The 55,456-nt window shown below is 58.5% G+C and carries 50 protein-coding genes and 3 pseudogenes; 32 read left to right on the plus strand and 21 right to left on the minus strand.

The genetic code is table 11. The features are described from left to right. Positions 1-9: 9 nt before the first annotated feature. Positions 10-762 (plus strand): annotated as a pseudogene (locus tag AAAB35_RS22145) (IS5 family transposase). A 512-nt stretch (positions 763-1,274) separates the two neighbouring features. On the opposite strand, the pseudogene AAAB35_RS22150 reads toward AAAB35_RS22145, so the two are convergent. Then, positions 1,275-1,394: pseudogene (locus tag AAAB35_RS22150) on the minus strand (IS6 family transposase); the annotation flags it as partial. 296 nt (positions 1,395-1,690) lie between these two features. On the opposite strand from AAAB35_RS22150, the gene AAAB35_RS22155 reads away from it, so the two are divergent. Further along, the gene (locus tag AAAB35_RS22155) at positions 1,691-1,966 is read left to right on the plus strand and encodes a hypothetical protein (RefSeq protein WP_340670430.1); all 276 of its coding nucleotides are present in this window, start codon (positions 1,691-1,693) and stop codon (positions 1,964-1,966) included. A 399-nt stretch (positions 1,967-2,365) separates the two neighbouring features. On the opposite strand, the gene AAAB35_RS22160 is transcribed toward AAAB35_RS22155, so the two are convergent. From AAAB35_RS22160 to uxuA, 13 genes are all read right to left on the minus strand, one after another. Then, positions 2,366-3,193 carry an SMP-30/gluconolactonase/LRE family protein gene (locus AAAB35_RS22160; protein WP_340670431.1) on the minus strand — a complete coding sequence of 276 codons (828 nt, stop codon included), beginning with the start codon at positions 3,191-3,193 and terminating at the stop codon, positions 2,366-2,368. Between the two features lie 8 nt (positions 3,194-3,201). After that, positions 3,202-5,007 (minus strand): CoA-transferase, encoded by a 1,806-nt coding sequence (locus AAAB35_RS22165; RefSeq protein WP_340670432.1) that lies wholly within the window; start codon positions 5,005-5,007, stop codon positions 3,202-3,204. 13 nt (positions 5,008-5,020) lie between these two features. Beyond that, positions 5,021-6,034 carry a hypothetical protein gene (locus tag AAAB35_RS22170; RefSeq protein ID WP_340670433.1) on the minus strand — a complete coding sequence of 338 codons (1,014 nt, stop codon included), beginning with the start codon at positions 6,032-6,034 and terminating at the stop codon, positions 5,021-5,023. Further along, positions 6,031-6,813 carry an enoyl-CoA hydratase/isomerase family protein gene (locus AAAB35_RS22175; RefSeq protein ID WP_340670435.1) on the minus strand — a complete coding sequence of 261 codons (783 nt, stop codon included), beginning with the start codon at positions 6,811-6,813 and terminating at the stop codon, positions 6,031-6,033. Before AAAB35_RS22175 ends, AAAB35_RS22170 begins: the two co-directional genes overlap by 4 nt. A gap of 2 nt (positions 6,814-6,815) precedes the next feature. Then, positions 6,816-8,021, minus strand: coding sequence for a CaiB/BaiF CoA-transferase family protein (locus AAAB35_RS22180; RefSeq protein ID WP_340670436.1), 1,206 nt, complete (start codon positions 8,019-8,021; stop codon positions 6,816-6,818). A gap of 18 nt (positions 8,022-8,039) precedes the next feature. Further along, the gene (locus AAAB35_RS22185; protein ID WP_340670437.1) at positions 8,040-8,828 is read right to left on the minus strand and encodes an SDR family oxidoreductase; all 789 of its coding nucleotides are present in this window, start codon (positions 8,826-8,828) and stop codon (positions 8,040-8,042) included. Then, the gene (locus AAAB35_RS22190; RefSeq protein ID WP_340670438.1) at positions 8,825-9,820 is read right to left on the minus strand and encodes an ABC transporter permease; all 996 of its coding nucleotides are present in this window, start codon (positions 9,818-9,820) and stop codon (positions 8,825-8,827) included. The genes AAAB35_RS22185 and AAAB35_RS22190 overlap by 4 nt, the downstream gene beginning before the upstream one ends. Next, a complete protein-coding gene (locus AAAB35_RS22195; protein ID WP_340670439.1) occupies positions 9,817-11,373 on the minus strand; it encodes a sugar ABC transporter ATP-binding protein in 1,557 nt (518 codons plus the stop codon). The genes AAAB35_RS22190 and AAAB35_RS22195 overlap by 4 nt, the downstream gene beginning before the upstream one ends. Next, positions 11,363-12,346, minus strand: coding sequence for an ABC transporter permease (locus AAAB35_RS22200; RefSeq protein ID WP_340670440.1), 984 nt, complete (start codon positions 12,344-12,346; stop codon positions 11,363-11,365). The genes AAAB35_RS22195 and AAAB35_RS22200 overlap by 11 nt, the downstream gene beginning before the upstream one ends. A 93-nt stretch (positions 12,347-12,439) precedes the next feature. Continuing rightward, the gene (locus AAAB35_RS22205) at positions 12,440-13,465 is read right to left on the minus strand and encodes a sugar ABC transporter substrate-binding protein (RefSeq protein WP_340670441.1); all 1,026 of its coding nucleotides are present in this window, start codon (positions 13,463-13,465) and stop codon (positions 12,440-12,442) included. Positions 13,466-13,546: 81 nt separating this feature from the next. Beyond that, positions 13,547-14,353: an IclR family transcriptional regulator gene (locus AAAB35_RS22210; RefSeq protein WP_340670443.1), complete on the minus strand. Its 807-nt coding sequence runs from the start codon at positions 14,351-14,353 to the stop codon at positions 13,547-13,549. After that, on the minus strand, positions 14,350-15,504 hold the full coding sequence (locus AAAB35_RS22215; RefSeq protein WP_340670444.1) for an ABC transporter substrate-binding protein: 1,155 nt from the start codon (positions 15,502-15,504) through the stop codon (positions 14,350-14,352). Before AAAB35_RS22215 ends, AAAB35_RS22210 begins: the two co-directional genes overlap by 4 nt. 100 nt (positions 15,505-15,604) lie before the next feature. Further along, positions 15,605-16,792 (minus strand): mannonate dehydratase, encoded by a 1,188-nt coding sequence (uxuA, locus tag AAAB35_RS22220; protein WP_340670445.1) that lies wholly within the window; start codon positions 16,790-16,792, stop codon positions 15,605-15,607. A 158-nt stretch (positions 16,793-16,950) separates the two neighbouring features. On the opposite strand from uxuA, the gene AAAB35_RS22225 reads away from it, so the two are divergent. The 4 genes from AAAB35_RS22225 (at position 16,951) to AAAB35_RS22240 (ending at position 20,899) form a co-directional block, all read left to right on the plus strand. Beyond that, positions 16,951-17,733 carry an FCD domain-containing protein gene (locus AAAB35_RS22225; protein ID WP_340670446.1) on the plus strand — a complete coding sequence of 261 codons (783 nt, stop codon included), beginning with the start codon at positions 16,951-16,953 and terminating at the stop codon, positions 17,731-17,733. Between the two features lie 20 nt (positions 17,734-17,753). Next, positions 17,754-18,554: an SDR family oxidoreductase gene (locus tag AAAB35_RS22230; protein WP_340670447.1), complete on the plus strand. Its 801-nt coding sequence runs from the start codon at positions 17,754-17,756 to the stop codon at positions 18,552-18,554. A gap of 550 nt (positions 18,555-19,104) precedes the next feature. Next, entirely contained in the window at positions 19,105-19,587 is a 483-nt protein-coding gene (locus AAAB35_RS22235; protein WP_340670448.1) for an isoprenylcysteine carboxylmethyltransferase family protein, read from the plus strand. Positions 19,588-19,993: 406 nt separating this feature from the next. After that, positions 19,994-20,899 carry a S1C family serine protease gene (locus AAAB35_RS22240; RefSeq protein ID WP_340670449.1) on the plus strand — a complete coding sequence of 302 codons (906 nt, stop codon included), beginning with the start codon at positions 19,994-19,996 and terminating at the stop codon, positions 20,897-20,899. Between the two features lie 337 nt (positions 20,900-21,236). Here AAAB35_RS22240 and AAAB35_RS22245 read toward each other — a convergent pair whose 3' ends face one another. After that, positions 21,237-21,587 (minus strand): hypothetical protein, encoded by a 351-nt coding sequence (locus AAAB35_RS22245; protein WP_340670450.1) that lies wholly within the window; start codon positions 21,585-21,587, stop codon positions 21,237-21,239. 174 nt (positions 21,588-21,761) lie between these two features. On the opposite strand from AAAB35_RS22245, the gene AAAB35_RS22250 reads away from it, so the two are divergent. From AAAB35_RS22250 to nuoG, 15 genes are all read left to right on the plus strand, one after another. After that, positions 21,762-22,337, plus strand: coding sequence for an AAA family ATPase (locus tag AAAB35_RS22250; protein ID WP_340670451.1), 576 nt, complete (start codon positions 21,762-21,764; stop codon positions 22,335-22,337). Positions 22,338-23,343: 1,006 nt separating this feature from the next. After that, entirely contained in the window at positions 23,344-23,841 is a 498-nt protein-coding gene (locus tag AAAB35_RS22255) for an NADH-quinone oxidoreductase subunit J (RefSeq protein ID WP_340670452.1), read from the plus strand. Then, entirely contained in the window at positions 23,841-24,143 is a 303-nt protein-coding gene (nuoK, locus tag AAAB35_RS22260) for an NADH-quinone oxidoreductase subunit NuoK (RefSeq protein WP_340670453.1), read from the plus strand. Before AAAB35_RS22255 ends, nuoK begins: the two co-directional genes overlap by 1 nt. A gap of 4 nt (positions 24,144-24,147) precedes the next feature. Continuing rightward, on the plus strand, positions 24,148-25,611 hold the full coding sequence (locus AAAB35_RS22265; protein WP_340670454.1) for a monovalent cation/H+ antiporter subunit D family protein: 1,464 nt from the start codon (positions 24,148-24,150) through the stop codon (positions 25,609-25,611). Beyond that, entirely contained in the window at positions 25,608-25,862 is a 255-nt protein-coding gene (locus tag AAAB35_RS22270) for a hypothetical protein (protein ID WP_340670455.1), read from the plus strand. Before AAAB35_RS22265 ends, AAAB35_RS22270 begins: the two co-directional genes overlap by 4 nt. Beyond that, complete coding sequence (locus AAAB35_RS22275) at positions 25,855-27,615, plus strand: Na(+)/H(+) antiporter subunit D (RefSeq protein ID WP_340670456.1); 1,761 nt, start codon at positions 25,855-25,857, stop codon at positions 27,613-27,615. The genes AAAB35_RS22270 and AAAB35_RS22275 overlap by 8 nt, the downstream gene beginning before the upstream one ends. Before the next feature lie 9 nt (positions 27,616-27,624). Continuing rightward, complete coding sequence (locus AAAB35_RS22280) at positions 27,625-29,100, plus strand: NADH-quinone oxidoreductase subunit M (RefSeq protein WP_340670458.1); 1,476 nt, start codon at positions 27,625-27,627, stop codon at positions 29,098-29,100. Next, positions 29,097-30,536: an NADH-quinone oxidoreductase subunit N gene (locus AAAB35_RS22285; RefSeq protein WP_340670459.1), complete on the plus strand. Its 1,440-nt coding sequence runs from the start codon at positions 29,097-29,099 to the stop codon at positions 30,534-30,536. Before AAAB35_RS22280 ends, AAAB35_RS22285 begins: the two co-directional genes overlap by 4 nt. A gap of 148 nt (positions 30,537-30,684) precedes the next feature. After that, entirely contained in the window at positions 30,685-31,050 is a 366-nt protein-coding gene (locus AAAB35_RS22290) for an NADH-quinone oxidoreductase subunit A (protein ID WP_340670460.1), read from the plus strand. Continuing rightward, positions 31,038-31,541, plus strand: coding sequence for an NADH-quinone oxidoreductase subunit NuoB (nuoB, locus tag AAAB35_RS22295; RefSeq protein ID WP_340670461.1), 504 nt, complete (start codon positions 31,038-31,040; stop codon positions 31,539-31,541). Before AAAB35_RS22290 ends, nuoB begins: the two co-directional genes overlap by 13 nt. Then, positions 31,538-32,074, plus strand: a complete 537-nt coding sequence (locus tag AAAB35_RS22300; RefSeq protein ID WP_340670462.1) for an NADH-quinone oxidoreductase subunit C — start codon at positions 31,538-31,540, stop codon at positions 32,072-32,074. The genes nuoB and AAAB35_RS22300 overlap by 4 nt, the downstream gene beginning before the upstream one ends. 35 nt (positions 32,075-32,109) lie before the next feature. After that, positions 32,110-33,324, plus strand: a complete 1,215-nt coding sequence (nuoD, locus tag AAAB35_RS22305) for an NADH dehydrogenase (quinone) subunit D (protein ID WP_340670463.1) — start codon at positions 32,110-32,112, stop codon at positions 33,322-33,324. Between the two features lie 17 nt (positions 33,325-33,341). Next, positions 33,342-33,851: an NADH-quinone oxidoreductase subunit NuoE gene (gene nuoE, locus AAAB35_RS22310; protein WP_340670464.1), complete on the plus strand. Its 510-nt coding sequence runs from the start codon at positions 33,342-33,344 to the stop codon at positions 33,849-33,851. Positions 33,852-33,855: 4 nt separating this feature from the next. Further along, entirely contained in the window at positions 33,856-35,121 is a 1,266-nt protein-coding gene (nuoF, locus tag AAAB35_RS22315) for an NADH-quinone oxidoreductase subunit NuoF (RefSeq protein ID WP_340670465.1), read from the plus strand. A gap of 28 nt (positions 35,122-35,149) precedes the next feature. After that, complete coding sequence (gene nuoG / locus AAAB35_RS22320) at positions 35,150-37,678, plus strand: NADH-quinone oxidoreductase subunit NuoG (RefSeq protein WP_340670466.1); 2,529 nt, start codon at positions 35,150-35,152, stop codon at positions 37,676-37,678. A 106-nt stretch (positions 37,679-37,784) separates the two neighbouring features. Here the strand turns inward: nuoG and AAAB35_RS22325 are convergent, their stop codons facing one another. From AAAB35_RS22325 to AAAB35_RS22340, 4 genes and pseudogenes are all read right to left on the minus strand, one after another. Continuing rightward, positions 37,785-38,225 carry a CBS domain-containing protein gene (locus tag AAAB35_RS22325; RefSeq protein WP_340670467.1) on the minus strand — a complete coding sequence of 147 codons (441 nt, stop codon included), beginning with the start codon at positions 38,223-38,225 and terminating at the stop codon, positions 37,785-37,787. A gap of 45 nt (positions 38,226-38,270) precedes the next feature. Continuing rightward, entirely contained in the window at positions 38,271-38,837 is a 567-nt protein-coding gene (locus AAAB35_RS22330; RefSeq protein ID WP_340670468.1) for an NADH-quinone oxidoreductase subunit I, read from the minus strand. A 39-nt stretch (positions 38,838-38,876) separates the two neighbouring features. Further along, positions 38,877-39,854: pseudogene (nuoH, locus tag AAAB35_RS22335) on the minus strand (NADH-quinone oxidoreductase subunit NuoH); the annotation flags it as partial. A gap of 282 nt (positions 39,855-40,136) precedes the next feature. Continuing rightward, on the minus strand, positions 40,137-41,060 hold the full coding sequence (locus AAAB35_RS22340; RefSeq protein WP_340670469.1) for a LysR family transcriptional regulator: 924 nt from the start codon (positions 41,058-41,060) through the stop codon (positions 40,137-40,139). A gap of 221 nt (positions 41,061-41,281) precedes the next feature. Between AAAB35_RS22340 and lysA the strand changes: the two genes are divergently transcribed. From lysA to AAAB35_RS22390, 10 genes are all read left to right on the plus strand, one after another. Further along, entirely contained in the window at positions 41,282-42,649 is a 1,368-nt protein-coding gene (lysA, locus tag AAAB35_RS22345; protein ID WP_340670470.1) for a diaminopimelate decarboxylase, read from the plus strand. A gap of 127 nt (positions 42,650-42,776) precedes the next feature. After that, entirely contained in the window at positions 42,777-44,363 is a 1,587-nt protein-coding gene (locus AAAB35_RS22350) for an ABC transporter substrate-binding protein (protein WP_340670471.1), read from the plus strand. Positions 44,364-44,497: 134 nt separating this feature from the next. Next, entirely contained in the window at positions 44,498-45,436 is a 939-nt protein-coding gene (locus AAAB35_RS22355; protein WP_340670472.1) for an ABC transporter permease, read from the plus strand. Continuing rightward, positions 45,433-46,323 (plus strand): ABC transporter permease, encoded by an 891-nt coding sequence (locus AAAB35_RS22360; RefSeq protein ID WP_340670473.1) that lies wholly within the window; start codon positions 45,433-45,435, stop codon positions 46,321-46,323. Before AAAB35_RS22355 ends, AAAB35_RS22360 begins: the two co-directional genes overlap by 4 nt. Positions 46,324-46,348: 25 nt before the next feature. Beyond that, positions 46,349-47,332 (plus strand): ABC transporter ATP-binding protein, encoded by a 984-nt coding sequence (locus AAAB35_RS22365; RefSeq protein ID WP_340670474.1) that lies wholly within the window; start codon positions 46,349-46,351, stop codon positions 47,330-47,332. Next, on the plus strand, positions 47,329-48,303 hold the full coding sequence (locus AAAB35_RS22370; protein ID WP_340670475.1) for an oligopeptide/dipeptide ABC transporter ATP-binding protein: 975 nt from the start codon (positions 47,329-47,331) through the stop codon (positions 48,301-48,303). Before AAAB35_RS22365 ends, AAAB35_RS22370 begins: the two co-directional genes overlap by 4 nt. A 32-nt stretch (positions 48,304-48,335) precedes the next feature. Further along, on the plus strand, positions 48,336-48,848 hold the full coding sequence (locus AAAB35_RS22375) for a L,D-transpeptidase family protein (RefSeq protein ID WP_340670476.1): 513 nt from the start codon (positions 48,336-48,338) through the stop codon (positions 48,846-48,848). 141 nt (positions 48,849-48,989) lie between these two features. Beyond that, positions 48,990-50,558, plus strand: coding sequence for a D-aminopeptidase (locus AAAB35_RS22380; RefSeq protein WP_340670477.1), 1,569 nt, complete (start codon positions 48,990-48,992; stop codon positions 50,556-50,558). Between the two features lie 404 nt (positions 50,559-50,962). After that, positions 50,963-51,289 (plus strand): hypothetical protein, encoded by a 327-nt coding sequence (locus tag AAAB35_RS22385; RefSeq protein WP_340670478.1) that lies wholly within the window; start codon positions 50,963-50,965, stop codon positions 51,287-51,289. A gap of 485 nt (positions 51,290-51,774) precedes the next feature. Continuing rightward, positions 51,775-52,632 (plus strand): universal stress protein, encoded by an 858-nt coding sequence (locus tag AAAB35_RS22390; protein WP_340670479.1) that lies wholly within the window; start codon positions 51,775-51,777, stop codon positions 52,630-52,632. Between the two features lie 90 nt (positions 52,633-52,722). Here AAAB35_RS22390 and AAAB35_RS22395 read toward each other — a convergent pair whose 3' ends face one another. Further along, positions 52,723-53,991 carry a DUF2254 domain-containing protein gene (locus AAAB35_RS22395; RefSeq protein ID WP_340670480.1) on the minus strand — a complete coding sequence of 423 codons (1,269 nt, stop codon included), beginning with the start codon at positions 53,989-53,991 and terminating at the stop codon, positions 52,723-52,725. A gap of 953 nt (positions 53,992-54,944) precedes the next feature. Between AAAB35_RS22395 and AAAB35_RS22400 the strand changes: the two genes are divergently transcribed. Next, positions 54,945-55,223 carry a hypothetical protein gene (locus AAAB35_RS22400; protein WP_340670481.1) on the plus strand — a complete coding sequence of 93 codons (279 nt, stop codon included), beginning with the start codon at positions 54,945-54,947 and terminating at the stop codon, positions 55,221-55,223. Positions 55,224-55,275: 52 nt separating this feature from the next. On the opposite strand, the gene AAAB35_RS22405 is transcribed toward AAAB35_RS22400, so the two are convergent. Continuing rightward, positions 55,276-55,456: hypothetical protein (locus tag AAAB35_RS22405; RefSeq protein WP_340670482.1), on the minus strand; the 181-nt coding region annotated here is incomplete at its 5' end.

Consider the following 55,456-nt stretch of genomic DNA (forward strand, 5'->3'; position numbering starts at 1 on the left):
AGGGGTGAGATGTCTGATTTCTTTTGGTTTTCCGATGCGCAGTGGGAACGGATCGAACCGCTCCTGCCAACGGATGTGCGGGGCAAGCCCCGCGTGGATGACCGTCGCGTGTTGAGTGGGACCGTCCATGCGCTGCGCTGTGGTGGTCGCTGGGCGGACTGCGCCGATGTCTATGGGCCGAAGAAGACGCTCTATAATTGCTTCGTTCGCTGGTCCGGGCGGGGCATTTGGGAAGGCATCTTCAGCGCCCTCGCCGGCGCCGAGGATGCGCCGGACCGATTGTTCATCGATAGTAGCTGCATCAAGGTCCACCGCTGTGCGGGCGGCGGAAAAAGGGGCCTTGGTTCATGGTATCGGCCGCACCAAAGGCGGCCGGAACACAAAGCTCCGTGCCGTCTGTGACGCGAGAGGCCGCCCTCACGTCCTGCTCCTGACACCCGGCACGTCCATGACTGCAAGGTGGCAAGGCTTTGTATCGAAGCCCGCCCATCATCCGCAGAACTCGTCGCCGACAAGGGATATGACAGCCAGGCCTTGCGCGCGTGGCTCGACGAGCGCGGCACCGAGGCCGTGATCCCGCCACATCGATACCGCAAGCTCCAGTACGATTACGACCGCGCCGTTTACAAGCAGCGCAACGTCATCGAGCATATGTTCTGCCGTATCAAGGACTGGCGTCGCGTTGCCACCCGCTTCGATCGCAACATCAAAAACTTCATGGGCGCCGTCGCTCTCGCCGCGGTCGTCATCTGGTGGCTGTAGTGAATCCGGACCCTAATCTAATGGGTTCGGAACGATGTCCGAGGTGTTCAGACCCACTGTTCAAAGGCTCGCTGCTGCACCGACGTCTAAGGGGACTGGCTTCCCGACTGGCGCTTTCCCGGATCAAACAGGAAAATATTGATCCGCTGCCGCTGCTCAAACGAACCGACTAAACCCCCATGCTCGACGAACGAAAGCGCGTCAGCATAACATCACAGGTAGATTTCCTCAGTGGGCCTCCCGCGTCCTCGACGATGAGTGGCTCGGCCTCATTCTGGCGAAACAGTTCGATCTGAACGCGGCGAAATGAAGAACCAACAGGCCGCGCGAACCATCCCGATCCCTGCGGCGTTTCGCCTGGGCATTGGGGGAAGGCGGGGCCTTTCCCTGGATTATTTCTGGCCACGATTGCGGACTGCAACCTCATCGAGATATCAGACATCACTGCCGGAAGGTGGCTTTCGGCGAATGCGCCGGGCATAATCGGAGCCATGTTCTCTGCTCCACCGGTGGATGGTCTCATAGGAGACAGCGATCCCGCGTTTAAACATTTCCTCAACGTGGCGCAAGCTGAGCGGAAACCGGTAATAGAGCCAGACAGCGCGGGCGATAATTTCTCGCGGAAAAACGATGGTTCTTGCATTTGGCGATGGGCTGGTTCATGCCGAATCGTCTATTGATGATCTCTTAAGCAAAAACAATGTGACAGCGCCGCTGGAGCCAGCGTCTTTTTTTCCACCACTTCGGCTGTTTCGAAAACGTCATCATTAGACCGGCGCTCGCACCACCTCGCGTAGAACCCATTTCCAGCCAAGTAGAGTCAAGTCACTCACCGCTGTCGTTTTGGAACATGAAAGATCGCCATGAGGGCAACAAATCGAGCTAGATTAGTACGCATTGCTTTCCGCTACCTGTTGAAGGAATAATCATGAACAGACCGACGACGGCTCTTCTTCCTTTGGTCTTAACCATCTGTCTGCATTCCCCGTTGGCATTTGCCGAAGAGGACGGTGCATCGCAGCTCACAACCATCAACAAGATCATAAGAGGCGAGGGAAGGCCCGGTGAAACTGCTACAGCTAAGAACGGGGAGGTTATTTACACCGTTCTAGAAGGTGGCGTCGTTGAAATCAGGAATTTACGCTACAACACGGTGCAACGTTTCAATACAATAAAGTCGAACGATAACAATCGGTCAAAGTAAAAACGATTATATTTGCTATTTTCCCAGCACGGCTTGCTGACGCAGATTTTGCTTTTTGAGTGGCGGGGCCACTGGAAGTTACGCGGGTTCGGCCAACCCGGCGCACAAGAACACCAAAGACGACGGCCCAAAACCGGAACCCATTGAAACGCAATCTTTTGTCCGAGAATCTCGCCGTCATTGCGATTGTCTGCGAGACATATCTGAAAGCAAAACGCAAATGACTTGGCATTTCGCTGTCAGACCGCGGCCGCGGTACCGCCTTACAATCATGCGCCGGTCATGACCCTCGCGCATCTTCTGGCAACCCGGATCATGGATCTTGCCGGAACGGGCCGTCACCTGTCAACGTTTGAGGCGCTGCATGGAAACGGTCATGGGTTTGAAATGTGCAATCTTTTACGACGACGCAGATCCGATATCGATTTCAGTTATATGCCAGCGCCCCAGATTGGCTGTGTAAAGCGTTGAACCTTTCAACGCGACGTTGGTCGGATGCGCAAGGGTCGTCGCTGTCGGGTCTTCGATCAGCAGTCTGAGCCCGCGGTTCGCGCACCAGGTATAAATACGGCTCGGCTCGTAACACGAAATCAACAGCGATCCGTCCGGCATCAGGGCCAGCCCGTCGGGAACATTGTGCACGCCCTCTATGACCACGCGCCTTTGGGTTGGTGAACCATCGACATCGATCCCGAGAAGGCTGACGCAGGCGGCATCGCTTTCCACGACAAACAGTCCCCGACCGTCGGCAGTTATCGCCATGCCGTTGGCGAAGGCTAGTGTTTCCCTGCACCAAGGCCCACCCGCGCCAGTCTTCAAATCGAAGCGGAAAACACTTCCCGCATCGCCAGCGCTATCGGACACGTAAAGCCATCCATTCTCCTCATCGAGCACCGGAAAATTCGGCACCTTGATGCCGGCGTCGGCGAACCGCGCCATCTCCTTTGTGGCGGCGTCGAAGCGAAAGATCGCCTTATGCCGCAAATCGCAGGCAATGCAATTGCCAGCGCTATCAAAGGCGATGCCCAGCAGGAAGCCGCCAGTCGAGGCCATGCGCTCGACGGAGTTGCCCTTTGCATCAATGCGCAGGAGGTCGCCGGTCTCGGTACCGCACCATATCGAACCATCGACATGCACGGCGACACCCTCCGGATGCGCCACGCGTGGCTCGGTAAAAATGCCGTCGAAGAACACACGGGCTTTAGAGAGGGGTAGTAGCGGTTGCATGAGATGAGTTACCTCACTCGGGATCTGGTCGCGCCGTTGTGGCTCGCCAGGCAGTGCTCGACGATATCCTTGTCCAGCGTCAGTATTTCCTCGAGTAGCGCCCTGCGCTGTTTGGCGCTGATGAATTCAAGACGGCGCAGTCCAAGCGGATCGATGCGGTTGCGCAGAACCGCCAGGACATCGACATCGATTGCTGCCATCTCCCGGCAATTGGTGTCGAATGACACTGGAAAGCCAGTCGCCTCGCTGATGCGGTCGCGGCTAATGCCGGGCATCGTCTCCACGACGATGAGCTGCCGCGTTCCCGGATCGAGCCGAAACACGCAAAGGTCGGTAAAGACGAGCGCCTTGCCGGTGCGGTAACCGTACGGTGCCCGCTCTGCTTCGGTGAGCAGTCCGCGCGCCGAGCTTGCAATCTCGACCTTGTCGACCACGGAAAGCGGTGAGTGGCGGGGAACGTAAAGCAGATAGTCGCGGTGCATGTTGGCAACGTCCGCCATGCCGCCCTGGCCCGGCAATCGGATGAAGCCGCCCGATAGCCCGTCGATGGCGATGGTGTTGACGCGGCCATCCCGATCGACCTTGGCAGCACCGACGATCTCGTGGGTGACCGCTCCTGCCTGGTAATAGGTCGAATAAGTATCGTCACCACCCGCATGAGCCGCGGCTGTCTCACCGTCAAGGCTCTCAAGAAGGGAGAGGATCATCGGGCTTGGCGCGACATCGAGATGGCCGCAGCTCATTGTCGCAAGGATCATTTCCGGCGCATGGGTGGCCTTTGCAAGCCTGTAGGCGACATTGGCGAGCGGCGACACCGCGCCGGCACTGGCGAAACTGTCATTGCCAAGTTCAGCGGCAATGCGCACGGCCATCAATTCGTCGATTGTGGCCGGGGCTACAACGGGCGTTATGGCAGGCATGGCAAGCTCGCCAACCACCTTGCACACCGTCCGTTCGTCAAGGCGTCCCGCTTCGACGATAAGTCGCGGTAATCCCTGGGGCCCTGGCAAGAGACCTGTGGCAAGCGGCCTCTCCACATTGCCGAACACCTGCGCAAGACGGGCGTAGTCCGTGACATAGAACGGTAGGCAGGATGCCGGATACGCGCCTCCGGGTGACACGGCGATCGCCGTGATCTGGTTGCGAGTCAGGACGGTCTGCCGGCCATCCCTTGAAAGGTTTCCGACAGGCACTACCTCTTCGACGGTCACGAGCACCTTTTGCGCGGCGCCCACCATGGCAAGGTCGAGCGCCCTTGGTCCAAGAACCTGGACATTGCCACTCTCGTCGGCGCGCTGGGCATGAAGGACAAGGGTGTCGAGCCGCAACGCCGGGATGAACGCCGTTTGCTCGCCGCTCAACGGGTCGGCAGCGAGCCTGGCACCGGGAACGCGATCAAGCATGTCAGAACCTACTGGCACCTGGAAAGGCAGGGACGGCATATTCTGCTGGGTAGCACGCAGCGCTTGGATCATGGCGAGCGCGGTCCAGTCGCGCACCGGAAGTGCCCTCGCTTCTGCAACCTGACGGAAGCGAGGTGGCAGTCCGAAAATATCAAGGCTCGAAAAGGAGATGTCGATTTCATTGACCGCTCCCGCTTCGAGCAGCAATTCGAGCGGCAGGCCACCAGCCCAGGAAATATAGCGCAGGTTGCGGGCGCCTCGGTTGATGATGGCATTGAGAAGGGCGATCGGGAGGCGGGCAAAATGATGCCCGCCAACGCCGAAAACGTCGCCGTTATTGACCAACGCCGCAAGGTCGGCAAGATCGGCGAATTTTGGCGTGTTGGGCTTTACCAGCGAGATGCGGGGCATTGAAAAGCCTTGCTCATATGGGCTCAACCGACAGGCGGTAGTGCGTTTCAAAGGGCTGCTCCGGTTCAAATTCCAGCGCCGTCGGCACGCCAGAGCGCGCAATCGGGTTGTCGGCCAGCGCTGTCGGCGCACCGAGCCCGAAGGGTGAACAAACCGGCTCAATGCCGATGGCAAGATGGCGGCCGTTCCACGGCGGCGCCGTCCGGCCGCGATTGGACATCCACAAAAGCAGGCTGGGAAAGTGCTTCGGGTTCCACGAAAGTTTCGCCCGATATCCGTCGGAAAGGTTGGCGAGCGCCACCTCTCCAGCCAATCCTTCTATCTGCAGAAGTTCTTCCGTATCGACCCTGAAAGGCAACAAGGATGCGTCGATCGCAAGACCACCGTCGCGTGCTGGTACGGCACCAATGTCGCGAAAGATCGCGTTGGCGGCGAAGATCGCCTTGCCCGGCTCCACCGTCTCCGGGTAGGTCCGCCCTATATCAAAGCTGCCGAGTTCGAGCCGTGCTGCGCCGGGTTCGGCAGGCAGACGAAACACTGGATGAAGGCCGATCGGCAGCCTGCATTGGCGCCTGACGAAAATCCTGAACGTCAGCGTAACGGCCGGCCCTGCCGGGTCCGGTACGATTTCGCGCTCGACGCGCGCAACGGGACTTGATGCCGGGTAATCTAGTGCAAGGCGCAGGCGCGTACCGTCGCTTTCGACCCATTCCCAGGGATGATTGGAGCTAAAGCCGTGTACCTCTTCGTCTTCAGCCGCCGGCGACATGACATCTGCCCATTCGCGCGGCCAACCGGCGCCAGGCACCGAATAGCCGAAGGGGACACACGGCCATTCGCCGCGCAGCCTACGCAGGATGCCAGGCACTTCGCCGCTTACCGGCTCGTTGGCCCAGGGGGCAACGTGAAGCGGTGAAACGGTCCTTCCATCCTTCAGCCTGAAATGAACCGGCGCCATCATTCCGCCCAGCCGCTGCACCATCAGCGAACCGGCATTCCAGTCGAGTGTGCGTTCGGCCGCGCTCATGGCTTTCCTTTCACCGTGCTTGCCTCGGCAAATTCCCGGATACCGGCCTGGCCCTCCGGGCTGCGGTAGAGCTTGCCAAGCAGCTCGCGCTCCATGGCAAGTCCTGCATTAAGATCGCCGGTTACTGCATGATCCGTCAGCCGCTTGAGACCTTCGACAGCCGCCGGCGGGCGGTCGGCAATTGCGGCCGCGAGTTCCATGGCGCGCGCCAGAAGGGTGGCGGCATCGACGATTTCGCTGACGAGCCCGGGAGCGACAAAATCGGAAGCCGGCACGACCGCCCCGGTGAGCACCAGTAAGTTGGCGCGGTTGCGGCCAAGCTTGGCGACGCTGCGCTGCGTGCCGCCACCACCAGGGATCAGCCCCAGCTTGATCTCCGGCAGGCCAAGCTTGGCAAACTGGTTGGCAAGCACGATGTCGCAGCACAGAACAAGCTCCATGCCGCCCCCCAGTGCAAAGCCGTTGACGGCGGCGATCACCGGTTTGATGTTGTTTTCGATCGCCGCATACATGCGCATCCCGGCGGCCTGAAAAGCGTCAAACTCCGCGCCGGTCTGCGCGGCATATTCCTTGATGTCGGCTCCCGCCATGAAGCCGCGCCCTTCACCGGTGACCACGATCGCGCCGACTGTATCGTCCTGCGACAGGGTCTCGAAGACCGCAGTGATCTCGGCCTGCATCAGCTTGTTCATGGCATTGAGCTGATCCGCGCGCCGGAAGGTGACGAGGGCAACGCGGCCGTGCTTTTCGAGGGTCAGGGTGTTGAACGCTCCTGCCATGGTCATGCCTCTTGCACGGTCATGTCACCGGCGGCTTCAAGCGCGGCGATCTCGTCACTCGAGAGCCCGAATTCGGCGAGGATTTCGCGCCCGTGCTGGCCGATCAGCGGCGCGGGCCGCTCGATGCGGGCAGGCGTCTCACTCATGCGAACGGCCGGCGCGACCACCTTGACGTTGCCGCCATGGGGATGCTCGTAACTTGTGATCATGCCCATGTGGGTCACCTGCGGATCCTCGGCAGCGTGGCGGATATCCTTGACTTCCGCACACCATATGTCGGCCGCGAGCAGCCGGGTGAGAAGCGCCTGCGTGGAAAACTTCTTGGTCTCGGCATTGACCTTCTCGAATACCTCGTCGCGTTTGTCGAAAAGGATTTTCAGATCGTCATAGATGGCAAGGCCCGGGGCTTCGAGCACCGTGTAAAGGGTCTTGAAAGGGCTCATGGCGATCGAAACGTAGCCGCCGTCCGCGGCTTCGTAGATGCCGAACGGCGCCTGCATGCCCGGATGACCGATGCCTGAATTTGGACGGACAAAATCTTCGCCGAGATTGAGAACGGCAACATATTCCTGGTTGAGATGGGCAAGCATGCCGGCAAGCAGGTTCACCTCGATTTTCTGCCCCTTGCCGGTCTTCTCGCGATAATAGAGCGCGGAAAGAACCCCATAAACCATGTTCATGGCGCCGATCTGGTCGGCGAGACCGGCACCTGCCGGAACTGGCGCCTGATCGCCGCGGCCGGTATTTGAAATTAGTCCAGCCAGTCCCTGGATCAGCATGTCCTGGCCGGGACGGTCCACATAGGGGCCCTCCTCGCCATAGCCGGACCCGGAACAGTAGATGATGCGCGGATTGACCGCCTTGAAGTCCTCGTAACCGTAGCCGAGCTTGGCAAGCACGCCAGGGCGGAAGTTCTGCACCACGACATCGGCGTTCCGTGCCATATCCATGATGATGGTGTGTACCTTGCGACTTTTCAGATTAAGGGCGATGGAGCGCTTGTTGCGGTTCCAGGCAAGGAAATTCGGGCTTTCCGAACCGCCGACCCATTTGGCAAAGAAGGTCATGCTGCGAAACATGTCGCCAGACCCGACCCGCTCGATCTTGATGACGTCGGCCCCCATGTCGCCAAGCATCTGCGTCGCGAACGGACCCTGCAACAGATGGCTGAAATCGAGGATGCGGACGCCTTCGAGTGCCTTGTTCATTTTCTGGTCTCACAAAAATCAAGAGTTATGGGGTATGAAGCGGGGCGTTGCTGTCAGTCCGCCGTCGACGCGCAGGTCGATGCCTGTGGTAAAGCCGGCAGCATCGCTGGCGAGATAGATAGCGGCCTCGGCGACTTCCGACGGTTTGCCGATGCGGCCGATCGGATGCATGCCGATCCACGACTGCATCAATCCCGGCCCGAGCTGTGCAATGACCTGTTCATTCATCGGTGTGTTGATCGTGCCCGGCGAGATCGAGTTGACGCGCACATTATGCGGGCCGAACTCCACCGCCATCTGGCGGCTCATCGACATAACTGCGCCCTTGGCGCCGGCATAGGCCGTCCAGCCATCGAGACCGATGTGTCCCTGCGCCGAGGCCATGTTGATGATCGAGCCGGCTTTTTGCCTGATCATATGCGGCAGTGCGTATTTGCAGCCGCGAAAGACGCTGGTGAGATTGACGGCGATCAGCCGGTGCCACTCATCGTCGGTCATTTCATAGACCGGCATGCCGCCAATTGCGATCGCCGCATTGTTGACCAAAACGTCGATGCGCCCCGTCTTTTCCACGGCTGCAGCAATCAGGCTGGCGATGTCAGCTTCATTCGCAACGTCGCAGTGAACAAAATCGGCGTTGAGGCCGTCAGCGCGCAGCCGCGCGGCCACCGCGGTTCCCTTGTCGTCGGCAATATCTCCCAGAAAGACATGGGCACCTTCTGCCGCCATGCCATCGGATATGGCAAGGCCGATGCCATCGGCAGCGCCGGTCACGACGACAGTTTTCCCTTCGAGGCGATTCATCATGATTCTCCAAGAGCCCGGCGGCGCTTCAGTTCGTCAAAGCTGACCGCAGCTATGATGATCATGCCGGTGATGACCAGCTGCCATTCGGTCGGCAGGCCAAGGCCGCGCAGGCCATTGGACAGGAATTGCAGGATCAGGACGCCGAGCGCCATTCCGGTCAGGCTGCCGATGCCTCCAGCGAGGCTGACGCCGCCGAGTACGGTTGCGGCCACAACCTGAAACTCGAAGTTCAGCCCGGCCGTGTGCTGCGCGGAGCCGACACGGGCGGCAAGGATGATGCCGGCGATGGTCGCCAGCAACGAGCTGATGATGAAGCAAATGAACTTGACGCGGCGCACGTTGTAACCCGCCAGGCGGGCTACCTCGGGGTTGCCACCAATGGCATAGATTTGCCGGCCAAACGAGCGGTGGTGCATGACATAGCCAAAGATAACCAGGAGAATGATGGCAATGACGGCCGCATAGGGCAGGATGTTGAACAGGCGACCATCGGAAAGGGCAATGAAGCTGTCGAGTGCCGCATCATCGGGGATGGCCCGTTGTCCCGTATAAAGATAGACGCCTCCGCGCAGGACGAACATCATTCCTAGCGTTACGATGAGCGAGTTGAGGCCGACATAGGCTGTCAGATAGCCGTTGATGATACCTATGATGAGGCCCATCGCCAGCGCCCCCGCGATCCCGAGCGCCAGCGAGTTCGTGTCGTTCATGATGACGATCAACGGCAAGGCGATGGCGGCGAGCAGTGAGCCAATCGAGATATCGACTTCACCGGAGATGAACACCACCGCGCAGCCAATGCCCGCGATCAGCGCCAGCGATGCCTGCCCGAGGACGTTGGTGATATTGCGGGTGGAGAAAAAATTGTCCGCCGTGAACGAGAAGAACGCGAGGACGATCATGAGGCAGACCAATAGCGCAACTTCCTGACGGCCGAAGATACGCGCCAGCATGGCCGGTTCGATGCGCGTTGAATGAAGAACCGTGGTCATTGCGTGTCCTTTCCCGTCAGGCCGATTGCGGCGTTCAGGATCTTTTCCTGGGTGGCATCATCACGCGACATCGTCGCGGTGACACGGCCTTCGCACATGACAACGATGCGGTCGGAAAGGCCGAGCAGTTCCGGCATTTCTGATGTCATCATCACCACGGCCAGGCCCTCGCTGGCGAGGCGGTCGATGAGAGCAAAAATCTCGGATTTTGCGCCAACATCGATACCGCGTGTCGGCTCATCGACGACGATGACCTTGAGACCGCGCATCAGCCAGCGCGCGATCAGAACCTTCTGCTGGTTTCCGCCAGAAAGATTCTTAACCTGCTGGAAGAGGCTCGGTGTCTTCACCCGGAAGAGGTCCACATATTCCTGAACCGCGCGCCGTTCCTTCACCGTATCGACGAAGCCGCCCGAAGCAAAGCGATTCAGCGACGCAAGGCTCGCATTCTGGTAAACCGGCAATTCGCCCATCAGACCTTCGGTCTTGCGATCCTCGGAGAGAAGTCCGACGCCGAGGCGAACGCCGCTGCGTGTGTTGTGCGGCGCAAGCGGCTTGCCGTCGACCATAACCGTTCCGGTACTGATCGGATCATATCCGACGATTGCCTTGGCAAGTTCGGTGCGCCCGGCGCCCATCAGCCCGAAGAAACCGAGGACTTCGCCGGCGCGGGCCTCGAAGCTCACATCCTTCAGTTTGCGCGCGGTGGATACACCCTTAACCGTAAGCGCGATCCTCGTTCCTGCCGGTCCGCGCTTGCGCGGAAACAGGTTGTCGATGCGCCGGCCGATCATGTCTTGGATTAGTGTATCGTGGCTGTGCTCGCCGATGGGCTTCGTCGAAATATGGTGTCCATCGCGCAGGACGGTGACGGTATCGGCGATCTCGAATACCTCATCGAGCTTGTGACTGACATAGACCACCGCAATGCCGAGTGCAGTGAGGCGGCGGATTACCTTGAATAGCAAAGCGACCTCGTGGGGGGTCAGCGACGAAGTCGGTTCATCCATGACCACGACGCTCGCTTCATGGGCGAGCGCGCGCGCGATCTCGACCATCTGTTGCTGGCTTACCGGGAGCGAACCGGTGCGTGCGGCAGGGTCCACATCGAAGCCAATTCGCTGGAACAGGGCCGCCGAATCCGCTCTGATCTTCCTCCAGTCGATCGAGCCGGCCTTGCCCACGGGATAGGCCTCAAGAAAGATGTTTTCGGCGACGGTGAATTCGGAGATCAGGGCGATCTCCTGGAATACGACTTTGATTCCTTCGCGCAGGCTGTCGCGCGGCGACCTGATATCGACGTCGCGGCCGCGGATCCGGATCGTTCCCGCATCGCGTTGATAGACACCGGCCATGATCTTAATCAGCGTCGACTTGCCGGCACCGTTTTCGCCCATCAAGGCATGGACCTTGCCCGGCTCGAGTGTCAGGTCGACATTTTCAAGCGCCAGAACGCCGGGAAAGTGCTTGACGACGCCGCGTATTTCGAGCGCGGGGATATCGGGGTCATTCTTGAAGTTGTCGTGCGCGGGCCGCAAAAGGTCATCGGTCATTGTGTTTGCTCCGCATCAGATCGAGATATGTTGCCAGCACGATGACGACGCCGGGCACGACCATCTGCAGGTCCTGGTTCCAGCCGAGGATGATGATGCCGTTGTCGATCACCTTGAGGATGAGGACGCCAAGCAGCGTGCCAAACAGCGATCCGCGACCGCCGGTTAGGCTGGTGCCACCTAGAATGACGGCGGCGATCACGGTGAGTTCGAAGCCGCGACCGGCTGTCGGCTGGCCGGCGTTCATCAGCGACGACAGGACAAGACCGGCCACACCAACGCACAGTCCGGTGACGACAAAAGCAAAGAGCTTCAGGCGTTCCGAGCGGATGCCCGACATGCGCACAGCTTTTTCATTGGCGCCAACGGCGTAGAGATAGCGCCCGAGCGTGGTGAAGCGCAGCGTCACATAGGCAACGATAAAGATCACAGCGGCAAAAATGACTGGTATCGGGATCGGTCCAACATAGTCGGCACCAAGGGCTGTGAAAGATGGCAACTGATGATGGTTCTGCACGGCCTCCCGCGTGAAAAGATAGACACCGCCCTGCAGCATCATCATCATACCGATCGTCCCGATCAGCGAATTGACCCTGAGCCGCGTGACGATCAGCCCGTTGATGAAACCAATGCCGCCAGCAAAAGCCAGTGCCGCGAGAATGCCAAGTGCGAGGCTTGTCGTCGTGTTTAGAACGGCCATGGCGATGCAGCCGACAAATGCGAGCGAGGCGCCGACGGAAAGGTCGACCTCGGCGGCGATGACCAGCATCGTCATGCCCGATGCCACGACGAGAACCAGTGCGCACTGGCGAAGAATGGCGATGATGTTGGCTTCGGAATAAAATTGTGGCGCAACAACGGATATCGCCACGCACAGGGCGAAGAGGATGAGGCCGAGCACGATCTGGCCGCTGCCAGCGATCTTGCCGATGGAGCGCCGACGGGGCAATGCAGGTTGTGAAATGTCGCTCATGAAAAATCCATCATCACACGGGTGGCGTCACACGTCCAACCACGGAAAATCCCGGCCCCCGATGCCTTTGAACGGGGCCGGTTCTCCAACGTCTCAGTTTTTCAGGTCAGCCGACGTCTTCATGCACTTGGCCGGAGCCTCCAGCGCGTTGACAGCATCCCACTTGATGGTGCGGGTCTTGCCGTCATAGTCATAGAATTTCTTCCACTCATCGCCGATCATCGGCGCGGTCGGGCTGACGATATGCTGCGGCACCTCTTCGCCGTTGAACAGCTTAACGGCCGCGTCGATGGCCGTGAAACCTTCCTTTTCGGGAAACATGGCCGCCTCGATGCGATAGGATGGCTCCTTCTCGATGGCATTGATGAAAGCAAGGCCTTCACCACCAGTGCCAACAGTCAGCAATCCGTCCTGCGGCTTGCCGGCGGCCTTCCATGCCTGCAGGCCGCCAAGCGACGAGGAATCGTTAATCCCGTAAATGATGTTGATGTCGGCGTTCTTGGCCAGCGCTGCGGAAGACACTTCCAGCGCGCGGTCGGGATTGCCGCCGCCGTCGAGATCGTGAACCATGACCGCGTCAGGGATTTCTGTCTTGATGCCGTCCATGAAGCCCTTCGACCGCAGGACCGTGGCTGAGAGCAACGGCAGGCCGACATTCATCACCTTGGCAACGCCGCCAAGCTTCTCCTTGGCATATTTGCCGGCGGCAACGCCGGAATGATAGCCGGTGTCGTAATCGCAGATCGCAACCATGGTGGTCATGCCCTTGACCGGATTGCCTTCCAGAACGACGGGTATGTTGGCGGATTTTGCTTGGCGCAACAGCGGCACGACACCTTCTTCGTTGACCGGCGTGATGATGAGAACGTCGACGCCCTTGGCAATGAAATCTTCAGCGGCCGCGACCTGTTTTGCTATGTCGAGATTGGCGTCCTGGACCTCGACCTCGATGCCGAGTTCCTTGCCGTGCGCCTGCATGCCCTTGATGACGTTCTGATACCATTCATGCGTTGCATAATTGGTCACGTAGCCAATCTTCTTCGGCATGTTCTGTGCCTGCGCCGAAACGGCAATCAAGACCGCGGCCGACGCCAGTAGCAACTTCTTGGTCAATCCCATGCTCTCTCTCCCTTTGGTACAGTGATGTGTGACCGGTCTGGACGCAAAGCTGCCGTCCCGGATACCTCTGCCTTTGTCGCCTCAGAGCAAACGCTCCGGGGCCCCGAGTGCAGCAGAAATTCTTCCCGCTGCCTCGATCGTCTTTTTCAGGACCTCCTCCCGATCGAACCGTGCCTGCTTTTGCGGCAGGAACGGCACGGTAAGCGCAGCAATCACCAAGCCCGTGTGGTCACACACCGGCAGCGAGATGTTGATGCAGGCATCGACGACCAGCGAGGCATGCATTTCATAGCCAAGCTCGCCGATCTTCGTGAATCGCTCCTCAATCTCCTGCCGCGAACCGTAGGCATCGCCAGAATCGACAATGCGCGCGATCGCAGCTTCGCGTTCCTGGATTGGCTGACCGGCCAAAAGGACCGCTCCCGAGCTTGTCTCCATCACCGGAAAGCGCGATCCGAGCGCGACCGAGTAGCGCATCGGCAAGGGCGAATCGACCTGCAGCGCGATCATCACCTTGACGTCGTCGAGCACCGCAAGGTGGCAACTCTGATCGGTATTGGCCGCAAGATCGCGCATGATCGGCAGGGCACGCTCAATAAGGCGGTTTACCGGAGGATGCATGTGCGCCAATTCGAACAGCTTGAGCGACAAGCGGATGCGATCGGACCTGGTGCGCACCAAGTAGCCACGCTTTTCCAGAAGCAGGAGAATGCGGTAGATTTCATGGATGGAACGGCCAAGACCGGTCGATATCTCCGTCTGTGTCAGGCCATCCGGTTGGCCGGCCATGAATTCGAGTATATCGAGCACCTTTTCGGCCGCCGGCGCACGATACTCGCCCTTGCCATTGTCTTCGCTCGCGACCTCGATCTTGGAAACGCTCATCATACGGCCTTTCGGCGCAGGCGCGTTTCGTGGGCCTGCGTATAAAGACGATCAAGCAGGCTGCTCAAATCCCTTGGCATCATCTCGCCATAGATTGCCTTTGTGACATCGGCGGCGGCCTGACGGAAGAAGCCGATAAAACCGGGGTCGGTCGGGCGCAGGTAGGATGCTGACATGGTTTTGAGCGAATCTTTGAAGAAATTGCGTGTGCGCCCGTTCACCCCCGCATCCTGCCAGGCCGATAGCGAACCGGGCTGGCCGCCGGCATCGACATATGCGCTGCACTGGTAGCGTGGCGACGAAAGGTGGATGGCATAGGCGACCGCCTCCCCAGGATTTTTCGAGTGTGCGCTGACCCCGATGCCCGCGCCACCCAGCAAGGCACCAGCGCAATTTTCCGCCGGAATGTCAGTAAAGCGCAGATGCCGGGCATCGGCCTTCGATGCGTAATTCACATAACCGAACGCATAGGGAACGTAGACCACGTCATCGTTGGCAACCATGTGATCGTAGCAGCGGATGGGATTCCATTGGCGCGATAGTGGATGCGCCAGAGCCGTCAATTGCTGAAGATCAGCGACAGCACTTTCCACGACCCTTCTGTCCACGAAACCGTAGAGGTCGTTGCCGGTCTTCTGGGCGCAGAATGTAAGAAGCATGCACAAGGCATCCGTGGGTACCGACGGTAGGCCTATCCACTTGCCGTCCTGCCGAATTTTGCTTGCTAGGGCAATTAGTTCGGTATGGGTCGTTGGCGGCGCACCGTAGCGCTCGAGAAGATCCGGACGGTAGCTTGCCACCTGACAGGCCGCGTCGATCGGCAAGGCCCACTGCCGCTCGTTTCTGGCGTAGGATATCCAGGATTTTCCGACGGAATCGCCAGCGAACGCATTGAGCGCTTCCGTCGAAAGGTGGTCGCTAAACGGCACCATCAGGTCGCCTTCGGCTATGTCGCCGATGAAGGGATGATCGAAGATCACTAGGTCGTAACATGAGAGGACGTCGGCAAGCGATCCCTCGCCGAACTCATAGAGGCTGCGCCGGTCCCATTCGATCTGAAGACCGGGATGATCCTGGCAATAGGGCACGACGCTTGCATCCAGCGGTCCCCAGCACCGGCGGTGGTCCCACGCCAATCCTCGCAGCTTCGTCACTATCGGGCTTCCTCCTCACCAGACGGGATCGATCTGCTCCATCAATAATACAACTTTTCATTTGTGCAAGTAAATTTCCTATATAAAAACAGACGGGTCACTATCCGATAGGTGCGTAGCGTTCGACCGCGCGCATGACGCCCCTGAGCTCAGCAAGGCCCTTCAACCGGCCAATGAGCGAATAGCCGGGGTTGATGCGATCCTTGCCAATGTCGTCCGCCAAAAGATGGCCATGGTCGGGTCGCATCGGGATGACGCAATCTTCGCGACCCGCCGCCTTGCGCCGGTGTTCTTCGCCGATCAGGGCGGTAACAACTGCGATCATGTCGGTGGAGCCTTCCAGATGCTCGTCTTCGTAGAAAGAGCCGTCATCCTCGCGTTTGACATTGCGCAGATGCGCAAAATGGATGCGGCCGCCAAATTCCTGGATCATGCCGACGAGATCATTGTCAGCGCGCGTTCCATACGACCCCGTGCAGAAGGTCAGGCCATTGGCTTGGGTATCGACGGAAGCAAGAATGGCGCGCGCGTCATCTGCCGTCGAAACGATGCGCGGCAGGCCGAACAACGAAAACGGCGGATCGTCCGGGTGAATGCACAGCCTGACGCCAAGCTCTTCGGCAACCGGAACGATTTCCCTGAGGAAGCTGAAGAGATTGGCCTGCAGATCCGAGTGGCTCATATCAGCGTAGTCGAGCAGCGCCTGTTTGAATGAAGCGCGGTCATATTTCCGCTCGGTCGCCGGCAGACCGGCAATAACGTTGCGCTCGATCCGGGCAATGGCATCGCCCGACAATTGCTTGAACCGCGCCTCTGCTTCCTTCAGCCTGGCACCGCTATAGGACGCCGCAGCATTCGGGCGGTCAATGACAAAAACGTCGTAGGCGGCAAAGTCGACGGCGTCAAAGCGCAGGGCGTAGCCGGTTGTGGGCAAAAGCCAGGCGAGGTCCGTTCGCGCCCAATCGACCACAGGCATGAAATTGTAGCAGATGATCTTCACGCCGCTCGCAGCAACGGCGCGAATCGTGTCCTTGTACTGATCGATATAGGATGCGCGGCGCGGACCCGTGATCTTGATGTCGTTGTGCACCGGTATGCTTTCAACGATATCCCAGCTTAGCCCTGCGGCGCGGATGATGGCGTGGCGACGATTGACGTCCGCCTGGGGCCAACGCGATCCATCATAGATGTGATGGAGTGCCGAGACGATGCCAACGGCACCCGCCTGCTTGACATGGGAAAGCGTTACCGGATCGTCTTCTCCGAACCATCGCCAACATTCGCGCATCGATCATCCTCCGAAATCCAAGGCGTTCCTAGTCAATTGTTGGACAAATGGCAAGACAGAACCCATTTGACGACTGACTACCACGCGTGGGGGGCTTGACGGAACGCCGCGAGCGGGTAGATAGGTTTCATTTGTCCAACGAAACAAATGATAGGCCCTTGCGTATCAAGAATTTGAAGAATGCAGAGACGCTCGCCTCCGGCCGCCTTTCGGCGGTGGACCGCGTCGTCGTGCAGATCCGTGACCTCATCGGAGCGGAAAATCTGTCGGTGGGCGATTCGCTTCCCACCGAGCGCGAGCTTTGCGAAAAATTTGGCGCCAGCCGCAACACAATCCGCGAGGCGCTTCGGGTCGTGAAGACATATGGCTTTATCGACACGCAGACCAAGACCGGCGCGGTCATCAGCGACCGTAGCCATGAGGCCATTCGCGAATTGTTTGCCTTCCAGTTGCAGCTCTCGCCGGCCTCCTTCCAGGATGTGCAGAGCTTCAGGCGCATTGTCGAGGTTGGTCTCGGCGACCAGGTCCTGCAGTCCGCCAGCGATGCCGATCTTGCCGAACTCGACATGATCAACCGTCGCATTCTTGATGCGAGGTCGGCACATGAGGCGGCCGAATGTGATTTCGACTTCCACTTCGCGTTGATCAAATTGACCGGCAACCGCACGCTGAGGGAGACCTATCAGCTGTTGAAACCGGTGATTACGCACGTCATGACGGTGGGCAAGAAAGATGTGAGCATGCTCGGTGAAACCCGCCGGGCCCATGCGGAAATTATCGACGCCATGCGCAGCCGCGATCGCATCGCCTATGCCTATCTGATGAGCCGTCATCTGGAGTTTGCACGGCGCTTCCTTGAGCCATCGGCCGAGGATGAAGCGGCCGAGCCGTCAAGGCAACTGACGGTGCCAGCATCAGAGATCGACGAAAACAGGGCATAATAGGCAGGAAGAGGCATTCCATGAGCTTTGACTATTCCGGGGAATTCGAAGGCAAGGTGGCACTCGTAACCGGCACCTCGGGCATCGCGCGCGGTGCAGCGTTCAGGCTTGCGCGCGCCGGGGCGAGTGTGGTTGCGCTCGGCATTGATCCGGCCGCCAATCTGGAATTGGCGAAGCTTGCCGCGGACGAACAAGTGCAGCTTTCGGTCTCTACCGCCGATGTTTCCAATGCGGACCAGGTCGACGCTGCGGTTGACAAGCTCGCGCAGCAATTCGGAGGCCTCGACATCATCATCAATTCGGCGGCAATCCACCCCTATGGAACGGTGGTGACCACCGATTCGTTGGTCTTCTCACACTGTCTTGCCGTCAATGTCGGATCGATCCATTTGACCGCGCATTTCGGCATACCGCTGATGGAAAAACGCAAGGGCGGCTCGATCGTCAATGTCGCTTCGGTTCAGGGCCATGCCTGCCAGCAGAACGTCGCCGCCTATGTGGCCTCCAAGGGGGCTATACACGCGCTGACGCGCGCCATGGCCATCGATCATGCGAGCGCCCAGATCCGGGTGAACTCGGTAAGCCCCGGCTCGGTCCGCACGCCGCTGCTCGCCCAGGCGGCCCTTACCTTTGATGGGCCAGGTGCGGACGTGGAGGATGTGTTCCGGCGTTTTGGTGCGGCACACCCGATCGGCCGTATCGGCGAAGTCGACGAGGTGGCCGAACTTATCGCCTACCTTGCGTCGGATCGTTCGAAGTTCTGCACAGGCGGCGACTTCCTGATCGATGGCGGCCTCAAGGCCGGCCTCGGCGTGAAATAGCGCAATGACACAATCGGTGCGATTACAATTTCCAGCTCAACGGAACCCCACACTGGAGGCAGTCGTGTCTGTGCTGGGTTGGGCAGGGCAGGGCCAAGACGTCGATCCTCGATAGCAAAGTCTCAAACTTTGGCATGCCACTGCCGAAAGACGAATCTTTGGGCACGGATCGTTCAAGACAAGCTATCTAGGAGCAACCAAGGATGATCTCCGGCACCATACCCTTTGGGTAGGCGTCTACGTATAGCGGCAAGTGACAAAATCGTCAGCCAGATTGGGGAATGCTCGTCGCGAAACGGAAGCGAAGAGCGCGGCGGAACAGACCGTTTTGACGGCGTGATTTGTCGAGATTGGCACCGGCGAACGAGATCATCTGCGGGGACTGCCCCCTGATGCGGGAAACTATGACCCACTGCTTGCGTATGTCGGCGCATGATCGCGCCACTTGAGAGAATGTCGGAAGAATCCGATCCTTGGCTGTTCGCGGCGCTCCGCCTTCAAATCTCTTGCGAGGCGATGTAAGCTACTCGTAGCCGATCGGAGGGGTGGCATGAACGATGCGAACGGGAATTTGCGCGATAGTTCAGGTGCGGTGGTGCGCCCACCCATCGCCTGGGCGCTCGCTTCGATTGCCGGGCTGACGCTTGACCGGCTCCATCCTTTGCCGTTCCTGCCGGCCGCCATACCGGCGGGCGTGTTCGGCGGCATCGTGTTTCTCGCCGGCCTGGCGCTATTGATCTGGGCGGCAACGACCTTCCGCCGCGCGGGCACGCAGATAATGACCACCCGGCCGACGGCCACAATCGTCAATGAGGGCCCCTACCGCTTCACGCGCAATCCGATCTATATCGGCATGTTCCTCGGGCTCATCGGCCTTGCCATTGCCTTCGACAGCCTGTGGCTCATCGTCTTGCTTGTTCCGTTCTATTTCGTCATCCGCTACGGGGTGGTCGCCCGCGAGGAGGCCTATCTCGAGCGGAAGTTCGGTGACGTCTATCTCGCTTACAAGGCCCGCGTCGGACGGTGGCTGTAGCAAACGAAGAGGGGCGACCTTTGGAGCGTTGGCTGGCCACAGCCTTGACGACGGGGTCTTTGCGCCCATCGGACATGGCCTTTTCAATAAGCTCGATGGCTGCGGCCTGAATTGAGGAGAGCGAGCGCGACGAGGAGGGGAACGTCTTCTGTGATAACTTATTTGCTGTAGTGGTCCGCTCTCGATTTTTTGCATACCATACATTCAGCAGCGCTCCATATCGCTCCGGGTTTTTGCTTGACGCCATTGTCGAACCCGCTCGGCGTCACTAGCTTCATTGCGGATGAGCGCGGGTTTTAGGCGTCGGTCCCGGCCTTGTCAGCCGGATTGCGGGTTCATATTTGTAAAAAACAAGCTGCGCTGCCAAGGGATATGCGGTTGAGCGTGATGCTTTGGGATTTTAACCATGCACATCGATAAGATTTTGCCCTCCATCGTTACGGTCCGCTCCTTGATCCCGGACGACGCCTTTACTGCAGGCACGCTGGGCACGTTGAGGGAGGGGAGCGGTGTTATCATCCGTGAGAATGGACTGGTCCTTACCATCGGATATCTGATAACCGAGGCCGAGGAGATTTGGCTAACGCGCCAGGACGGTCAAGTCGTGCCAGGTCATGCACTTGCCTACGATCAGGAAACTGGCTTTGGCCTGGTGCAGGCGATCGGACCGATTGGACTTCCCGCAATGGACTTTGGCAATTCCGACGAAGCCCGGATAGGCGATCCGGTTTGGTTGGCGGACGGTATTGGTCAATCCGTCCGCGGAACCATTATCGCCAAGCAGGAATTCGCTGGCTATTGGGAATATCTCCTGGATGAGGCGCTCTTCATCGCGCCGGCCCACCCTTCCTGGGGAGGAGCCCCACTGGTTGGCGCGGACGGCAAACTTTTGGGCATCGCTTCACTTCGGCTGCAAACAAGCGCGAATGAAATGATTGCGGACGTGAACATGGTCGTCCCGATCGATCTGTTGCCGCCAATTCTCGATGATCTTCTCAATCGGGGCAGGGTCAACAAGCCACCACGACCGTGGCTGGGGGCCTTCTCGGCAGAGATCGATGGTAAGGTTGTGGTTATCAACGTCGCCCGAAAAGGTCCGGCAGCTCGGGCTGGCTTGCGGTCCGGTGACATCATATTGGAGATGAGGGGCAGCGAAGTCGACGGGCTCGCGGATTTTTATCGGCAGGTTTGGACAAGCGGCCCCGCTGGCGCAGAGATAACGATGAGGGTCTCACGCAATGGACGCGAACAGTGGATAAGAGTCAAATCAGGCGACCGTAGCAGTTTTCTCAAAAAGCCCCAGCTTCAGTAAGGAAGTTCCGATCAACAGACGCGCTGGCTCGCGAACCTTATAGCAAATGGCGTTTTTAGCGTGTCGTCCCATAACACACGTAAACTTTTATCTCGGCGACCTTGTCGCGAGGCTAAGCATAGATCGTGCAATCGCCGTTGAAGCTCGCTTCTGGCTGATAGGAGAGTAAGGTGGTGGAGAACCCCGATGCCGTCCGTTTTTCCGTTACAGTTTCGTAACTGATCTAGCATTCTGGGGTGCTAACGAGTTGCCGTGGCCAGCCTGCTTCGCCGCTCCAGAAGGAAGCGTCAGGGCCGACACTCCGCCCGAATTGTGCGGAGTGCCAGGCCAGCGTTCCTTAGTAGTTTGGATCATAAATCAATCGATCGCCGGGCCGGGCAGGGGCACCTTGGCTTCGGTTCGAAAGTCCAATGATGGCGGCGCCGAGGGCAAGCCCCGCAACACCGGCAATGAGCGCAGCATCGCGCTTCTTGTGGTTGTTTCCGTCACGTCTGTAGCGGCGGTCTCGGCCGTATCCGTTGTCCCACCCACGATCACGGTGGTCATAGCGATCGCGATCGCGACCACGCCACTCGGATCCTGATGACCAACCATCATAGTAGTCACCTGCTGAAGCCGGCGATGAAGGCAAGCCAATCGCGCCGATTGCGACGGCGGCTATCAAAAGGACAGCAAGGGATTTTTTCATATTGTGGTTCCTTGAGTGTGGCATGTTGATCTCAGTGATATGACCATTTGCCTGAACCGCGGGTGAACGGCGGTCACGTGGAACCGAAACAGCGACCGAGGAGATGGCTCGGGGACGAATTGGCTATTCAAGAGGGATGAAAAGTTTCATGTTGCAAAGGGGAGGCAATGACAAATGAGCAACCCCAGCATCTATATCACTGGCGCTTCGTGTTCCGGCGTTACTACCCTGGGCAAGAGCCTTGCTACGGCATTGGGAATTCGCCATGTGGATTGCGACGACTATTATTGGTACCCAACCAATCCTCCGTTCTCAACCAAGCGACCGCCGGAGGATCGATTAAAACTGATCCGGGAGGCCTTGGGCGAAGCGGGGTGGGTGTTGTCGGGAGCGTTGGATGGTTGGGGCGATCCCCTCATTGCCGAGGTCGACTTGATCGTATTTGTCTACACCCCAACGCCTGTGCGGATGGAGAGACTTCTGGCGCGTGAGCACGAGCGGTATGGAAAACGCATCCAGCCTGCGGGCGATATGTATGATATCCATACCGCCTTCGCAGCCTGGGCCGCTCAATACGACAAACCGGATTTTCCTGGACGTAATCTAGCAAGACACGAGGCATGGTTGAATGCACAGACCGCTCCAGTCCTGCGCGTTCAAGGAACGCTCACACCCGATATCCTGGAGCAACGCGTATTGAGCGTCCTGCAAAGTTTGAAGACCGGCGCCTGCCTCGCAATCAAGGAGTGACCACACGGCGCGAGGGCAAGCGCATCTTTTTCCAACATGGCTGCGTTGAACAGAAGGCGTGTCGCTCAAGGCCGTACGCCGGTCGGCGCGTAAAGGCGGTTTGACGCTATGCCCCATGGAATCGTGCAAAGGCGTCGCGCTATTTGTTTCCGCAAAGGCGCACATTTTCAAGGTTTCGAGGGTTTTTCCAATAGGGGGAAAAACGCCGATGGAAGGCCGAAGCCGAGCGGCAATAGGCGCCGTTCAGACATTGCCTGAGGACAACTTCAGCCGAAAAGGACGATTCTAAAGTCCGGTTCAGGTCCATCGAAAGTGGTCGCGTGCGCCGAAAACCTCCAAAAACAAAACGCGCCTTTTAAGGCGCGTTTGAAATGGGGATTTTGCCAATATTTTTCTGAATTCTTGTTTGGCTTCCTGTTCACCAACAGCGCTTAGCCCATTCCAAATCATCTACCATGGAATTACGGCCAATTCCCCCACTGCTTGCCCCTCACCCAACTGCATACCTCATTCTTTTTTTCTTTGATCAGGTATCGAGGACATGGTGCGAACTTATTGGTCCAAGCGTTACGTCAGCGTGACTCAAAGGGAGTTTTCGCATTGAATTTCCAAATTATCGCCAGATAATTTTTGTCGACATGTATCGAGACTGCCGACCCCTTACCAAAGGCGAGCGGATATTTTCAGGCGGATCAAAAAGGCCCGCCGGACGAAGGCTATTCACCCTGTGAATATGTGATCGAGCGCGGTCTTCTGTGAGGCGATGGGTTGCGACCATTGCAGAAGCCGCAGAGCGGTATGGTGATCTGCGGATAGGGTCCAATGCTGATCAAAAGAACAGTCATCGCCACATCCGGCGAGCCCAGCGTTGATCTGCTGATGACAATAATCTTGTGAAAAATCCGATACTAGGGCACAATTTGCAAAACGCATCTAAAGTGCGGCGCCATCTCAAATCCGCCCATCTCGCGCCGAGTGACAGTCGCGTTGGAAAGTCGGGGCGTCGATGGATCAGGGGTTCTTTCTTCTGTTCGCTACGGTGTCCGTGATTACGGCCCTGACGGTGGTCCTGGCGCGCAATCCGGTTCACAGCGCATTGGCGCTGATGGCCTGTTTCCTGCAGATTTCGGCAATATTCATCTTGCTGGAGGCGCCGTTGCTCGCGGTTATCCAGATCTTCGTCTATGTCGGCGCGATCATGGTCCTCTTCCTGTTTGTAATCATGATGATCGATGTGCGCGAAGCGATCTCGCAACGGTTCTTGCCGGGCAGCAGCCTTCCGGCGCTTGCGCTCCTCATCGTGCTTGGGCTCGAAATGCTTGTGCTGGTTTTGTGGAGCAAGCGTTTTTTGACCAAGGTGCCTGTCAATGTGCGCGGCGATGATATCAGGCAACTCAGCACAACCCTTTTTGCCGACTATCTTCTTCCATTTGAAGCCGCCTCCGTCATTCTATTGGCCGCTCTCGTCGGCGCGATCGTCCTTGCGCGCAGGGAGTCGAGGTGATGGTTCCGCTCTGGTGGTACATTTTGCTCGGAGTGGCACTTTTTGTGATCGGAGCGGCGGGCGTTCTGCTCAGGCGCAATATTCTGGTCGTGCTGATGTCACTTGAGCTGCTGCTCAACTCGGTCAACATCAATTTCATCGCCTTCGGACAGACCCAAGGCGATTTCCGTGGCCAGATCTTCGCCATCTTCGTCATAGCGATCACTGCGGCGGAGGTTGCCGTTGCCCTTGGTATCCTGGTCGCCCTTGTGAGGAACAAATCCACACTCAAGGTCGACGATGTAACCATCATGAAAGGATAGCGGCTTGGACCCCGTGATATCGATCCGGCCGCTGCTTGCCGTCGCCGTCGCGGGTCTGGCGGCCGCTGCAGTCCTTTTTCTTCGCAACCACGAAAAACTCCGCGACGCCATCTCGCCCCTGGCCGCGATCGCCATGTTCGCAATTGTCGCCTCGATGGCGCCTACTGTGCTGGCAGGTGGGACGGTCGATCTGCACCTGTTCGAGATACTGCCAGGGATCGCCTTCGCTTTTCGGGTCGATGCGCTCGGTATGGTGTTTGCCAGCGTCTCGTCGCTGCTATGGATCATGGCGGCGATCTATTCCATCGGCTACATGCGACACTTGAACGAGCATGCGCAGACGAGGTTCTTCGCCTGTTTCGCCACCAGTCTTGCGGCGGCCGTGGGGGGCGCCTTCGCTGCCAATCTGTTTACGCTGGTGATCTTCTACGAGGTGCTCAGCCTCGTGACCTATCCACTCGTCTACCACCACGAAGACGAAGAAAGCTGGGCGGGCAGCCGCAAATACCTCTTCTATTTGATGGGGGCGTCCAAAAGTGTGCTGCTCGCGGCGCTGGCGCTGACCTACCAAATCGCCGGGTCGCTTGACTTTGTAGCCGGGGGGCTTTTGGCAGACGTCAATGCTTCGGTGCCGCTGCTGACGGTCGTCTATTTCTGTTATCTCTTCGGCTTCGCCAAGGCTGCAGTGATGCCGATGCACGCCTGGCTGCCTGCCGCGATGGTGGCGCCGACGCCCGTCAGCGCGCTCTTGCATGCGGTTGCGGTGGTCAAGATGGGCGTGTTCTGTGTGCTTCGGGTGGTGTTTCATATATTTGGCGCAGGCCTGGTGGACCGAACGGGTCTCGGCCTCGCCACGGCCTATCTGGTCTCCTTTACGATCCTGATGGCATCCGTCTACGCCCTGACACGGGATGATTTGAAGGCAAGGCTAGCCTATTCGACGGTGAGCCAACTCTCCTACATCGTGCTCGGTGCCGTCCTGTTGTCTCCCGTCGCGATGGTCGGCGGAATTATCCACATTGCAGCACATGCATTTTCCAAGATAACCCTCTTTTTCTGTGCCGGCTCCATCTATTGTGCATCCGGCAAGCGTAACATCAGCGATATGGCTGGTATCGGGCGCAGACTGCCCTGGACGATGGGGGCCTTCTTCGTCGGCTCGCTCAGCATGATCGGGGTTCCGCCCACTGCTGGCTTCGTTAGCAAGTGGTATCTGGCGCTGGGCTCGGCGCAGGCAGGGGAGACCACGTTCCTAGTCGTGCTCCTGGTGAGCTCGGTCCTGAACGCCGCCTATTTCCTGCCAGTGACCTATATCGCTTTTTTCGGAACCGAGGCGCAGAAAGACCCGGCGCCCGTTCGTGAAATCCCGATGATGACGATCCCGCTTGTCGCGACCGCCGTCCTGTCGGTACTGGTCGGTATCTTCCCCGACTATTTCCTCGCCCTGGCGCAAGGAGTTGTCAAATGATCAAACGTGTCGTCAATTTTTTCGGTGATGAAGAATACACAATTCAACGCCGCAGGCTGTTCTATCTACTGCTCTTTCTGGTCGTCGCCGCCGATTTTTTTGTTCCCCGCGAACACGCCGAATACCCATGGCACCGACTGCCTGGCTGGTCGGCCGTCTATGGCTTCGTGTCCTGCGTACTTTTGATTTTCGTATCCAAGTTCCTCGGCCATCAGGGTGGGCTCATGCGGCGCGAGGACTATTATGACTGACTTCATCCATCCCGCCTTGCTCTTTATTGCCGGTGCCTTGCCCATTGTTCTTCTCAAAGGGGGCATCCGTAAGGCCTATCTGCTTCTGATCCCGGCACTTGCCATCCTCACCGTGCTCACGATGCAGCCTGGCAGCTACGGCGCAATGCAAATCTTCGGACAGGAAATCCTGATCGCGAAGGTGGACAAGCTTAGTATCGTCTTCGCAACCGTCTTCACGATCATGGCGCTGATTGGAATGACCTATGCGTTGCACCTGACGCGTGCCGGGCAGCATGTAGCTGCATTTATCTATGTCGGTAGTGCGCTTGGGGTGGTATTCGCAGGCGACTACCTGACCCTCTACCTGTTCTGGGAAGGCATGGCATTTGCCTCTGCCTTTCTGGTTTTCGCGCAGCGCAGCGAACAGGCGGTCCGCGCCGGATTTCGATATCTCCTGGTCCATATAACCGGTGGGGTCGTTCTGCTCAGTGGCATCATTCTCCACAGGGTCGCCACCGGGTCGCTGCTCTTCGGCCCGATCGGAGGCGCGATGGACACCGGCGCCTATCTGATCCTTGCCGGTTTCCTGCTCAACGCCGCCGTGCCGCCGCTCAACGCCTGGCTGACCGACGCTTATCCGGAGGCGACTGTCACCGGGGCGGTATTCATGAGCGCCTTTACAACCAAGACCGCCGTCTACGTACTGGCTCGTGCGTATCCGGGGACCGAGCTTCTGGTCTGGCTCGGTACCGCGATGGCGCTCTACGGCGTTGTCTACGCGGTGCTCGAGAACGATTGTCGGCGGCTCCTAGCCTATCACATCGTCAGCCAGGTGGGATACATGGTGGCGGGCGTCGGCATCGGCACCGAGATGGCAATCAATGGAGCCACCAGCCATGCTTTCGCGCACATTCTCTACAAGGCGCTGCTGTTTATGGGTGCGGGGGCAGTGATCTACGTCACCGGACGCCGCAAGCTAACTGAACTCGGCGGACTTTACAGGACCATGCCGCTGACCCTTGCGCTTTACATGGTTGGCGCATTTGCGATCTCGGCATTTCCGTTCTTCTCGGGTTTCGTAACCAAGTCGATGGTGATTGCCGCCGCCGAACAGGATCATCGCGCGTTAGTCGTGCTGGCTCTGACGATGGCGTCGTCAGGGACGTTCCTGCACACGGGACTGAAACTCCCCTATTATATGTTCTTCGGCAAGGACCAGAAGCTGGCGGCGCGAGAGCCACCGCGCAACATGTTGGTTGCCATGGGACTGGCGGCGGTGCTCTGCATTGCGATCGGCGTGTTCCCCGCGCCAATTTATGCATTGTTGCCCTATCCGGTCGATTTCGAACCCTACACCGGCGCCCATGTCACCGAGAGCCTTGGCTTGCTGATGTTCACGGCCCTTGGGTTTGTGCTCTTCCTCAAGGCGCTCGACCCGGAGAACACGATCAGTATCGACACTGACTGGTTCTACCGCAAGGGTGCGCGTGCCTTCATGTGGTTCGCGGAAAAGCCCGTGGCGTGTTATGAGAAGGCAGTCAGTGATGTGTCCGAGACCGCAGCTTGGCCGTTCCTTCATGTGGCGGCGCGCGCAGGACTGCGGATTGATCTTTCGGGTGTGGACGCCGTCGTAAACGGTATTGCCCGCTCGATCCTGCGCGGCGGCGAAGCGCTGCGGCGGCTCCAGACCGGCACTGTCACCCATTATGCGCTTGCGATGCTCTTTGGCGTGGTAACAGCCACCATCGTGTTTGTCGTGGCGTGGCAGTAGGGGCGCGAGATGGGGTTCCCGCTACTTAGCCTCATCGTATTCACGCCCGCGGCCGGGGCAGCGTTGCTCCTTTTTCTTCGCAGCGACAATGCGGTGCGGTGGACTGCGTTGGCTATCACCATCATCGATCTCGGGCTCTGCATCGCCATGCTGGCCCGCTTTGACACCACCACATACACGATGCAGTTCACCGAGATGCGCCCGTGGGTGCCGGCGCTTGGCATTACCTATGCACTTGGCATCGATGGGATCAGCACGCTCTTCGTAGTCCTGACTGCGCTGTTGGGCTCGATCTGCGTCCTTGCATCATGGGTCGCGATCGAGCGCAAAGTAAAGGCGTTCATGATTAGCCTGCTAATCATGCAGACGCTGATGCTGGGGGTATTTTGCGCGCTCGATCTGTTCCTGTTCTACGTCTTCTGGGAGGCCATGCTAATCCCGATGTACCTTATGATTGGCGTCTGGGGTGGCGAGGGCCGGGTGTATGCGGCTTTCAAGTTCTTCCTCTATACGCTCGCAGGCAGCCTCATTTTTCTGATCGGTGTCATCGTTCTTTATCTCCAGGGTGGCAAGACCTTCGATATCCTTGCCCTGACTGCGCACGATTTGCCGTTCGGGATCCAATCCTGGCTGTTTTTCGCTTTCCTGATTGCCTTCGCGGTCAAAGTGCCGATGGTCCCGGTCCATACCTGGCTGCCGGACGCTCATGTGCAGGCACCGACAGCCGGCAGCATCATCCTCGCCGGAGTGCTCCTGAAGATGGGCGCCTACGGATTTTTGCGGTTCTCGCTGGCGATACTGCCGGCGGCGTCGGTGTATTATTCAACCTTGATGCTGGCACTTTCGGCCATTGCCATCGTCTATGGCGGGTTACTTGCATTGGCGCAGGACGATCTGAAAAAGCTAGTGGCCTATTCCAGCATCAGCCACATGGGCTTCGTGACTCTCGGGATCTTCGCACTGAACCTCCACGGTCTCGAGGGCAGTATCCTGCAAATGTTCAATCATGGCGTGACGACGGGCGCATTGTTCCTGTTTGTTGGTCTGATCTATGAGCGGACACATACGCGTAGCATCTCCGATTATGGCGGGTTGATGAAGGTGGCGCCGGTCTATACCTCGTTTCTCGCGCTCTTTACCCTGGCCTCGATGGCCTTGCCGGGCACGAATTCCTTCGTGGGCGAGTTGCTGGTGCTTTCGGGTGCCTTTGCGGCCAACCTCGCCGTCGGCGCGGTCGCCGTTTTGGGTGCGTTGCTTGGTGCAGCCTACCTGCTTGGCATGTACGGAAAAGTTGCACTTGGCCAGGCAAGTATCGCGGGCCGGTTGAAAGTGCGCGACGTCAATGGCCGAGAAATGGCCGCGATCTTGCCACTGGCTGTCCTTGTGCTTTGGGTGGGCCTTTATCCGAAACCCTTTCTCAACATCATCGACGCATCGGTGACGCATTTGCTGGCGCAGGTACATGGCAAGGGGGGCGGCCAATGACCGACGCCGCGCTTTTCCAGTCGATTCTGGCAAGCCTGCCCGAGATCGTTGTGGTCACCGGAGCCTGCATCCTGCTGATTTTCGGACAATTCGGGCGCAAGGATCAGGAACATTTCGTTGTGTGGGGTTCCATTAACGTCGTGCTTATTGCCGCGTTTGGAACGCTGATGCTGGCAAGCGAGGTGCGGCCCGCCTACACGGGCATGTTCATTGCCGACCACTTCTCGGTTTTCTTCAAGGTCGTGTTTTACTTCGCCACGGTCCTGACGTTCCTGCTATCGCGCAAATATGCCGATGTCGAGGGGATCGGCAGCAGCGAATACTATGTGCTGCTGCTCTTTGCGCTTTCGGGAATGATGATAATGGCCTCGGCGACGGATCTTTTGTCGATTTATGTGGGCCTCGAACTGATGGCGCTTTGCACCTATGTGCTGACCGGATTCCTGCGGCAGGAGCCGCGGTCGAACGAGGCAGCGCTGAAATATGTGATCCTCGGTTCCGTCTCGACCGGTATCTTCCTCTACGGCGTTTCGCTGGTCTACGGGATCACCGGCACGACGCAACTCGGCGCCATGGCGACGGCCGTGACCGGCGATCCGCTTGATCCTGGATTGCTGCTGGGGGTTGTCTTCGTTGTCGCGGGACTGGTCTTCAAGGTCGGCGCGGTACCATTCCACATGTGGGTGCCCGACGTCTATGAAGGCGCGCCAACGACGATCACCGCGTTCATGTCGGTAGGCCCCAAGGCTGCCGCGTTTGCGGTCATCCTGAGGGTGTTTCTCAATCCGCTTGTTGCCAATTCAAATGTCTGGATCATCATCGCTGTCATTGCGGTGGCGACGATGGCGCTCGGCAGTTTCGTCGCGCTGGTGCAGGAAAATTTCAAGCGCCTCCTGGCTTATTCCAGCATCGCCCATGCCGGGTTTGCCATTTTGGGCGTCGTGGCCGGCGGCGTCGACGGGATTGCCAGTGTGATGTTGTACCTGCTCGTCTACACTTTCATGAATCTCGGCATTTTCGGCGCCGTCATCATGATGCGCAACGGCGATTTCTCCGGCGAGCTTATCGAAGACTACGCGGGCTTTTCCAAGTCGCATCCCATGCTGGCGCTGTTGATGCTCATCTATTTGTTTTCGTTGGCTGGCATTCCACCGACGGCCGGGTTCTTCGCCAAATTTTACGTGCTAGTCGCGCTCGTCGAACGAGGTTTTGTCATATTGAGCGTGATCGCGGTGCTGCTGAGTGCCGTTGCTGCCTATTTTTACATCCGCATCGTCATGGTGATTTACATGCGCGAGCCCATGAGGCAATTCAATCCTGCCCTGACGCCGCTGGTGCGTGCCACCCTCGCCTTCACCGCCGCCGCCACGATTGGCATTGGCCTGTTTCCGGCGCTGTTTCTGAGGCTTGCCCAATATGCGGCATTTGGCGGCTGATCGATTGGATTTGCAATGATGTTCCTAACGCCGTAAACTTCAACAAGAAGAAAGGATTGCCCAGTCGTTTCCAAGGGCGACCGTATGACCGGCTCGAGTGGGCCGGCGCGGCCTGAGCAAAGCCCTCGGGAGACCGGGGCAGGGCGATATGACAGCTGCGGAATTCCTGCCGGTTCTTTTCATGGTTGCCGGAGTTGTTCTGGTGACGTTGGGAACGCTTTTCGTCTCTTCGCTACTGCGCCCGTCCAATCCTTATCCCGCAAAAAACATGCCATACGAATGCGGCATGGACCCGGCAGGCGAAGCAGCCGGGGGCCGCTTCAAGGTGCAGTTCTTTATCCTTGCGATCCTTTTGGTGGTCTTCGATGTCGAGACGATGTTCCTCTTTCCCTGGGCCGTTGTTCTCAAAGACATCGGGCTTGTCGGCTATGTCGAGATGGTCGTTTTCATGATGCTGCTCCTTGTAGGCTTTGCCTATGCCTGGCGGAAAGGAGCGCTGGAATGGGAAACGTGAGCAACGGGTTCCGCGACAGCGTGCTGTTCACGACGGCCGACAGCATTATCAGCTGGAGCCGAAGATCGGCGCTGTGGCCCGAAACCTTCGGCATCGCCTGCTGTGCCATCGAGATGATTGCGGCGGGCTGCGCGCGCTACGACCTTGACCGGTTCGGCGTGGTGTTCCGGCCATCGCCGCGCCAGTCCGACGTGATGATTATCGCCGGCACCGTAACGCGAAAATTTGCTCCCGTGGTGCGCCGGCTCTATGACCAGATGCCGGAACCGCGCTGGGTGATCGCGATGGGCACCTGCGCCATCTCAGGAGGGGTCTACAACACCTATGCGGTGGTTCAGGGCGCGGAAACTTTTGTGCCGGTGGATGTGCATGTGCCCGGCTGCCCGCCGCGGCCCGAGGCACTGATGCATGGCTTTCTCCTGCTCCAGGAGAAAATAAAAAAATCCCGCGCGCTAGAGGGGACCCCCTTGGATCGGCTTGGGGTACCATGAGCATGGAAACGCCCTTCAACCGCGCCCCAATCACAGAGCGTTTCGGCGAGGCAATCGAGGATCTTGGCTTTTTGCATGGTGTGCACGCCTTCTCTGCGCCGCCCGAACGGATCGTCGACCTTTGCGGGTTCCTGAAGGAACATCCGGCGCTTTCGTTCAATTTCCTGTCGGATATCTGCGGGGTCGATCACTATCCCGAGGTGCCGCGGTTTGAGGCCGTCTATCACCTCTACTCGCTCGCCAACAAATGGCGCGTTCGCATCAAGTGCCGCCTCGGCGATCCACCGAAGGTCCCATCGGTGACAGGGATCTGGCGGACCGCCAACTGGCATGAGCGCGAAGCCTGGGACATGTACGGGATAGAATTCGAAGGCCACCCCGACTTGCGCCGAATCTACATGTGGGAAGGGTTCGAGGGTTTCCCGCAGCGCAAGGATTTTCCGCTTCGGGGCTACAAGGACAAGCTGAACCCGTTCGGTGTCGAAGGTCCGCCGCCGACAGAACCTGACCTGGCCACCAAGAACATTCCATGAGTAAAGGCGCATCCACACCACACCGGGAACTTTAGATGACCGAAGTCACGGAACTAAGCAGAACGGCGGCGAACACCCCCAGCACGAAAGAGGTGCTTCTCAACCTTGGCCCGCAGCATCCAAGTACCCATGGTGTGCTTCGGCTCGTCCTTGAGCTTGAGGGCGAATACGTCGCGCGCGTCGACCCGCATATTGGCTATCTCCACCGCGGCACAGAAAAGCTCGCCGAAAGCTTCACCTACACCCAGATTTTTCCGTTGACCGATCGGTTAGACTATCTCTGCCCACCGTCGAACAATTTGGCCTTTGCACTCGCGGTAGAAAAGCTCCTCGGCATCAAGGCGCCGCTCCGCGCGCAATATATCCGCGTCCTGATGGCAGAACTGGCGCGGATCTCAGGTCATCTCCTGATCACGGGGGCGTTGCCGATGGATCTTGGCGCAATGACCGCATTGCTCTATGCCATGCGCGAGCGCGAAATGATCATGGACCTGTTTGAGATGATCAGCGGCGCGCGCATGCACACCTCCTTTTGTCGGGTCGGCGGTGTGCGCGAGGACCTGCCCGACGGCTTTTTCCCCAAGATCAGGGAATTCTGCGACATCTTCCCCAACCGTATCCGTGACTATGAACGGCTGATCCAGCACAATCGGGTGTTCCTGAAGCGCACGCAGGGGGTCGGCGTAATCTCCGCCGAGGACGCTATCGATCTTGGCCTGAGCGGACCCAACCTACGAGCCTCCGGCGTTGACTGGGATATCCGTCGCGACGAGCCTTACGAGATTTATGGCGAGGTCGAGTTCAAGGTCATCACCCGTAACGAGGGCGATTGCTACGCGCGATGGTTGTGCCGGGTCGAAGAGATGCGCGAAAGCGTCCGGATCATTGAACAATGCCTTGACCAGATGCCTGAGGGACCGTTCCAGATCGACATGCCGAATGTCGCTTTCCCGGTTGACAAGGACAAGGTGCATTGCTCGATGGAGGCGCTAATCCAGCACTTCGACCTGTCGGCTTACGGCTTCAAGGTGCCAAGGGGCGAAGTCTATTCGGCCATCGAGGCGCCAAAAGGCGAGCTTGGGTTTTACATCATCAGCGACGGGTCGGAGAAACCGTTCCGAATGAAGGTGCGGGCACCCTCATTCGTTAACCTTCAGGGCCTGTTCGGTGCAGGCAATGCGCACTACCTCGCCGACATGATCGCTGTTCTGGGCAGTCTCGACCCGGTGATGGCCGAGGTGGACAAGTAGAAAGGGATCTGGACACTATGACGATGCGCGAGAAGATCGAAGCGGCTGCGGCGCCGTATCCGGACAATCGCTCGGCGATCATGCCCGCGCTTTTGATCGCGCAGAAGGAATATGGCTATCTGCCCGGCCCGGTGCTGGAAGAGGTCGCCAATATCCTCGGAATCGAGCGAATCTGGGTCTACGAACTGGCGACCTTCTACACGCTCTTCCGCACGGAGCCGGTGGGCATCTTCCACCTGCAACTTTGCGATAACGTCTCCTGCATGTTGCGCCGATCAGAGGAGCTTTTGAACCACATGGAGGCGGTGCTTGGAATCAAGAAGGGTAGCACGACCCCGGACGGACTGTTCACGCTTTCAACCGTCGAATGCCTCGGTGCATGCGAGATGGCCCCGGTGATGCAGGTTGGCGACGACTATTACGGCGATCTTGATATCGCACGGATCGACACGCTCCTTAACGAGCTGCGGGCGTCGGTGTTGCAAGCAACCGGCGCTGATCGTGCCGCTGCAAACCTATCGGAATAGCGCCATGTTCGAACCGGTCCTGCTTAAGAACATCGAAATGCCGGACAGCCATCTGCTCTCGACCTACGAGGCCGGGGGTGGGTATCAGGCACTGGCGAAGGCGCTGCACACACACACGCCCGACGAGATCATCGATCTTGTCAAGCAGTCCAATCTGCGCGGTCGCGGCGGCGCCGGGTTCCCGACCGGGATGAAATGGAGCTTCGTGCCGAAAAATGCCGACAAGCCCAAATATCTCTGCTGCAATGCCGACGAGGGCGAGCCGGGTACCTTCAAGGACCGCATCATCATGGAGCGGGACCCGCATCAGCTCATTGAGGGAATGGCGATCAGCTCCTACGCGATTGGGGCGCAAACCGCTTATGTGTACATCCGCGGGGAATACACGTTGGCGATCCGGCGGCTGGAGCAAGCAATCGTCGAGGCTGAGGCGAAGGGATATCTCGGACGACGAATTCTGGGCTCGGACTTCAGCTTTGTAGTGCACATTCACTGCGGCGCCGGCGCCTATATATGCGGCGAGGAGACCGCCATGCTCGACTCGCTCGAGGGCAAGCGGGCGCAGCCGCGCCTCAAACCGCCATTTCCGGCGGTCGAAGGGCTCTACGCCAGCCCGACCGTGATCAACAACGTCGAGACCCTGGCCTGCGTGCCACACATTGTGATGCGTGGGCCGGACTGGTTCTGCGGCATCGGCCCGAGCAAGAGCCCCGGCCCGAAACTGTATTGCCTTAGCGGGCAAGTACAGAAGCCAGGTCTTTACGAGCTGCCGATGGGCATACCGCTGCGCGAATTGGTCGAAGACCACGCCGGTGGGCCGCGACCTGGCCACAGGATCAAGGCAGTGATCCCCGGCGGCGTCTCGGCGCCCGTAATCCCAGAGCCTGGGTTAGACGTAGGTATGGACTTCGATTCGTTGGCTGGCGTCGGGTCGATGCTTGGCTCGGCGGGCGTGATCGTGATCGACGATTCGACCTGTATGGTCAAGGTCGCTACCCGGATCATCGAATTCTTCCATCATGAGTCCTGCGGCAAGTGCACGCCATGTCGCGAAGGGCTGAACTGGGTCGTGAAAGTATTACGCCGTGTCGAGGCAGGGCAGGGTACGCCGGGTGACCTGCAGCAGCTGGAGGCCCTGTGCAAGGGCATTTTCGGTAACACGTTTTGTGCCCTCGGTGACGGCGCGGCGATGGGGCTACGGGCATCGTTGGCGCATTTCCAAAATGAGTTTATCGCCCATATCGAGGAGGGAAGGTGTCCTTTCCAATGAGCAGCCCGCAAGACGAGAGACGCTAGAAATGGTAAGTGTCACGGTTAACGAGCAAACCCTCGAGGTGGAGAAGGGTTCGACCGTGCTACAGGCGGCTCAACGCCTGGGCATCGAAATTCCGACGTTCTGCTATCTGAAGCGCCTGCCGGCCCTGGCCTCCTGCCGCATGTGCCTGGTGGAAATCGAGGGGCTGCGGCGGCTTCAGCCTTCCTGCGCAACCCTAGTCACCGACGGCATGGTCGTGCGGACAAACACACCCCTGATCGACGAAACGCGCTCGTCGATGCTCGATATGCTCCTCGCCAACCATCCACTCGACTGCCCGATCTGCGACAAGGGAGGCGAATGCGAGCTTCAGGACATGGTCATGGCATACGGCCCCGGCGAAAGCCGCTTCCGTGATGTCAAGCGTGTCTTCCACTCCAGGGATATCCGCCTGAGCCCGGTCATTATCATGAACGTCAACCGCTGTATCCAATGCCAACGCTGCGTGCGGATGTGCGAGGAGGTGGTTGGCGCAGTGGCATTGGGCACGGTCGAAAAGGGCATGGATACGGCCATCACCGGTTTCGAGGGGAGTCTGGCGAGCTGCGACCAGTGTGGCAATTGTGTGGAGGTGTGCCCTGTTGGTGCACTGATGAGTTTCCCGTACCGCTACAAGGCGCGGCCCTGGGACCTGGCGGAGACAGACACGGTCTGCCCGCATTGTGGCACCGGCTGCCAGCTGACTGTCGGAGCACGCAAGGGTGAGTTCATGCGCGTCCACTCAAAGTGGGAGCATGGCGTCAACCGGGAAACGCTTTGCGTGCGCGGGCGTTTCGGCCTCGACTTCGTCGAGAACCGGGACCGCATCAAGCAGCCGTTGATCCGTCGCAATGGCGCCCTGGTCCCGGTTTCCTGGGACGAAGCTGGCAATCACTTGCACCAGCGCCTGTCGGCTGTAGAAAGCAAGGCTATGGGCGGATTGGCCTCGCCGCGGCTGCCCAATGAAATACTTTATCAGTTCCAGAAACTCATGCGGATCGTGTTCCAGTCCAACAACATCGACTGCTCGTCGCGCTGGTCCACACCTTTCGATGCGCTCGCCCCCCTTTTAAGGGGCTTCTACACCCGCGCGCCGCTTGAGGAGATAATCGGCAACGACTGCGTGCTTGTCGTCAGTGGAAACGTGACCGACGAAAACCCGGTTTCGGAATATCTGCTGCGGGACGCTGCTCGGCGGCGGCACATAAAGTTGCTCATGCTTTCGGCACGTCCAACGCGTCTGGACGCCGATGCCCGCGCTGTTCTTCGGATCCGGCCAGGTAGCGAGGCAGCGAGCATTGGCGCTCTCGTGACAAGTCTTGTCGCAGCCGCCAGCGAGGCCTTGCCGGACGATTTTGCAAGGACCGCTGCGACAAACGAAACATCGGCTCGGGCCACCGAGGATGTCGGAGCGGACCGTCTGACCATCGAATTGCTGGAAAGCAGACGCGCCACGGTGCTCGTTAGCGTGGACGTCTTGAGATCACCCGAAGCATACGCGACACTGCAGCAGCTCACCAACCTTATGCAACTTCTGCGCGGACTTGGTAAGGACCCGGCCATGCAGTTCCTTTTTGACCGGGCCAACCAATTGGGCGCGTGGGATATGGGGGTTCTGTCGGCGGCGCTGCCGGGACTGCAACCGGTCGTCGATGCGCCAACGCGCACAAGGCTCGAAGAGGCCTGGGACGCCAAAATCCCGTATGGACCGGGCTCGGGTCTCGATGCCATGCTGGAATTGTGTGAGAGCGGGCATATGGGCGCTTTCTATATCGTGGCAAGCGACCCGGTTATGGCCTATCCCGACCGAGAGTTCGTCAAGCGGGCGCTTAGCGCATGCGAGCTTGTGATCGTGCAGGACTCTTTCCTTACCGATACGGCGGGCATGGCCGATATTGTCCTGCCTGCAGCCGGCTATGGCGAGGAAACGGGCACTTTCACCAACAACGAGGGGCGTGCGCAGAAGATCCGCAAGTTCCGCGAAGCCCCCTTCGAGGCGCGGAGCAATCTCGCGATCTTCGACTTTGTCGCGACACTGCGCCACCATGAGTTGCGCCCGTCGACGCAAGTTGAAATCATCGACGAGATTGCCCGGTTCGTTCCGGCTTACCTTGGGCTGTCGCAGGACGAGACGGGTCTTGACGGATCATTCACCAAGGGCGGCCCGCGGTCTTCAGCCAGCGCGTTCTTTGCTCCTCCTCCTAACCCGACAGCAACCAGCCACCTCATGCTGGTCACAGGTAACTGCCTGTTCCACAATGGATATCTTTCAGAACGCTCCGAGATCCTGAATACGGTCGCAGATGATCCTTATGTCGAGATGAGCGCGCGCGATGCCGACGAGCTTGGGCTTTCTGATCGCGATCAGGTGGTCGTGCGCTCCGCCCAAGGGAAACTTGTCGCGAAGCTCAAGGTCAACAAGCACTTTCCGGGGGGCCTTGTTTTCGTTCCAGAAAACTACAGATCCCTGCGGCTCAACAGTTTGATGCGCCGACACGAATACCCATGTCCGGTGGAGGTTCATAGCGTTTAGTCAGGCCTCAAGACCGACACGAGCGTCAGCCGCAGCTGAGGAGAGAAAGAGGTGCCGAGACGCTGCCCGGCCCCACCTGCAAAAAGTCTGAACGCAGTCGCGGCACTCAGTGATAGCCAGTTCCGGCAATATAATCGGACAGAAACCGTTCATTGTGCAACGATTCCTCGAGCCGATGCTTGACCACGTCGCCAATACTAAGCACCCCGATGGCGGTGTCGCCGTCCATGACGACGACATGGCGCGTGCGTCGCTTGGTCATGATTGCCATTACGTGAGGCAGCCCATCTTCGGTTGAACAGGTCGCGATACTGCGGTTCATGATATCGCTCACGCGCATCGTGGCTGCCTCGGCGCCGTACTCAGCCATTGCGTTGCAGCAGTCTCGTTCGGATAACATGCCAAGGTATTCTCCCGTTCGACGGCTAACGAGCACGAAGCCGATGTTATTCTCCCGAAACAGCCGCAGGACTTCCACCATCGTCTGACCCGGAGCAACGGCGATGACCCCCGGAGCCTTATTTTTCAAGATATGGCAGATAAGCATCTGCACCTCCTCTCTGCGTGCCTCGGCTCGAGCGTCGGCGCGCCATCATGTTCGTCGGATATTGCGCCACCAGTTATATCCATGTGGCGCAATCGTCTCGACCAGTACACCATCGTCGGTGTTGAGGCGTGCGGCAACGACGCCACTACCTGTCGCCGCCTTGGCCGGTTTGCCGAGGAGATTGTCCCGCCCAACAACCAGATCAGACGAAGAAAAACTCGAGAACTCGTACTGCTGGCCAAGTGCAATCGCGTCAGCTGGACAAGCGTCCTCGCACAATCCGCAGAACAGGCACCGGGCCATGTCGATCTCGAATTTCGCGGGGCGGCGGTTTCCCTTGTCGTCCTCGTAGGGGACGACTTCGATGCAATCGCAAGGACATATCCGCGCGCAAAGTTCGCAGGCCACGCATTTGATCTCGCCCTCTTTGTCGCGCTTGAGGAAATGATGCCCGCGGTAACGCGAGTAGGGCAACCATTTCTCCTTATCCGGATACTGCATCGTCACGGATCTAGAGAACATGTAACCGAAGGTCAGAGCCAAGGCGTTCGCCAGATCGGCGAAGAAAGCCCATCCGATCCATGTTCCAACCCTGTCCCATGCGCGCGACATCGCCGCCTCGCTGCGGAGCCGTTGCGGCCCCTAAAAGGAAATGACACCGGTTATAATTATGTTCGCAATAGACAGAGGAAGCAAGACTATCCACCCGAACGCCATGAGCTGGTCGTAACGGTAGCGTGGGAAAGTGAAGCGGAACCAGATAAACAAATAGACGAAAAAAGCGACCTTGAGCAGAAACCACAGGAGCGGCGGCAATGGGACCAGTATGCCGTTCCAGCCGCCGAAGAACAGGATCACCACCAGGACTGACACCAGCAACACGATGGCATATTCGCTCACCATGAACAACGCAAAGCGAATGCCGCTGTATTCGGTATGGAACCCGGCCCCAAGGTCGCCTTCCGCTTCGGCAAGATCGAAGGGAATGCGCTGGGCTTCGGCAAGTCCGGCGACGAAGAACACAAAGAAACCGACCGGCTGGTAGACGATGTTCCAGACGTTTTCCTGGGCGCGCACGATATCAAGCAGGCTCATGGATTGCGCCAACATCACGACACCGATGACCGCAAACCCCATCGGGATCTCGTAGCTGATCATTTGCGCGCAGGTCCTGAGGCTGCCCAGCACAGCATATTTGCTGTTGGCGGCCCAGCCCCCGAAAATGACGCCATAGACCTCGATCCCCATTACCGCGAAGACGAAAAGCAGTGCCACATTCATGTTCGATAGGTAGAGCGGGATATCGGTGCCGAAAACCGGGATGGTCTCGCCGAAGGGGATTGCGACGAATACTACAAAGGGCGGGGTCAGAGCCAGGATTGGTGCCAGTTTAAAAAGGAAGCGATCGGCCTCGGCCGGGATGTGGTCCTCTTTGGTCAAGAGCTTGATCCCGTCTGCAATCGGCTGCAGTAACCCGTGCCACCCCACACGCATGGGCCCCATCCTTTGCTGGATGTGCCCGGCGATCTTGCGTTCGAGCCAGGTTAGCGGCAAAGGCAACAGCAGCAGGATCGCAATGAGGAACGCGACCTTCAGGACGATTAGGCCAAGGGAGACGATAAGCTCCATGATCCCACTTGCTTGTTGAAGCGGTCGCAGTGCGCAGCTGGACCGTGGCTCCGGCTGCACAGTTGTCAACCTTCGGCATGCGCACTTTGTCTGTCCACAACTTACAACGGCGGCGCACCGCATGCAACGCTGACACAAATGTCACCGACCACGCCGGACACGAGCAGGCGTGTTGGCGCAAGATCTACGTTTCATAACCCACATCGGTGTGGATCGTCCCGCAACGTCGGCGAGAGCGTCGAGAACGCGGGTTCCCATCGTTCAGATGTGAGCCGCGATCGCTCAACCCTTGTCCATCGCAGACTGCAATGTTGCCCGCATCTCGCTGGCAACCTCGATCAGGACGGCTGTGAATTTTTCCGCAAGTGTTGTTCCCGTTTTTCGGGCCGGGCGCCAGACTGCAAGCGCATACGGGACACTGACGCTGAACCTTCGCAGGACGATGCCCTTACCCAGATAGTTCGCGGCGGTCAGCGGATTGATGATCGACACGCCCAATCCGACTGAAACCATCGAGCACACGCTTGCCGCCGTGGTCGTTTCAATGGCGTAGCTGCGCGACACACCCGCCGCGAAGAATATGTCATCCAGTTTCCTTCTGTACGGGTCATCCTGCGAAAAATATACGAATGGAACACTATCAAAATCGGCCGGTTCGAGGATCCTTTTGGACGAAAGCGAATGGCCCATCGGCAAGACGCATACCTGTTCGCCGACCTCGATGCGCTGCGAGATGACCCCCTGATGTTCGAATCGCCCCTCAGTCACCCCCAAATCGAACACTGTCGTGACCATTTCATGCTGCAACGACAGTTCCTCGAGTGAGTGAAGGGAAAGATGAATTGCAGGCCGATACTTCAACAGCCGCTGCGCAACTCGGGGAATGATGGCCTCGGCATAGGCGGGGATGGTCGCGATGCGGCAGTTCGCAGCGTTGTGCGTTCGGATCGCGGACGCCGCCCGGCTAATTTCTTCCATGCCGACGAACGATCTGCGCACGACTTCATGCAGAAGCAGCGCCTGGTTTGTTGGTGTCAGGCGCTTGCCAAAGCGCAAGAAAAGGTCGAAACCGATCCGGTGTTCCATGTCGCGCAGCTCGCGGCTTATTGTTGGTTGCGACGTACCCAACGCTGCTGCCGCGGCCGTCATGCTCTTGTTGATCATGATGGCGTTGAAGATTTCCATCTGACGCTGATTGAGCCGCATGGTTCAATATCTTTCTCGTTCTGGTCGGTCGGAAGCGCCATGTCTCGTCGCTTGCCGGTTCGAAGATATCCGCGCGGCGGATGCCACGAAATTGTGGACTAGGTTTCTGCCGCTTGCATATCAAAGCTGAATAAGACCGCCTTAGCAATTATTTCCCAAGAACCACGGGGTCTGGCATCGGTCTCTTGGGAAGAGACGATGCTGATATTCGTGATGGGCTAATGACAAAATCTGCGGGAGGGGCAAATGAGAAGGGAAACAACCGGCATTGGCTCGGGTATCGAGCGGGCGGACTGCATGTCGAGGATGTGCCCCTGAGCGCCGTGGCGACGGCTGTGCCAACACCATTTTACTGTTATTCCGCCAACGCCATCCGATCGGCCTATAAGAGTCTCGCCTCTGCTCTTGGCCCCAGCGACATCTCGATCTGTTTCGCGGTCAAGGCCAACAGCAACATCGCCGTGCTTGGCCTGCTTTCCGAACTCGGTTGCGGGATGGATATCGTTTCCGGTGGAGAGCTCGAGCGCGCTCTTGCCGCGAACGTACCGGCATCGAGAATAATATTCTCGGGGGTGGGAAAGACCCGCGCCGAAATTGCCCGCGCTCTTGAGGTCGGCATCCACCAGATCAACGTCGAGTCGGCAGCGGAAATCTCGGCGGTGGCTGGAGTTGCCCGCGCGCTTGGCAAGCGCGCCCCGGTAGCGCTGCGCGTCAATCCCGACGTCGATGCAAAAACGCACGCAAAAATTACGACGGCGACGAAGGAAAGCAAGTTTGGAATCCCGATCGGCGAAGTGGCCGACCTTTATGCCGAGGCAAAAGCGATGCCGGAACTGGAGGTCGTGGGCCTTGCCGTTCACATTGGATCGCAAATCCAGGACATGTCGCCATTTCGACGCGCTTTTTCGACAATGGCCGATCTGGTAACGTTCATGCGCGAGAGGGGGCTCGGTGTGCCGCGCCTTGATCTTGGCGGCGGAATCGGAATCGCTTCCGAGGACGACGCAGGCCCGGACATAGCGGAATATGCTATGATTATCGCTGAGACGGTCAGTCATCTTGGCTGCGAGATATCGGTGGAACCGGGTCGATGGCTGGTCGGCCGGGCGGGATTGCTGGTGACGGAGCTACTATACCTAAAGGGAATGCAGGATGGATGCACGGCGATCCTGGATGTCGGGATGAATGACCTGATGCGTCCCGCGCTCTATGATGCGCGCCATCCGGTCCTGGCGCTCCACGAGCCGCGCACGGATCAGGCGGCGCCATCTTACACCCTGGTGGGGCCGATCTGCGAGAGCTCCGATAAGTTCGGGGCCTATGATGGGCTTGGTGAACTGCGCGAGGGCGATCTGCTGGCCTTCGATTGTGCGGGCGCCTACGGCGCCTCAATGGCGTCGACATACAACTCTCGCGATCTGGTGGCCGAGGTACTTGTGGAAGGCGGCCGGTTCCGGACGATCCGCAGTAGACAAGATATTCGCGCGATGCTCAGGCTCGAGCAAGCGGGAACATGGCAGCTTCCGGCTCTGAAGGAGCGGGAAGCGAGCGGAATTGTCCAGCGGGCGGCGCGCCCAGGCCGAAGGTGACAATCGGCACGAGGCGAACTCGAAACTAATCCGGAAACGGAACAGTCGGGCAAGCGCAGCGATCTGAATAGATCGTGCACGTTTATCCGAATTGGGGAACAAAGAAAAAAGGAAGAAGGAAGGTTAAATGCTCAATAAGGTTAAATTTCTGATGGCGACGGGGCTTGTCACGCTTGCCCTGTCCTCGCCAACGCTCGCGGCCGATCACGTGTTGCGGATCGCCTATCCGGAGGATCCGAAGACCGTCGACGTTCAGAAAACGCAGGATTTCTATACGCTGCCGCTGAATGTTTACGACCGGCTCATCGAAGCCGAAACAAGCGGCCCCGGCCAATCGAAGCTGGTGCCCGGGCTTGCCGAGAGCTGGGAGGTCTCGGACGATGGCAAGACCTATACGTTCCATCTGCGCAAGGGTGTCCTTTTCCACAACGGAGAGGAGCTGACGGCCGATGATGTCGTCTACACCTTCGACCGGATGCTCGACCCGAAGACCAAGGCACTCAGCACGGATATTCTCAACTTTGTCGATGGTGCCACCGAGCGCCTGGATGGAAGCGCCACCACGGTCCCCGGATTGCAGGCAGTGGACAAATACACCGTCAAGATCGTCCTGAAGGAACCCTATGCAGCGTTCACCGCGCTCCTCGCCAGCCCCGGGGCTTCAATTTTCAACCGGAAGTTCACCGAACCGCTCGGCGAGCAGTACGGCCTCACGCCTGAAACGACCAACGGCACCGGTCCGTTCAAGCTGACGGAATACAACCTCAACGATAACCAGGTCCTTGAAGCCAACGAAAACTACTACCGGGGCCGCCCAAAGCTTGATCAGATCATCGTGCGCGTCGTCGCCGATTCGGAGACGCTGCGGCTTCTGTTCGAGTCCGATGAACTGGATGTCTTTGACGTCGACTACGCGCCGACGCAGCTTCCCTATTTCGCCAGCAGCGACCAGTGGAAAGACCAGGTCCGGTCCGGTCCACGCGTTGGGATGTACTATTACCACATCAATCAGGCCGTGAAGCCCTTCGACGACGTCCGCGTCCGCAAGGCGTTCCAGATGGCCATCAACCGCGAAGAGATTCTTCAGAAGAATTTCTATGGCAAGGGCATGATCGAGAACGGTGTTATGCCGCGCGGCGTGACCTGCTACGCGCCTGCCACGCCCATCGAGTACAATCCGGCCAAGGCAAAGCAACTTCTGGCCCAAGCCGGCTACCCCAACGGTGTGGACATTAACTTCGCCCAGGTCAGCAGCTGGTCTTCAAAATGGTCTGATATGAACCAGATTATTCAGGCTCAGATCAAGGAAGCCGGTTTCAACGCCCAGATCAAGACGATGGACGAGTCGGCCTATTTTGCCAGCCGCAAGGCCGGAACGGTCGACAACTATACCCAGAACTGGTCCGCTGATTTCAACGATCCGGACAACTTCTTCTACACGTTCTTCAGCAAGAGCGGGACGGCGGTTCGCGGTTACAACAACAACGATACCGAAGTCTTCGCAGCGCTCGACAAGGCGCGCTCAATGACCAATGCCGAGGAGCGCTGCGCACTCTATCAGAAGATGACCGATCGGATTGTACAGCAAGACGCGGCGTGGGTGCCGCTGTTCAGCCTCGATCATGCCTATGTCGTCCAACCGCGGGTGAAGAACTTCGTGGTGCCATGGAACGGCTGGAGCGACATGAGCTACTATCAGATGGAAGTCGAATAAGTCGCATCGACGTGGCGGGCGCTGTTTGATCAGCGCCCGCCTTGCGCCTTTCCGCTTATGACCACCGTCCTCTCTCTTGCACGGCCGACCTCGCAGCTCTCGTTCTGGCGAGGTCCAATGAAAGACCTCTTTCAATGCTGATCTTTGTGATAAAGCGCATTGCGGTGTCGATCCCTGTTCTGATCGCCATCACCGCGCTGCTTTTCATCATGCTCAACGTGATCCCCGGCGATCCTATCGCGCTCATGATGAAGGAACATGCGAGCGCCGAGGTGATCGACCGCGTCCGCGCCCAGATGCACCTCGATGATCCGCTCCTCACGCGGTATTTTAGGTTCCTCGTCGCCGCGCTCCAGGGCGATCTTGGCGTGTCGATCAAGCTCAACCGCGACGTGACGACACTTATCCTCAACGCCTTCCCCAACACGCTTTTCCTCACGGTCAGCGCAGCTATCGTCTCCTGGGTGATCGGCATCCCAGTCGGGGTTCTGTCGGCGGTGCGGCGGGGCTCGATCCTCGACCATTTCTTCATGGGCTTTTCGCTCCTGGGCGTGTCAATGCCGATCTTCTGGTCCGCCCTGCTCATGCAATACGTCTTCGCCCTGAAGCTGAAATGGTTGCCGGTATCAGGATTCTACGGATTTCAATACGTGATCATGCCTGCCCTTGTTCTCGGGTGGAGTTCTGCGGGCGTCATTGCACGTTTGACCCGCTCCAGCCTGCTTGAAGTGATGCGTCACGACTATATCCGTACGGCCCGCGCCAAGGGGCTTCGGGAAATCCTGGTGATCCGCAGGCATGCGCTCAAGAACGCGTTTATTCCCGTCGTGACGATCATGGCGATCCAGGTCGCGACCCTCCTGTCCGGCGCGGTCATCACCGAAGCGATCTTCGGCATTCCCGGCGTCGGGCGGATCTCCGTCAACGCCATTCAGGCGCGCGACATGCCGCTTTTGCAAGGATCGGTCCTCTTCGCTACCGCCCTCGTCATTCTGGGCAATCTTGTTGCCGATATCCTCTATGCCGTCCTCGACCCCCGCATTCGACACCAAATGAAGGGAGGATCGAAATGACGCAATTTGCCGAAACGACGGAAGACTTTGCCGAGGCAACCGAAAGCGACAGCTTCTTGCGCGATACGGTCAGGGTCTTCTGCCGGAACCGCATGGCGGTGATCGGGCTGGTCCTCGTCGGCGTTCTGGTCTTCGTGGCGATTTTTATTCCGCTGCTCAGCCCCCACGACCCCTACCGCGTCGCCATGGACGAACAGTTTTTGCCACCGTCCACCAGCTATTGGCTTGGAACGGACAATTTCGGCCGGGATCTGCTGACCCGGATGCTCTATGGCGCCCGGATCTCGTTGATCGTTGGCATCGTGCCGAGTTTCATTTCACTGATAATCGGCGCTGTCATGGGCATCGTCAGCGGCTATTTCGGGGGCAGGATCGAGTTCATCATCATGCGCCTGGCCGATACGATGCTCGCCTTCCCGTCGCTGCTTCTCGCGATGGTCGTCATGTACACGCTGGGTGCGAACCTTTTCAACATCTTCATCGCGTTGAGCCTTGTCGGCTGGGCCGGCGTGGCGCTGGTCGTGCGCTCCCAGACACTTGTCGTCAAGGAGAAGGAATTCATCGAGGCGGCGCGCGCAAACGGGACAAGCAAGGCGACGATCATGATCCGCCACATCTTTCCCAACGTCATCCCGACGCTGATCGTCCTGTTTTCTCTGAGCATTCCCGAGGCGATCATGTGGGAATCGAGCCTCAGCTTCCTCGGCGTGGGTGTCCAGCCGCCCGAGGCGAGCTGGGGCTTACTGGTGGCAAAGGGCAAGGAATATCTCTTCTCGGCACCGCTCGTCGCAATTTTGCCGGGGGTGGCGATCCTGATAACGGTGCTGGCATTCAATTTCGTCGGTGACGGGCTGCGAGACGCGCTCGATCCGTACATGAAGGACTGACGGCGCAGTGATGACGGAGGATAGCATGTTGCTAAGCGTGCGCAATCTGCGCACACAGTTCCAGACGCATAACGGCCCCGTCAAGGTTGTCGACGACGTTTCGTTCGACGTGGGCCGCGGCAAGATAGTCGGACTGGTGGGCGAATCCGGTTCCGGCAAGAGCATGACGGCGCTGTCACTGATGGGCCTGGTGCCGTCCCCACCGGGAAAGGTGAGCGCCGACAGCGTTGTACTCGACGGAACCGATCTGACGCGCCTTAGCAGCAACGAGATGCGGCTGAGGCGCGGCCGCGAAATCTCGATGGTCTTCCAGGAGCCGATGACGTCGTTGAACCCGGTCAAGACCATGGCGCAACAGGTTGGTGAGCCGCTAGCGATTCATACCGATCTGGGCCGGCGCGCTATTCGGGAGAAGGTTTTGCGCATGTTCGAAACCGTTGGCATACCGGAGCCGGCGGCGCGGCTCGATGTGTATCCCCACCAACTGTCGGGCGGGCTGCGTCAACGGGCGATGATCGCCATGGCGCTGATTTGCGAGCCGAAGCTGCTGATCGCGGACGAGCCGACAACGGCGCTGGATGTAACGACACAGGCGCAGATCCTGCGGCTGATGATAGCGCTGCGCGACAGGGTCGGCACTGCGATCGTTATGATAACGCACGATCTCGGCATCATCGCGGAGATGTGCGACGAGGTCAACGTGATGTATGCGGGCCAGATCGTGGAGCAGGCCGACGTCTTCGACCTTTTCGACCGGCCATCGCATCCCTATACAAGAGGGCTTCTCGCATCGATACCGAAGGCGACGGAAAAGCGCACTGCGGAACGCCTGAACAGCATTCCGGGCGTGGTACCCAATCTCGCGAAACTTCCCGCCGGCTGCAGGTTCAATCCCCGATGTAAAGACGCGATGCCGATATGCCGGGCACAAGAACCCAAACTGACGGACCTTGGCAATGGCCACAAGGTCCGCTGCTGGCTCCACGACAAACAGGGAGGAAAGCTTTGAGCGAAGTCCTCATTTCGGCCGACGGGCTCAGCAAGCATTACCCTGTCGGCACGGGTTTCTTCGGCTCGCAGGATCGCGTGATCCGCGCCGTGGACGGCGTAAGCCTGGATATATACGAGAGAGAGACGTTCGCGCTAGTGGGCGAGTCGGGCTGCGGCAAGACCACGCTTGGCCGCGTGATGCTGCGGCTCATCGATCGGACCGCGGGCACCGTGCGCTATCGCGGCCAGGATCTGCATGCCCTCAACGAAGGCGCCATGCGAGCGATGCGCAAGAAGCTCCAGATCGTCTTTCAGGATCCGTTCGCATCGCTCAATCCCCGGATGCGGGTCAAGGATATCCTTTCCGAGCCGCTGCGCACGCATGGCTTTGGAACCGCGGCGCAGATCGAGGAACGCTGCGGGGAACTGCTTGACATGGTCGGGCTGCGCCGACACCTGCTGCGCCGCTACCCGCACCAGTTCAGCGGTGGGCAGCGGCAGCGCATCGGCATCGCCCGCGCGCTCGCCAACAGTCCTGAGTTTGTAGTCTGCGACGAGGCCGTTTCGGCACTGGATGTCTCGATTCAGGCGCAGGTTCTCAATCTGCTTCAGGATCTTCAGGAGCAGTTGAAACTAACCTATCTGTTCATCACGCACGATCTGAGTGTGGTTCGTCAATTCGCCGACCGCGTCGGGGTGATGTTCCTAGGGCGGATGGTGGAGGTCGGAACGACGGAGGAGATATTCTCCAGTCCGCGCCATCCCTATACAATGTTCCTGATTTCGGCGGTTCCGCGCGCCGATCCGCATCAGAGAAATCGCGAAAGGCCGTTGCTTGTCGGCGACATTCCAAGCCCCATGAACTTGCCGCACGGATGCCGATTTCAGACGCGCTGCCCCTATGCGCAGGCGATCTGTCGGACGCAGGAACCACTCCTGTCTGACCGGGGCGGCCGGGCCGTCGCATGTCATTTTCCCCTGGAGACGTGACCGGGGTTTCCAGTGAGAGGAAGGAGCAAGGTGTGGATCTGATCGTAACGCGGGACGGGGACGGCTGGCAGGCCGAATATGGAGATAAGCGCTGGCGCTGCGCCGTCGGCCGCGGCGGGTTACGCACTATCAAGGTCGAGGGTGACGGTGCGAGCCCCGTCGGACGATGGCCAATCCGAAGGGTCTTGTATCGTGCCGATTTGATGGCCGCTCCGGCACCCCGTCTGCCCTGCCATCCAATCGAAAGGCTGGACGGCTGGTGCGACGACCCTTTGCACCCGAGCTACAACCGCCCGGTGCGATGCCCCTTCGAGGCCAGCCATGAGCAACTTTGGCGAGATGACGACCTCTATGATTGCATTGTCGTGTTGGGACACAATGACGACCCGCCAATCGCGGGAGCGGGCAGCGCGATCTTTCTGCACATTGCCAGGCCGAACTACGCGCCGACGGACGGCTGCGCGGCGCTTTCGAGGGAGGACCTGCTCGCCTTCCTGGCCGTGGCCGACCCTTCCACGCATCTGCGCTTTTGCGACGCGGCTTGATAGAGGCAACGGGCGCATCTCCTAGATCGGATCCCCACCCGGCACCATCGTAAAGACAACGCCCGTTAAAGCGGGCGTCGTTTTCTCCAGGGCGCCCGGGCTGACTTCAGGCGCAGACAACACAATAAGGCAATCGGGCAAATGACCCCTATCGACAACGCCGCGCTGGAGCGGATGCTCAATCTCCTGCCGCTTCGGTTCAAAGGACCGGGCGGTGTTGCGGGCGTGGTCAAGGATGGACGGGTCGTCGCCCGCCGTGCCTGGGGGTTTGCTGACATCTACCGCAGGCTGCCAATGACGGCTGCGACCCGCCTGCCGATCTGTTCGATCACCAAACAGTTCACCTGCGCGCTTCTGCTTGACCAATTTGATGATCTGACAGCGCTCAATCCGCGGGTCAGGGATTTCCTTCCAAATTATCGCGATGCCTTGCCAACGGTGAAGCAACTTTGCCACAACCAGTCGGGCGTGCGCGATTACTGGGCGCTGACGGTTTTGCAAGGTGCGGTGCCGGAAGCGGAGTTTCGCCGCAACGACGCACTGCCCCTTATCGCCAGGTCGAAAACCGGTCAATTTCGGCCGGGTGCGATGTATTCCTACAACAACGCCAACTTTCGCATACTGGCAGAACTGATCGAGCGTGGCACGGGCCGTGCCTTTGCGGATCTTCTGGGCGAGCGGATTTTTGCGCCGGCAGGCATGAAGACGGCCGTCCTCGCCCCCGATACCCGCTCTCCCGTCGATGATGTAGTCGGCTACGAGGGCAACGACGATGTCGGGTTCCTGCCGGCGCAGAGCGGCGTTTACTGGTTCGGCGACGCCGGTATCTCGGCCTCGCTCGACGATATGCTGGCCTGGGAAGCCTATATCGACGCGACACGTGACGATCCGGCCAGTCACTACAACCGTTTGTCAGCGCCGGTTCATTATCGTGACGGATCGCCTGCCAGCTACGGTTACGGTCTGCGCCGGGACAATGTGGGCGATTTGACGATCACAGGTCACGGCGGCGGGGTGCGTGGCTTCAGTTCGTATCGCCTCCACGCGGCGAAGGAGCGGCTCTCCGTCGTGGTAATGTTCAACCACGAAACCAGCACGTTCTCGGCCGTTGCCGCCCTCTTGGACGCCGCTCTTGGTCGTCTCAACCGGACCCGATGCGAACCTGTCCGTCCCGAAGACTGGGATGGGCTTTGGCTCGATGATGAACAGGGCATCATCCTCAGAACTGTTCAGGCTGGATCAGAGATCAGGCTTCACTATGGCCCTTCGCCCGCGCGGCTTACAGTCTCGGCCGACGGAATCGCCCGTGGCCAGGCGCTTTGTCTGCAAAAAAAGGGTGAGACACTCGTCATGCACCGCAATAGCGAAAACCTCCGCGTGGTCGCTCGCCGCCTCACGCCTGTGGAATGGGCCGACGGCGCGGGCCTCGCGGGCCGCTACTGGTCGGAGGAACTTGAAGCCTTTCTCGATATCGAAACGCGTGATGGCGCAACTTACGCGGTGTTTGAAGGCATGCTCGGAACGGGTCCTGTCGAGCGCATGTATGCCCTTGCCGAAGATATCTGGATCATCACCACGCGCCGTTCGATAGACGCCGCTCCACCTGGCGATTGGACCGTCCAGGTCCACCGGGACGCCGTCGCGTCCGTAACAGGTTTGACCGTTGGCTGCTGGCTCGCCCGAAAAATCACCTACCGGCCTAGTCAGTGATCACATCCGATCTGTTAGGTATAGGATATTTCACCAGCCGCTGCCGACCACAATGATGGCGATGCATGCCATGTCGGATTCCTTACGCCCGTCATCATCGCAATCAGCGCAATTTAAATGATGCGCAGTCACCGACGACACGCGAGGTCTGAACAGAAATGAACGTCTTCACGACTGAGGGTGGTCCGATGATCGAGCAAGGCTTGGTACACGACGAAACACCATTGTTACCGACTTAAGCGCACCGCGACAACGATCGTACTCGAAACACATGCCAGCCAGGCATGTCATCGCAAAGCGTCCCACATGGGCCATTGAATTGTTGGCCCATAGGCTGGAGCAAATGAGCGCACGATGTAAGGATAAGCTGGCCGGAATGGTGGACCTCGGTCAAGCAGGTTACTGTGCTGCGCGCAGGCGACAAGGCCGGCATCGGTGCCGTCCGTCGGATGAAATGGTCCACTGCGCTGCCTTATGACCTGACCTTTGACATGGAGACCATCAGAATAGAACCGCTGGCCATCATCGAGGGGAGAGCTTCCGGTGAGCTCGAAGGTCTCGGCCGATGGACGTTGCAAGCCGAGGGCCTGAAATGCAAAGTGCGCTATGACTGGATCGTCGACGTTACGAAGCCCTGGATGGTCAGGCTTTTGTTCATCCTGAAACCAGTCTCTAGCTGGAATCATGCCGTTGTCATGGAGCGCGTCCGGCGAGTCTTGCGCATCGCTTAGCCGGTGAAACCTGAAATGTCGGTCCGTTGTTATTCTCAACGCCCTGAACGCGCGCCATCACGAGAATTCTTGCCATCCGCCGAAGGTTCGGGCCACTGCCACGTGCTGGATCAATCTATTCCTGTATCCGCGGCGCGCGTGAGCAGCTTTTCCAGGCAACACGGCAATTTTCGGTAGAGTCACTGCCCAATGGCGCCGTGCATTGGATCATCGATAGTGCCAGGACGACCGCCATACCCCGATGCAAATGGATTTACCAAAGGGAATTGGCTGGATCGTGCGAACCCCATAGCGGAGACTGCTGGATCCGTTCGACTGGCGGGATGAGTAGTATGCCCGCATGACGCTTGAAGTTAGCCGTCTCACGGTCAAGTCTTCGAAGAGCCGGAGCCAAATGAAATTTTGAACGACTTGACCAAAAATCAAGATACTATTGCAAAATTAATATGCGCACGATGCAGCATGATAGCCAGGGGAGCGTCAATATGGAACATATACTCGTGGCAATGGATGTCAGCGAGGTATCGGATCGAGCCTTCGAAAGAGCGCTGCAACTGGCGCAGGCGCATGACGTTAAGCTGACCGTCATGCATGTCATCGATGAGAAGAAATTGGATCGTGATCTTGATCCCGGCATGGAAGACCAGCTAATCGAACAGGCCAGGATAGAGCTTTGCCGCCATTGGGCAAATCTGTCCGAGCTGGAAGCCGAGCGCATCAGCCTCACCGTCAAGACAGGTTCGGTTTGGAAGGATATTTTGGCCGAAGTTGAGACCAGGAAGGTCGGTCTCATCGTGCTGGGCTTGCACCATCCAACGACGAAGGATCGTTTCATTGGTACAAAAGCCAGCCATATTGTCTGTAACAGCATCGTTCCGGTCCTGGTCGTGAAAGACAAACCCGCAGGCCCTTACCGTTCGGTCGTGGCCGCGACGGACTTCTCGTCCTCTTCGGAACACGCCCTGAGCGTAGGGCTTGAACTTGCGCCTGACGCCGCCTTTTGCCTACTGCATGTTTTTCAGACGCCGTTCTCGAGTCGTATCAAATTGAACGCCGAGCAGCTGGCTGAATACGAGCGTCCCTTGATCGAGAAATCGCAGCAAGAATCCAGTGCTGCCACGGATGCATATGTGAAACGACATGGAAAGTTAAAGGCGTCCATCACCCCAAAGGTCGAACGCGGCGAAACTGCGACGGGCATTGGCAAGATTGTTGATGAACAGAACGCCGATTTGCTGGTCATGGGCACCCATAGTCGCAGCGGCATTGTCGGGAGCATGATTGGCAGCTATGCGATTGGGTTCCTCAATGCTCCGCCTTGCGACGTATTGGTATCGCGATAAGGGTGGCGGAGCCTCGCACGTTGCTGTTTCCGGTCAGGCCCCCCAAAGCGCAGCGGCCACATCGCCGGCTTGCCCCAGTGGTTTGGATTGTCATGCTTCCGCAGAGCCGCCCAGACCTTGCGTGTCGGCGATACGCGCGAGCACTGCGTCTTCAGGTAATAGGTAGACTTTGTCAATTGTCCGGTCGAGGAGATCGCGCTCGATCCGCAACGCGGCTTTCCGACTTTCCGGCAAGTCTTCCTCAAGATTATTGATCATAGCGCGCAACCTCCTCGCGATCTGAAGGTTTTCTGCGCCATAGATCCGAATCTCGCGACACGTCAGGTGCACGAAATCCTCCCAGTTTGGCGTTGGAAACACCACGCGCAGTTGTCCCTGGGCATCGTAGATGTATTCATTTCGCAGTTCGCGCCCGCCAACGCTTCGCAGCAAACGATGCAGCTGATCAATTGCAAGCACAGCTGTTGTCGGATCGTTAATCGCCTTCGAAAGCGCCTTTGTGGCGATATCGACAATGACCCTGAAGGCGAAGGTGGGATCCTGTTCGATGGTTCGCTCGCGCCCGAAGGCGACGCTATTGCGAAGGTGCTTGCCCGGAATTGCCCTGGCGCCGCCATAGAGGCGGAACAGCGTCTGTCCGTACGAGACAAAGTCGCCGATGCGGGCGGCAAGCTCGATAATGCCATCGCTCCGCCGTGCGCGGGCCGTCAGGCCCTTCAAATCGACAGCGAGAATGATGGCCGAACTGCCGGTATGCGAAACGACGCAATCCGAGGGCTCGCGCGCTTCTGGCGGCGGAGGTTCATCTTTGTCATCCAGTTGAGAGGCAGGATACACGGCCTCAAGCACGGCGAAACCTTGCTCAGCAACGAGATGGATGATGCTAACGGGACGCAATAACCGGGCGGAATAGTCAATGAAATAGAGGAAGGCTGCCAGCGACAGAACGCCCAGGACCCCCGAAATCCAAACGATGAGAGGCGGAGCCGACGCGTTTACGCGACTTATCACGCCGATGGCAAAGAGCAGCGTGAAGATAAACAACCCCACCGTGAAGCGGATGACGTTGTCACGCAACAGTGTGGTCGCGATAATCCGGGGCGTCAATTGCCCGCTGGCAATTTGTATGGCTACAAGCAGCGAGCCGAACGTGAAGACGATGAACGAAAGTGCCAGGCTGACGATTGCCTGCATTGCCGCAATGGTGCCCTCGGTCCCGAGTGGCCACGGCGGGATCCAGTCGATCCATTCGTCGAACGCAAGCATCGCGCGAAAGAATATTTGCTGCAGGACGAGTGCGAAAAACGGCACGATCCACAATGACGATCGCATGTAGCTCTTGAGCGCGTACAACTTCATTTGGTCCCACGCCTTCTCTCGAATGACTGACCGACCTGATGCCCGATAACCTTTCGGTTGTTCGACCACGACGATCTAATCTATTGGCAAGGGCACCTTCGGTCAGGCAATGACAAAACTCAACCAGATTAGCCAAGCCGATAAGCAATGCTGAAAATGCGAACGTGTCTGTCAGGGGGAACAGATGTTGCTCTGACCCCAACTTAGTGTCAAATTCAACCGAAGCCGGTCATGCTTGGTGGTCCCAGGCGGCGTTGGGATCCAAGACGTCGGCAGGGATCACCCGGTTGACGCCACCCGGCAGCCGCAAGCGCCGGGGTCACGCCGCGGGCTACAGCCTGAAGGGGCGTTCAAACGAACGACATGACGGCAGTCCCCGGTTGTTGTAGCTATCGCAATGCTATCGGGCTTTTGGACGAAGGCTTTTGGCGACCGCCCAGAAATTGACATCACTTCCGCCGGCTTCCAGCAGGGCAACACGGTAATTGCCAGCCGGTTCGTCAGTATGAAGTCTGCCGAGCCTGCACCAACGATAACATACTCGAATTCGTCTACCACCTGAAGGTATCTGCGAGCTGAGCTCTCTGCCGATTATAGAGCTGTGGTTCGGGCGTCATCGTCTATTTCAAAACTGAATGACATACCAGTCCTTACATTAGACAGGCGACAAGCGATATGGACAACAACCGGTTCGTTTGCCGCCGAACCATCTGCCCCCTTCGGCACGCAAACCATTGTTTCGCCTGCGTAGCACCGCTTCGTCGTGCGGAATATACCCGCCGTACACACCCAGATGGTGCTGGCAGGCTTGAAACGAGGATGTGCGAAAGGTAGTCCGCAAAATATCCGGCCAGGTTCACCGATCACACCTTACAGGCGGACAGCCTTGAGTGATTTTACTGGCTGTCATTCGAAGGCCGGAGTATACCTAAGGCAAACACGCGGTAGGTCGAATGAGTAGAAATCTCGCCTTTGTAACGCCTTTGTGCGTGGCGCTCATCGCGGCCGCGCCAGGCGAACCCGCGCACAAGCAGCGTGCCGCCGATGCGTGTATTGCTGCACTGGAGAAAAAGGGTCACAAACCACGCGAAGGCTTTGCGCTGAAGACGAGGTTTACTGGAGAAACGCGCATCCTGGTTAGTGGCAAGCTCAGTTTAGGAGATCCTGGAATATTCTTTGTTTGCGAGACGCGCAACAACAACGTGATATCCATAAGAATAGGCAAGCGCTGAACTATCCAAGGATCGCCAAAGCGAGACAAGGCAGTCAAAACGTCAGTGCGTTTCAATAGTTTGCAAGGCGCCGATGGATCGCTTCCAACGGCAACAAACCACCCTTCTCGTGTCCACAAGCGGTAAGCCCATGATAATTGCAGAGCTTCAATTTGGATGCTGCAATGCCCTCTTCAGGAGCGAAATCCTCGCGGACATTATAGGATGGCCAAAACGTCATCGAGAGCTGCGAG

This window comes from Phyllobacterium sp. (assembly GCF_037994425.1).
In the GTDB taxonomy this organism is placed as follows: domain Bacteria; phylum Pseudomonadota; class Alphaproteobacteria; order Rhizobiales; family Rhizobiaceae; genus Phyllobacterium.

Coding starts and splice junctions, on each gene's coding strand:
- AAAB35_RS22175 (WP_340670435.1), bottom strand. CDS start 6,813: ATGGCAGGAGCGTTCAACACCCTGACCCTCGAAAAGCACGGCCGCGTT.
- uxuA (WP_340670445.1), bottom strand. CDS start 16,792: ATGCGCGAATGTTGGCGATGGTTCGGAGAAGACGATCCGGTAACGCTT.
- AAAB35_RS22205 (WP_340670441.1), bottom strand. CDS start 13,465: ATGGGATTGACCAAGAAGTTGCTACTGGCGTCGGCCGCGGTCTTGATT.
- AAAB35_RS22230 (WP_340670447.1), top strand. CDS start 17,754: ATGAGCTTTGACTATTCCGGGGAATTCGAAGGCAAGGTGGCACTCGTA.
- AAAB35_RS22380 (WP_340670477.1), top strand. CDS start 48,990: ATGACCCCTATCGACAACGCCGCGCTGGAGCGGATGCTCAATCTCCTG.
- AAAB35_RS22275 (WP_340670456.1), top strand. CDS start 25,855: ATGACTGACTTCATCCATCCCGCCTTGCTCTTTATTGCCGGTGCCTTG.
- AAAB35_RS22325 (WP_340670467.1), bottom strand. CDS start 38,225: ATGCTTATCTGCCATATCTTGAAAAATAAGGCTCCGGGGGTCATCGCC.
- AAAB35_RS22355 (WP_340670472.1), top strand. CDS start 44,498: ATGCTGATCTTTGTGATAAAGCGCATTGCGGTGTCGATCCCTGTTCTG.
- nuoG (WP_340670466.1), top strand. CDS start 35,150: ATGGTAAGTGTCACGGTTAACGAGCAAACCCTCGAGGTGGAGAAGGGT.
- AAAB35_RS22160 (WP_340670431.1), bottom strand. CDS start 3,193: ATGCAACCGCTACTACCCCTCTCTAAAGCCCGTGTGTTCTTCGACGGC.
- AAAB35_RS22165 (WP_340670432.1), bottom strand. CDS start 5,007: ATGCCCCGCATCTCGCTGGTAAAGCCCAACACGCCAAAATTCGCCGAT.
- AAAB35_RS22280 (WP_340670458.1), top strand. CDS start 27,625: ATGGGGTTCCCGCTACTTAGCCTCATCGTATTCACGCCCGCGGCCGGG.
- AAAB35_RS22340 (WP_340670469.1), bottom strand. CDS start 41,060: ATGCGGCTCAATCAGCGTCAGATGGAAATCTTCAACGCCATCATGATC.
- AAAB35_RS22365 (WP_340670474.1), top strand. CDS start 46,349: ATGTTGCTAAGCGTGCGCAATCTGCGCACACAGTTCCAGACGCATAAC.
- AAAB35_RS22195 (WP_340670439.1), bottom strand. CDS start 11,373: ATGACCGATGACCTTTTGCGGCCCGCGCACGACAACTTCAAGAATGAC.
- AAAB35_RS22200 (WP_340670440.1), bottom strand. CDS start 12,346: ATGAGCGACATTTCACAACCTGCATTGCCCCGTCGGCGCTCCATCGGC.
- nuoE (WP_340670464.1), top strand. CDS start 33,342: ATGACGATGCGCGAGAAGATCGAAGCGGCTGCGGCGCCGTATCCGGAC.
- AAAB35_RS22235 (WP_340670448.1), top strand. CDS start 19,105: ATGAACGATGCGAACGGGAATTTGCGCGATAGTTCAGGTGCGGTGGTG.
- AAAB35_RS22285 (WP_340670459.1), top strand. CDS start 29,097: ATGACCGACGCCGCGCTTTTCCAGTCGATTCTGGCAAGCCTGCCCGAG.
- AAAB35_RS22245 (WP_340670450.1), bottom strand. CDS start 21,587: ATGAAAAAATCCCTTGCTGTCCTTTTGATAGCCGCCGTCGCAATCGGC.
- AAAB35_RS22210 (WP_340670443.1), bottom strand. CDS start 14,353: ATGATGAGCGTTTCCAAGATCGAGGTCGCGAGCGAAGACAATGGCAAG.
- AAAB35_RS22190 (WP_340670438.1), bottom strand. CDS start 9,820: ATGACCACGGTTCTTCATTCAACGCGCATCGAACCGGCCATGCTGGCG.
- AAAB35_RS22250 (WP_340670451.1), top strand. CDS start 21,762: ATGAGCAACCCCAGCATCTATATCACTGGCGCTTCGTGTTCCGGCGTT.
- AAAB35_RS22155 (WP_340670430.1), top strand. CDS start 1,691: ATGAACAGACCGACGACGGCTCTTCTTCCTTTGGTCTTAACCATCTGT.
- AAAB35_RS22270 (WP_340670455.1), top strand. CDS start 25,608: ATGATCAAACGTGTCGTCAATTTTTTCGGTGATGAAGAATACACAATT.
- AAAB35_RS22180 (WP_340670436.1), bottom strand. CDS start 8,021: ATGAACAAGGCACTCGAAGGCGTCCGCATCCTCGATTTCAGCCATCTG.
- AAAB35_RS22360 (WP_340670473.1), top strand. CDS start 45,433: ATGACGCAATTTGCCGAAACGACGGAAGACTTTGCCGAGGCAACCGAA.
- lysA (WP_340670470.1), top strand. CDS start 41,282: ATGACAAAATCTGCGGGAGGGGCAAATGAGAAGGGAAACAACCGGCAT.
- AAAB35_RS22255 (WP_340670452.1), top strand. CDS start 23,344: ATGGATCAGGGGTTCTTTCTTCTGTTCGCTACGGTGTCCGTGATTACG.
- AAAB35_RS22350 (WP_340670471.1), top strand. CDS start 42,777: ATGCTCAATAAGGTTAAATTTCTGATGGCGACGGGGCTTGTCACGCTT.
- AAAB35_RS22390 (WP_340670479.1), top strand. CDS start 51,775: ATGGAACATATACTCGTGGCAATGGATGTCAGCGAGGTATCGGATCGA.
- AAAB35_RS22400 (WP_340670481.1), top strand. CDS start 54,945: ATGAGTAGAAATCTCGCCTTTGTAACGCCTTTGTGCGTGGCGCTCATC.
- AAAB35_RS22330 (WP_340670468.1), bottom strand. CDS start 38,837: ATGTCGCGCGCATGGGACAGGGTTGGAACATGGATCGGATGGGCTTTC.
- nuoD (WP_340670463.1), top strand. CDS start 32,110: ATGACCGAAGTCACGGAACTAAGCAGAACGGCGGCGAACACCCCCAGC.
- nuoK (WP_340670453.1), top strand. CDS start 23,841: ATGGTTCCGCTCTGGTGGTACATTTTGCTCGGAGTGGCACTTTTTGTG.
- AAAB35_RS22395 (WP_340670480.1), bottom strand. CDS start 53,991: ATGAAGTTGTACGCGCTCAAGAGCTACATGCGATCGTCATTGTGGATC.
- nuoB (WP_340670461.1), top strand. CDS start 31,038: ATGGGAAACGTGAGCAACGGGTTCCGCGACAGCGTGCTGTTCACGACG.
- AAAB35_RS22240 (WP_340670449.1), top strand. CDS start 19,994: ATGCACATCGATAAGATTTTGCCCTCCATCGTTACGGTCCGCTCCTTG.
- AAAB35_RS22185 (WP_340670437.1), bottom strand. CDS start 8,828: ATGATGAATCGCCTCGAAGGGAAAACTGTCGTCGTGACCGGCGCTGCC.
- AAAB35_RS22170 (WP_340670433.1), bottom strand. CDS start 6,034: ATGAGCGCGGCCGAACGCACACTCGACTGGAATGCCGGTTCGCTGATG.
- nuoF (WP_340670465.1), top strand. CDS start 33,856: ATGTTCGAACCGGTCCTGCTTAAGAACATCGAAATGCCGGACAGCCAT.
- AAAB35_RS22290 (WP_340670460.1), top strand. CDS start 30,685: ATGACAGCTGCGGAATTCCTGCCGGTTCTTTTCATGGTTGCCGGAGTT.
- AAAB35_RS22300 (WP_340670462.1), top strand. CDS start 31,538: ATGAGCATGGAAACGCCCTTCAACCGCGCCCCAATCACAGAGCGTTTC.